The following is a 44,661-nucleotide window of genomic DNA, read 5'->3' on the forward strand; positions in this document are numbered from 1 at the left end:
ACACCCGTCATTCTCGACGACGCCCTGGTCTACTCAGACGATGACCGCATCGAGAAAATGTTCGACGCGCTCCATCGGCAAGCGAAGGATCAGCAGATCATCGTATTCTCCTGCCGACAACGCGCTTTCCAGAGACTGGGAGGGCACAGCCTTCAGATGTCCGACTGGCGCCCACGATCTGCTTAAGATGCGCCCGAACAGATACTACGGCGTTTGGGAGAGGCTGCTTCGCGCTTGTCAAGGGCTGCTTGGTCCCAGGCTTTGATGGTGCGTCTTCTCCCTGCCATGGAGGGACGCGCTATGGGCCAGGTTCTTCACGGCTGCGCCCGCACGACAGAGGCGGTCCTCGCGCGATCCAGCATAGTCAAGAGAGCCTGAGGGCTCTGGCCCGGCGGCACGGGGTCAACCCGAAGACGATCGCCAAATGGCGAGCGCGAGCCGATGTCGCCGATCGGCGCACCGGGCCGGCCGAGCCGGGCTCCACCACGCTCTCGGCCGAGCAGGAGGCGATTGTCGTTGCTTCCGCCGTCACACCCTGCTGCCGCTGGACGACTGTCTCTACGCCTTGCAGCCGACCATCCCGCAGCTGACGGGCTCGGCTTTGCATCGATGCCTCAAGCGTCACGGCATCTCGCTACCGCCCGAGACCGACGGCGACAAGCCAGCTCGCAAGCGCTTCAAGGCCTAACCGATCGGCTACTTCCACATCAACATCGCAGAGGTCAGGACCGAGCGGGGCAAACTCCGCATTCGCCCAACTGCACGAGCGCGCCACCACCCGCATCTCGACGCCGGCGGAACAGGCACACGATCCCTGCCGCACTGGCACGGACGGGCAGCCTGGTCCGTTCGATACACAAACATTCGTCTGGGAGACCTGGAATGCTCGACGCTTTTGAACAGCCCGGCCATTGGCGCGCGGAGGTGAAGGCCATCGCCTTCGACGTCCAGGGCACCTGCGCTGACTTCTATCAGCCGGTGCTGCGCGCCGGGATCGCCATCAATCGAAGCAGGGGACTTTCGAGTGACTGGGCGGAGCTGGTAGCCGAATGGCGCGCGCTCTACCGGGTGACGTTGGACGATGTCATCGCCGGCAGGCGGCCGTGGATGCGGGTCGATCAGATCTATCGCGAAGCGCTTGACATGCTGCTCAGGAAACATGGGCTCGACGAGCGTCTCACGCTGCAGGAGCGTGACGACCTGAACGCCGCATGGACGCAGCTGGAACCATGGCCGGATGTCGTGGAGGCGCTGTCACGCCTTCGGCGCCGCTTTGTCATCACGACCTTGTCCAACGCCGGCATGGCGGCGCTGATCGCCGTGGTGAAACATGCGAAACTGCCGTTCGATGCCATCATGAGCGCTGAGCTGGCACGAAGCTACAAACCGGCGCCCGCGGTCTATCAACTGGCCGTGGATTATCTCGGCTACCGGCCCTCCCAGATCTTGATGGTCGCTTGCCACAAATACGACCTGAAGGCCGCGAGGGCATTCGGCATGCGCACGGCTTTCGTCGCGCGCCCTTTGGAGTTCGGCCCCGACGCGCGACCGGACGTCTCGGCCGAGAACTGGCTCGATTGCTGCGTCGACAACTTCACCGATCTTGCCGACGCTCTGGAAGCCGTGTGACCCAGATAGGCCCGGCCTCCCCGCCGGGTGCCCCCTCCCCATTCTTGTTTGATAATCGCGACATCGCCTGGCGAGCAACGTGCTGATGGAACGAGGCGCAATCGGCAAACCGAGCGGTCAGGCCTTCGGCTAACCGTGAGGCGCGGATGGGAGGGAAGAATGGCCACCGATGACGACGTCACCTACGTCTGCTTTCCGGAAGCCGGCTGCAGCACACGGATCGTCGTAATGGGCGCAGAGCCGACGGTATGACAGTCTCATGAGGAAGCTCTTTGAGAGCGGCATGAGAGAGGAATAGTCGGCGTGACGCTGCTTTAAGCAATGCTAAGGGCGGTGAATTCCTTAGTATTGTCGGCAGCCTCTAGTCGGCAAAGGTACCGACTGGTGCACCTGCAACGCCTACGTCCATCATGATGAGGCGGCCACAGTTTGCGCCAGCACCAGGCGCGCGAAGGCTGGTGACGAACAGCGTGCGCAGACCTGGCCCTCCGAAGCAGGGCATCGTGGGGGAGCGCACTGGCAGGTCGATGACGCGATCCAGCGTACCGTCGGGAAGCCACCGGTTCAGCCGGCCCGCCGAGACCCCCGCGCTCCAATACCCGCCCTCCGAGTCAATCGCCGCGCCATCCGGGCGCCCCTGGGCATCGATGGGGCGCGCCACTTCGCGTCGCTCGGTGCGTGTGACCCAGAGTGATCTCCGATGAGGCCGACGACATGGGCAATCTGGCCGCACGGATCGACGTCGCTAAGGTCCGCGGTGACAAAACGCCCGACTCTACCGTCACCTCGAACCTTGGCACCTGCTTCGAATCCATAGCGCACGCCGAAATGCTGAGGTGGTGCGGCATTCGTCCGTCTTCGGGTGAACTCGCCCCGATCACCACCTGAGCTTCAGCACCCGAACAGTCCGAAGCTGCTGGTGCCACCTCCTCTAATTCGGACAGCAGGTCTGTAGATCGATAGTTCGATCAGGCTCTCAGCCTAGGCCGTCGGTTTTCACGCGCCCGGCCGAAACGGGGCGCGCTCCAATCCTGCCTCCAGGACTTGATCTCTTAAAAAACTGCTGTGCAATATGTAGCACATGAGGCGACCGCGGCGTTCCCAGTCTAAGGCGCACAGGGCGACATCGGCCACCGACCTTGGTCGGTCGGCTCGGCGGTCTGCGCCTGCGACGTCGATCAAGGCGGCCAGCCGGGTGAACCGCGGCATTCAAAGCGCCTGGGTCGGTATCGCGACGCTTGGTATTGGTCGCGCCGCCGCCGGGATAAGAATGAAGAGGAAGCGATGAAGCAACCAATCGACCTGAATCCTTACCAACCTAGCGCGGACCCAGCGACCAGGCCGTTGGAGCATTGCCGCCCTACCGTGCTGGATCCGGGGGACCCGCGGCTCATCATCGGCCTGTTCATGCCAACGATGTCGTGGGGCCAATGGCCATCCACGGCTCGAACAACATCCGAATGGACCTACGATTACAATCGCAGGATCACGGTTCTCGCGGAGGAGATCGGGCTCCACTTCGTGCTTCCGCCGGCACGCTGGAAGGGGATGCAGGGCGATCGGATTGAGTTCTGGGGTGCGAGCCTCGATACGATGACGCTCGTTGGCGCATTGGCCGAGGCAACGTCGCGCATCGCGCTCATGACGACCATCCACACCAATCTCATTCACCCCGTCGTGGCGGCGAAGATCTGCGCGGGACTCGATCAGATCTCGAACGGCCGTCTCATCCTCAATGTCGTCAGCGGCTGGAACGAGGACGAGTTCCGCTCGATGAACATCGACCTTCTGGAGGGCCGGCGAGACCGCTACGCTTACACCCAAGAATGGCTGCAGATCGTTCGTGAACTCTGGGCAACCGGCCGCTGCACATTCACGGGCGAGTACTTCAAGATCTGCGATGCCGCAGCGCGCCCCCTTCCCGTCCAGAAACCCGCGCCGCTGATCGTCAACGCCGGCCAGTCCTTCACCGGCATGTCGTTTGCGGCACGCGAGGCGGACTACCTGTTCACCCGAAGCGAGCGCGCCGAGAAGTGGCGCGGCATCGTCGCCGCCTCCGGTCGCAAGGTCGGCTACGTCGCCTTGCAACGGATCCTTCTTCGCGAGACCGACGCCGAAGCCGAGGCACTCCGCGATGAGATCGCGGAGAACTGCGATCTCGGGATCATGCGCAAGCAATTCATCGCGCGCGGCATGGGGTCCGCAGAGGAAGCGGATCAGTGGTTAGCGAAGCGGGAGAACATCGAGCAGGCCGTGTTCGAAGGGGCGTTCGTTGGCGGGCCCGATAAAGTCGCCAATGAACTTGCGGCGTTCGTCGCGGCGTCCCGGCCTAACGGACTCTGCCTCACGCTCTACGACTACCTCCCGGAACTGGCGCTGTTCGGTCAGGAGGTCCTGCCTCGACTGAACGCTCGCCTGAAGAAGCTGGGCATGGAAGTGGCCCCGCCACCTGGGACGTATCGCGGCGGTGAGGGCTCTATTCGACTCAATGCAGCATCATAGGAAGGTACGCCCGATGCCGAAGTTCTTCCAGGTAACGGTAGACAGCGACGCCATTGCGACACTCCGCTTCGCGCGACCGCCCGTAAATGCCATGTCCGACGAGGTCTACGCGGAGCTTCGCGAGGTCTCGGAATCGCTGTCCACCCGGGACGACATCCGGGTGCTTGTCGTGACGTGCCCGGATGAGGCAAAGGCCTGGTGCGCCGGCGCCGACCTCAAGGAGTTGCGAAGCAGGACAGGCGATGACAGGGCCGAGCGCTACGCCGCCATCAATGCCGCCATGCTCGCGTTCTACAATATTCCTCTGCCCGTTATCGGGGCCCTGGATGCGCCGGTCATCGGCGTTGGCATGGTTTGGGCGAGCCTGTGCGACATGCGTGTCGGCGCCAAGGAAGCGACATTCAGTCTGCCGGAGATCCAGCGGGGCATGGCTGCCGGGCTCACAGGCTTCTTCAATCGGCTGAGCATGCCGGAAGCCCTGCTGCGCGAGATGATGTTCACGGGCGATGCCTACAGCGGCGAGCAGCTCGCTCCCTCCGGCTTCTTCAACCAGGTGGTGCCGAGAGCCGAGGTCAAGGCGGCTTCCCATGCGCTGGCCATGCGCATGGCCAAGTACAAATCAAGCGGTCTTCGGACGACCAAAATCATGGCCAACAAAGCGGAACACGGATCCTGGCTCCAATCGTACCAGGAGTTCCAGCGCTATGCCGTGGACCTTTCGTCCACGGCCGGGTCCACGGATGGGATCAATTCATTCCTGTCCCGCGGCAAAGATGCCGACGATGGGCCTTCCGCAGCGAAGAGTGTCAGCCGCCTCGCTTAGGTTCTTCGGAACATCGCACAAAAGCAGCTGGCCGGTGTCTGCAGCGCGTCGCTTACTGATCCACCGCAGTCCAGGCCGGCCCTCATGCGGCGCGCCGCAAATCGAGCGAACGATAACATCGCTCAATATACCTAATAGCCTGCCCCCGCAGCAAACACTGCCGGTTCGGCGGCCCAAAAAAAGGAGGAAAGCTTGATGATCGATACAGGGGACGTGGGCAGACGAGCGTTACTCGTCGCGCCACTCGCATCATGGCTAATGCCTTCACAAGCGAAGGCCCAGACATCGGCATTTCCATCCAGACCCGTCCGCATCATTCAGGGATACGCACCAGGCGGGCCAGCGGACCTGACCGCCCGCGTGCTGGCCGACCGCCTGTCGGTGGCGTGGAAGCAGCCGGTCGTGGTCGAGGCGCGTCCCGGCGCGAGCGGCACGATCGCGGCAGGTGTCGTCGCGCGCGCAGCGCCGGATGGCTACACCCTAGGGCTTGTTGCCTCTACGCATGCGGTGGCGCCGCTGCTCATCCCCCGCCTACCGTTCAGCGTGCAGCGTGACTTCACGCCCATCGCGCAGGTGGTGTCTCACCCCCTCATCCTCGTTGTCCACCCAAGCTCTCCGGCGCGGACGGTCCAGGAACTCATCGCCTTGGCGCGCCAACGGCGCGGCGAACTGACGATGGGAACCGTCGGCGTCGGCACGTCCTTCCACCTGGCGGCCGCGCAGCTCGCTGTGCAAGCCGGAGTGCAGTTTACCTACGTGCCGTACAATGGCGCATCGACCGCGCAAACGGCCATCATCCGCGGTGAGGTGGATGCTCTCTTTCAGAATCCGCTACTGGCCGTTCCAGCGGTGCGCGACGATGGTCTGCGCGCACTTGGTACATCGGGCACGCATCGCTGGCGGGACCTGCCGGATGTGCCGACCATCGCGGAAGCCGGCTTCCCCGGTTATGAAGCAAAGGTCTGGTACGGATTTCTGGGCCCAGCAAGTCTGCCGGCTGATCTCCTCGCGCGGATCGCCGATTCTATTCAGGCTGCCATGGAGATCCCTGAGGTGCAGGCCCGCCTACAGGCGAGCGGCTTCGAACCGTCTTATGTAGGGCCCGCGGCGTTTGGCCGGATCATTGAGGAAGACTTCGAGCGCTGGGGGCACGTCATTCGGGCGGCGGGTATCCAGGGCGTTGAATGACGAGTGGAGCCGAGGCGAGCTGACGCCCGATCCGACGACGGCCCAACGGGAGCCCACGGCCGTCCCCGCTCCGACAAAAGAAGAGGAGAATTCGTGAGCATGTCCGTGTCACTGTCGACGGCGCTGGCGCGCATTGCTCATCGAATGCCGGATGCGCCGGCCCTGCACTTTGCGTGCGGCTCGATGACATTCGCTGAGCTCGATGAACTGGCTCGACGCTACGCCGCGGGCTTCGAACGTATCGGCATTCGTCGCGGCGACCGGATGGCAATCTGGCTGCCCAATACGCCCGACTGGCTGGGGGCCTTCTTTGGCTCGGCAAGGCTCGGCGCTATTGCTCTCCTGACAAACACGCGGTTCCGTAGCGCTGAGATCGGCGACCTTCTCGCCAGGACAGAGGCGCGAACGATCATCTACCAGCCAGACTTCCGCTCGATCGACTTCAGCGGCGTGCTCAAAGAGTGCCTGCCGCATCTGCCGAATCTGCAGACGATCATCGCGGTCGGCGCCATGACGGATGCACTGCCGGGGCGACCGGTCTTGAACACCGAATTCCTGCTCGACGGCCGGCCGATGGACAGGAATGATGGGACAGCGGACGCGCCTTGTCTTCTGTTTACGACCTCAGGCACCACGAAGCGGCCCAAGCTGGTCATGCACACGCACGAGTCTGTCATGGCGCATGCGGCGGATGTGGCGTCGGGTTTCGGCTTTGCTGACGACACAGCCGGCACGCTGCAGATGCTCCCGCTTTGCGGCACCTACGGGTTCACGCAGGCCATGGCGAATCTGCTCGCTGGTCGACCATTGGCGATGCACGCCACATTTGATGCAGAGGTAGCGAGCATGCTTATCGCGAGACATGGGATCCGGCGTGCAGCACTTACCGATGAGATGGTGCGGCGGATCTGCGCTCTGCCGTCCAGTTTGCCGCGTGGCTTCAATGTCATCATTGGCTCGCGCGCGCAGGGCCTCGTGCCGGTTGCGGAGGAGCATCATCTGAAGATCACCGGCATCTACGGATCGTCAGAAGTACAGGCCCTGTTTTCACGTCGACAGAGCGGTCGCAGTACCCTGGAAATGGCTGCCGGTGGCGGTCAACCGGTTTCCGCCGAGGCGCAGGTTCGAGCCCGTGATCCGGACACCGGGCAGTTGTGCGCTCCTGGTGAAGCGGGCGAACTCGAGATCCAGGGTCCCAGCGTGACCATGGGCTATTTTGGCGATCAGGAAGCGACCGCCACCGCCTTCACGTCCGACGGCTTCTTTCGCACGGGCGACCTCGGGACCGTCGAGGCTGACGGAAGCTTCACGTACTTGACACGCTTTGGTGAGGCGTTTCGCGTCAATGGCTTTCTCGTTAATCCTGCGGAGATTGACGCCGTCGTCCTCGAGCATCCCATGGTGAATCAGTGCCAGACTGTCGCAGTGGAGCAGGGTGGCAAGGCCCACGCGGTCGCATTTGTGATCGCGCAGGACCGAGGGTCCGTGCCGGAGCAATCATTGCGGGATTTCTGCGTCGCGCGGATGGCAACGTACAAGGTGCCCGTCCGCTTTGTTCGTGTTGACGAGTTTCCTGTCATCGAGAGCGCGAACAACACGAAGATTCACCGCGCAAAGTTGCGGGACATGGCCGCGGCGTTATTAGGATAGCGTGCAGGCGACGTGTCTAAGCATCCGTCGCCCGAGGAAGGTGTTCAAGTCGAGACGGTGCTGACACGAGCAGGCGCACGTGCCGGGAAGGTCAGCCCAGGCATTCGGGATGCCTGCAGTCGTGCAGTCTCGACCGGATCGCCCTACGCTGGCAGCAAAGGGCCAGCCGCGCCGACCTCGCCATGGGTCCTGAAGGTGCGAGGTCTCGCAGATCCCGTGATGAGTTGGTCGCCATCCTGGTCGCGCACCCAGACGTCAAAGACGTCGCCGCGTTCCGCACGGCAGCAGCCTGCATAAATCACCATGCCTTCGGCAACTGGTCGCTTGAATCGGACCTCGAGTTCGACCCCATCTGTTAGCCCGGGTCCGGCGCGTAGCGCCTGCCAGATCAAGTTGAGTGAGAGCATCCCGTGAGCAATTGGTCGGCCGAAGCTTGTTGTCGCCGCAAATACGGGATCCACATGGATCGGGTTGAAATCATCCGTGATGCCCGCGTAGGCCAGAATCGCAGACCTATCGACCGTCATCGAGATCTCAGTGCTCATGACGCCCAGATCACACCCATCGTACCGCGGAAGCACACGCCTCCCGAGGTGTCGCTGGTCTCCGTCAGGATGGTCACGCGACGGCGGTCGTGTCGAAGTGACTTCTCGACGCACGATACGGCGGTAACCAGTGTCTCGCCGAGAAGTGGTAGTCGCTCGACCTCGAACTTCTGGCTCGCATGAACATTTCCCGGCGCTCTGGGCGTCAAAACAGCACCGAATGCTCGCATGGCAACGACCGCCGTCATTCCGGGTGGCATTACGTCACCATCTTCATCAGTGGGAAACAGCGATAGCCACTGGCGCAATGCATCTCCGTCGAAGCGATACTCATGGCGGCCGAGGACGACGCCGACGGCCAGGCTCTCATGAGTGATCATCCGAAGCGACCTGACAACGCTTGGGAGACCTGGCGTGCCGCATCCCGCAAGTTGGCGGTCAACGCGTGCAGCTGCGGTTCGTCCAGCTGCGCGCTCAAACCGACACAGCTGATCGCCGCGACGGCTTCGCCGCGCTCCCCCTCCACCAGCGCCGCGGAAATGCAGACACCGCGCACGTAATTGCCGCGATCCACCGCGAAACCGTCGCGACGCGCAGCGGATACCTCTGCGCAATACGTCTCGAAGCTTGGCGGATCTTGCCAGCGAAGGGTACGAAACTCAGCACGAAGTTCCGGTCGCGGAAGATTCAGCTTCGCCGCGAAGCAACGTCCAAATGCGCCCAACAGCATCGGCATGCGCTGGCCGATCGGCATATGGATACGAACGGCACTGCGTGCCTCGGCGAAATCCACCAGAACGACACGACGCCCCTGCACCGGGCGGAACAGCGCGGCGGTGACGCCGAAGCCGGTCGCTAGCGATTCCAGGAACGGACGCGCCAGGGGAATGAACGCGTCGCGCGTCAAGCGGCCCTGCGCCAGCTCCACGACACCGAGGCTGGCACCGTACATTTTTGAGTTCGGATCGAACACCGCAAGCCGCTCATGCACGAGCGTCTTCAGAAGCTGAAAGCAGGTGCTGGGATTGATTCCGAGCTCGCGGGCAATCTGGTTCACCCCGACGGGCGTGTCGCGGGAGCAGAGATAGCGCAGCACCCGCAACCCTGACTGGAGCGCGCCGACCAGCCGGTCAGGTGCTGGTGGTTCTAGCGGCTCTATGCCGTCCGGAGGCATCAGGATCCCATAAAGCGTGGTGGGCGGCGCTCAGCGAAGGCCGCCATTGCCTCGCGCGAGTCCGGATGGTTGCCGAGTTCCGCTGTCATGTCCTGTTCGAAGCGGTAGCCATCCCGCAAGCTCATCTCCTCAATCGCATTCAGGCCTCGCTTGGCCAAATGCAACGCAGCCGGGCTTTTCGAGGCAAGATCCCGTGCGAAGTCGTCAGCCACCGTCATGAGCTCCGCCCCAGGCACGCAGGCCTCGACCACGCCCAGACGATACAGCTCGGCCCCGGATACACGATAGCCGAGCATCATCATACGGCGCGTCAGCGAATGGCCGAAGAGCCGCATGGCATGCCGGCCGCCACCGAGCAGACCGACATCGATCTCCGGCAGGCCGATGCTGCCCCCCTCCGCCGCAACCAGAATATCGCACGATGCCACGAAGCAAAGCCCGCCGCCGAGCGCCGGTCCGTTGATCGCCGCCACGACCGGCTTGCGGCATTCGGCGATCGCGTGAAAGGCTTCGCGAATGCTGCGGTTGTGCGACCAGCGCTCGCCCTCGCCGAAGCTGCGGCCTGCTCGTGCCTTGATGTCGGCGCCAGCGCAGAACACGCGACCGGCGCCGGTCAGCACGACCGCACGAACATCCGCGCGGTCGGAGAGGCGGTCGAAGGTTTCGATGATCTCGGCCTGCATCTGCGGGCTGAGCGCATTCACGGGGGGGCGGTCCAGCGTGACGGTGGCAACGTAGTCGGCCACCACGCAACGGACCTGTGGTTCAGTCATCGGCCTGTCCTCCGGCAACGTGCACGACCATGTCGAGCGCGACCAGGTCGCCGGGCGGCACCAGCGCGAGGGGGTTGATCTCGATCTCAAGGATCTCGGGCCGGCTCTCGTATAGTGCGCAGAGGCCCGCGATGGCGCGCGACAGCGCCGCGGTGTCGAAGCTCTCGCGCCCGCGCGATCCGGTCAACCGATGCGCCATCGTCAGGTTGCGTAGCGCATGCTCGATCTCGTCGATCGAGACCGGGAGAAAGCGGATAGCCACGTCGCGCTCGAATTCCGCATCGACACCGCCGCGGCCGACCATCAGCAACGGGCCGAGCTGCGGATCAGCGCGCAGGCCGAGGATCAGCTCCTCACGGTGCGGCACCATGCGCTGGAACAGCACGCCTTCCGTCGGGATATCGAGGCGCCGGGCTATGTCGAGCAGCCGCCTGGCGCCATCGAGGGCGGCATCGACGCTGTCGACGCCAAGAAGAACAGCACCGTGTTCCGTCTTGTGCAGCATCGCCGGACTCTGAAGCTTCAAGGCCAGCGGGAAGCCGAGACGTTCCGTGGCAGCGGGAACTTCCGCCGGGTCGCGTATCAATACCTCATCGGGCAGCGACACGGTGATATCGCCGGCGAGGAAAGCGTGTGCGCCCGCTTCCGACAGTGCCCGTGCGGCACCGGTATGCCTTGGCGCCACCTCGCGATCCGCTGAAAGCGGCCGCTCCAGGGCGGCCGCCACGCGGTTGGCGCGATCCAACGCACGCGCCATGTCCACGATATCATCGAACAGCGGGATGCGGGCCTGCCGCAGCGCCTCGATCGCACCATCCGGCGCCGACATCCAGATGACGATTGGCGGCCTCGATGCCGTGGCGGCGTAGTCCGTGATCGCCTTGGACAGAACCGGGGCTGTGTCGTGCATCAGTCCGATGAAGATCAGCGCCGCGTCATAGAGTCCGCTCGCCGCCAGCGGCCCCAGGACCTTGCCCAGCAGCGTCGGGTCCGTGCCGACCGCCCCGGTCAGGTCGAGCGGCAGGCGGGGCTTGCCGAAACTCGGCAGCGCGTCGGCGATGGCTGTCTGTGTCTGCGCGTCCGGCTGACGGATCTCGGCGCCGATGCTGGCCGCCGCATCGGTCAGCAAGGCGCCAGCGCCGCCCGAGACTGAAACGATTGCCGGCGCCCTTACGACACCGCGTGGCTGCCACAGCAGCAACTTTGCCGCATCGACCATCTCGTTGACCGAGGCGACCTCGATAACGCCGTACTGAGCGAGGAAGGCGGCGGTCACCTCATTGCTGCCGGCGATCGCCGCAGTATGCGACTGCACCGCCTCCGCCCCCGCTGTAGAGCGACCCGAGCGAAGCGCGAGCACCGGCTTGCCCCGGGCCTGCGCCAGACGCAGCGCCGCGCGCAGTGCCACCGGATCGCGCAGCGCCTCTAGGTAGAGTCCGATTACCTCCGTATCGCCATCCTCCGCGAGATGCGCGATGCAGTCCGCCATGGTGATGTCGGCCTCGTTGCCGGAGGTGATCCAGCGCGCGAAACCAAGTCCGGCTTTCAATACCTTGTCGAGCCAATACCCGCCGATCGCGCCGCTTTGGCTGACGAAGGAGAAGGGGCCCGGTTGCATGGCCATGACCAGGCCGACGGAGTTGATCGTCGCGCAGAGCCGTGTGCGTGCATTCATTGCGCCAACGCAGTTCGGACCGAGGATCGCGACGCCCGCCTCCCTTGCCCGCGCGATGATCCGCTGCTGCAGTACCGCACCGGCCTCGTCCTGCTCCGCGAAGCCAGCCGCAAAGAAGGTGAAGGCGCGGGTCCCGGCGGCGATGCCGTCCTCCAGCGCATCCAGTGCCTGGTTGGCGGGCGTTAGCACCAGAGCGAGGTCGACCGGCTCGCCCACCGCGCGCAGTGAAGGAAAGGCACGCAGGCCATTGATCTCACTGCGCCGCGGATTGATCGGGACTATCGATCCAGCGTAGCCGTGGCGGATCATGAACTCCTGCGGCCGGCTGCCGAGCTTGGTGGTATCGGCGGTCGCGCCAATGATGGCGACGCGGCGTGCGTCCAGGATCGGCGTCAACTTGGTGGCGTTGGGCAACATCAGTAGGACTTCGGCAGGTTAAGGACACGTTCGGCAACATAGGACAGAACGAGCTGCTGCCCGACTGGTGCCAGCACCGGGATCATAATCTCGCGCAGCATGCGTTCGACATGGAACTCCTTAGAGTAGCCAAAGCCGCCATGGGTGATCACCGCCTGGCGGCACGCGTCGTGACCGGCCTCGGCTGCCAGATACTTCGCAGCATTGGCCTCGGCGCCGCAGGGTTGGCCGGCATCGTAGAGTGCCGCGGCCTTGAAGGTCATGAGGTTGGCCGCCTCGAGCTCGATCCAGTTCTTTGCGAGCGGGTGCTGGATCGCCTGATTCTGGCCGATCGGCCGATCGAACACGATGCGCTCCCGCGCATAGGTCGCGGCCCGGGACAGGGCGGCGCGCCCGAGCCCGATCGCCTCAGCGGCGACCAGGATGCGCTCGGGATTGATGCTGTCGAGCAGGTAACGGAAGCCCTTGCCCTCCTCGCCGATCCGGTCCTCGACGGGTACCGGGAGATCATCGATGAAGAGCTGGCACGACGCCATGCTGTTCACCCCGTGCTTCGGCAGGGGCCGGATCTCCATGTAGCGGCGATCGATCGCTGTGTAGAACAGACTAAGACCATCCATCGGACGTGCCGTCTGTTCGATCGGCGTGGTGCGGGCGAGGATCAACATGCGGTCCGCGACGGCCGCGCCGGTGATCCAAACCTTCTCGCCAGACAGCCTGTAGATGCCGCCGTCACGGACCGCGCGCGTCTTCGCACGCGTGGTGTCGAGACCGGTGTTCGGTTCCGTCACTGCGAAACAGGGCCGCTCAGCGCCAGTCACGAGAGGCGGGAGGAAGCGGTCGCGCTGTTCCTTCGTACCATGCACGACAAGCGCATGTGGGCCGAAGATGAAGCCGTGCACGGCCGTGGCGCCGGTCCAGCCGGCCCCGCATTCCGATATGGTTTGCATCAGCGTCGCCGCGGCTGTCATGCCCAAGCCCGCGCCGCCATACTCCTCTGGCATGGTGATGCCGAGCCAGCCGGCATCACGGATCGCCTCGAAGAACTCGGTTGCGACGCGACCTTCTTCCTCGCATCGGCGCCAGTAGTTCACGTCGAAGCCCGCGCAGATCCGGTTCACCGCCTCCCTGATCTCAGGGTGGGGGTTGAGCAACATCTCGGCCATCGGTATTCTCAGCCTTGCACGCCGGTCTGGCGGACGATCTCCGCCCAGCGATTGATTTCATTCAAGAAGAATGCACGGAACGCGGCTGGATCGGGCGACGTCGTCACTTGAAGCCCGAGTTGCTCGCTCCAGCGCTTCATCTCGGCATCTTCCATCACGCCGCGGATCTCGGTGTTAAGCCGCGCAGCGATGGTCGGCGAGGTGCGGGCTGGCGCGAAAAAGCCGTGCCAAATGCTGATGCTGTAGTCGACGCCGGTTTCTTTTACAGTAGGAAGTTCTGGCCAGGCGGTGGATCGCTGTGCCGAGGCCACCGCCAGCGCCCGGGACATGCCCGATGTGGCGTGCGGCTTAGCGGTCGAGACAGCATCGAGAACGAGCTGGATCTCGTTGGCAGTAAGCGCCAGCAGGGTTGGCGCCGCGCCGCGATAGGGCACATGGACCATCTCGATTCCTGCGACTTTGCAGAACCATTCGATGGAAAGGTGCACAGAGCTTGCCGCACCAGGGGTGCCGAAGTTCAGCTTACCCGGGTTGGCCTTGGCGTAGACGATGAACTCCGGGATCGTGCGGGCTGGCACAGTGTTGTTGACCAGGAAGGCGAAGGGCGTCTCGGCGATCTGGGTGATCGGGACCAGGTCTTCGCGGACATTGTAGGAAAGGTCGTTGCGCATCGATGGTTCGATGGCGACGGCGGCACTGTGGAACAGCAGCGTCTGTCCGTCCGGCGCGGCGCGCACGACAGTCTCGGTGCCGATCGCGCCGCCGGCTCCGGTGCGATTTTCGACCACTACCGGTACGCCGAGCCGCTCGCCGAGCTTTGCCGCGATGCGCCTCGCAACGACATCGGAGTTCCCACCAGCGACGTAGGGAACGATCATCCGGATTGGACCATTCGGATAGGCCTGCGCCGAGGCGGCCACGGGCCACGCGGCCGCACCGGCGGTGAAAGCCAATTGCCTACGCGACAGTGATGCTGTCATCGCGCGTTTCCTCACATGAGCAATGTTTTGTTTGGAGGTTGGCCACGCCTTGCCCGCTTCCATTCATCGCGGCGAAACAAGGCCTGAGCATCGGCGCATGCCGGCCAAAGAAGCACACGGCGCCTCGGGGCTCGATGCTGCGCGAAGGGATGGCTCTCGCCCGCCGTCGCTTGACGAGCGAGGCGCGGCCGGTATCGCAGCTCGGACGACAGTCAGCCGAGCGACCAGCAATGTAACCAGCATCAGCACCTGTTTTCGTCAGGAAGGGCGTTGCCATACCACATATTCGGCCCTGCGAAGAATCTTCGCAATACCGAATCTTGGATTGACCCCGCTAGATTCCGCCGTCGTCACCGATGTAGCGTTGCGCGCGCCGGCCGCGCGCTGACAGTGTCCGTGACGTGTAGGCGCTGACGCGCCGATTGCCGCCGCCGGACCGCGTACGCAGGACGCGACTGAGTACTCCTGACATCGATGCCGTTGACGCTCTTCGGGACGAATTTTATTAGGAGAACAATGACCGACACCAACGCGCTCGCAGTAGACCCGAAAAAGCCGAAAGCGCCTGCCGTTACGACCGCAATAGCCGTTTTGAGCTACCTGGCGAAAAATCCCTCAGGGGCAGGGCTTACGGAAATCGCCCGGTCTTTGGGCTTAGGTAAAAGTATTTGCTTCAATGTCCTTAATACGATGCTTGCTGAGAGCATCGTTATCAAAGAAGAACGTCGCGCCATCTGGAAACTTGGACCGCGATTGGTACAGCTGGGCTATGCAGCCCGGACAAGCTATCCGATCCGATCCGAGTTTCGTGCCAATATTCCACTGGCCGTGAAGTCTGTCATCGCCGATCCGCGAGGGTTGTTGTGCGTTGTCGGTCAACTTCTCCTGGACAGAAAGGGTATTGTAATCATCGATCGCCTCTTTATCGGCGAACGCCGATTAGGACAGGTCCAGATTCCCATCGGCGAGGTCTTCTCCATGACAGCGCCGGTTCTCGGACGGGCATTTCTAGCCTTGAATGGGGACGACGAAGCGATAGCGATTGCGACGGATCCGAATGAGCCCCGTTCCTCGGATTGGCAACCGGCATTGCTCAAGAGCCTCGCAATGATCCGTGCCAATGGATATGCGACTGCGATCGGAGAGTATGCCACCGACGTCAATGCGGCGGGCTGTGCCATTCCAGCACGTCTTGGGCAGACTCAGTACGCCGTCTGCGTTCTCGGACGCAAAGAGGATCTCCCCGTTGCTAGACTTCCGACGCTCGGGAAGGCGCTCATCGCAGCAACCCGCGAGATTCAGTCGTGGGATTAGTTGGCCGGTCGATATCCTCACTGCATGCTGAGTACTAGGCGTAACCTTGCAATCACGGCATCGGCGTTGAAGCTGCGACCAGGCTGTTTTGCGTGACGGTGCTATGGCCGTTGCGCCGGCAGATACACAGGCCAACAGCACTCGCGGATACTCATCCAACCTTCTTTATCCTCGGAGTTGCGCGTTGCCGCCAACGCAAACCGTCATTGCCGCCTTGGCGGGCCGCGTATCAACATGCGCGACGGCGGCTCAGCTGCGTCCGCGCCGGCCAAAGCGACTCCGCCAGACGTGGTCACCGCCGGTAGCCCGATCGATCACACCGTAGATTGCCGATGACCGCCTAGCGCTGCGGCTAACCCCCAGCGTTAAGAAGCGTCGGGAGATCTCATTCACCGACGTCCCGTCCCGCATGCGACACGAAGATCAAGGAGCGCTTGATCTATTAGTAGACTTTTGTCTTATATGGCGCACAACGTTGACGCCTAGGGGACGAGAAACGGTGACGAGAGGAAATGTCGATGATGTGCCGACCGGCGCTGTCGACGAGAACATGGCGCCATCGACGTGGCAGCAGGCCCTCTTTACGCCACGCGGCATCGCCCTGATCGGCGTCACCAACGATGCCTCGCGGCTCAGCGGTGGCCCGCTATTCTACCTTCGCAAGCATGGCTATGCGGGCCCCGTCTATCCGGTGAATTCGCGCCGCGAGTCCGTTCAGGGCGAACGCGCCTACGCGTCGCTTGCCGACATCCCTGGTCCCGTCGACCACGCTTACATTCTGCTCAATACCGATGACGCGCTGGATGCCGTGCGCAATTGCATCGGCGCCCGCGTGCGCGTGGCGACCCTACTGGCCGGCGGCTTCGCGGATGCGGGCCCAGAGGGGCTGGAGAAGCAGCGCCAGGTTGCCGAAGCCGCACGTGCCGGCGGGCTGCGCATCGTCGGGCCGAACAGCCTCGGCCTCGTGAACTTCCACAATGCCATGCCGTTGACGGCCACGCCGGCGCTGATCCGTGCTGACATGATCCCCGGCCGCCTGATGGTGATCTCCCAGAGCGGCAGCATGATGGGCACGCTGATCTCGCGCGGCCATGCCCGCGGCATCGGCTTCTCCAAGGCCATATCGATCGGCAATGAATCCGACCTCACGGTTGGCGAGATTGGCGCTGCCTTCGCCGACGATCCCGAAACCGAAGCCTTTCTGCTGTTCATCGAGACGATCCGCGACCGCGCAGCTATGACCCGCTTCGCCGAACTGGCGCATCGCCAGGGCAAGCCGATCCTCGCCTTCAAGCTCGGGCGATCAGAGGCGGGGCGGCAGATGGCTGTGTCGCATACAGGCGCGATCGTCGGCTCCGACCGCGCTGCTGACGCCTTCCTGAAGCATCTCGGCATCGTTCGGGTCGATCACATTGAGACGCTGTTCGAACTGCCGGCGCTGATCGGCCGCCGCGGACCGCCGAAGCGGCGCGGCGGCGCGGTCGGCGTGGTGACGACGACAGGCGGCGGCGCAGCGCTGGTAGTGGATCGGCTCGGCACGCTCGGCGTGACGGTGACGCCACCCTCCGCGGCGGTGCTAAGTGCGTTGCACACCAAGGACGTCGTGGTGCAGCCGGGCCAGGTGCTCGACCTCACCATGGCTGGCACGCGCTATGAGGCGATGCGTGCGGCGGTGGAGACCATGCAGGCCGCGCCGGAGAATGAGCTGGTCCTCACCGTCACCGGCAACTCGGCCGAGTTTCGGGGCGACCTCACGGTGCGGCCCATCATCGATGCCACGGGCGACAAACCGCGCGCAGTGTTCCTGGCGCCGAACGCCGAGCAGTCGCTGAAACTGTTGGCCGAGGCCGGCGTGCCGGGATTCCGGACGCCGGAATCCTGCGCCGATGCGATCGCTGCCTATCTCGGCTGGACCGGGCCGGGTGTGCGCGGCGAACCGCTGGCGCCGAAGCTGGCTGCGACACTGCGCGATGGTCTCGGCAGTGCCGACGGAACGCGCAACGAGCGACAGTCACTCGTCGCCTTCGCCACCCTCGGCATTGCGACGGCGGAGTCCGCGGTGATGGAACCGGACGCCGAGCCGCCCTCCATCGGCTATCCGGTGGTCGCGAAGATCCTGTCGCCGGACGTCCCCCACAAGACCGAGGCCGGGGGCGTCGCGCTGCGTATCGGCTCGCCGGAGGAGCTGCGTGATGCTGCCTCACGTATCCTGGCAAGAGTCCGCGATTACAAGGCCGACGCGCGGATTGAGGGCATCCTGGTTCAGCGAATGGAGACGCGCGGCCTGATCGAAGTGCTGCTCGGCTATCGCCGCGACCCGCATGTCGGTCCGATCGTCACACTAGCCATGGGCGGCGTGCTCGCGGAAATCCATGCCGATGCCGCGGTGCGCATGGCACCGGTCACCGTCGCCGCGGCGACGGAGATGATCCAGGAAGTTGCCTCGCTTGCCCTGATCCGCGGCTATCGCGGCTTGCCACGCGGCGACGTCGCCGCGCTCGCGGAGGCGGTCGCGGCGTTGTCGCGACTGGCTGATCTCGAGGAAGTCGCGGAAGCGGAGATCAACCCGCTGATCGTGCGCCACGACGGTGAGGGCGTCGTCGCTGTCGACGGACTCATCGTGCTCGGCGGCGGAGATCCCGCATGAGCTGGACCGAGCGTTACCAATGGTTGCGCGTCGAGATCGACGCAGGCGTTGCGACCGTCACCATGAATCGTCCCGAAGCGCGCAACGCCATGATCCCCGTGATGCGCGCGGAGATCGAGCGCATCTGGCTCGACATTGCCGCAGATGAGCATATCGACGTGGTGCTGCTGACGGGTGCTGGCGACAGTTTCTCGGCCGGCGGCGACGTGAAGGCAATGGCGGCGCGCGCCGGCACCGAGGAAGGTCGGCGCCATGCCATCGAGGGGTTCGGCCGCGCGAAGCGGATGTGCCAGAACATGCTCGATGTACCCCAGGCGATCATCGCTGCAGTTAATGGCGACGCGATGGGGCTCGGCGCGACGCTGGCGCTGATCGCGGATGTCTCGGTGATGGCGGATGCGGCGCGGATCGGCGACAGCCATGTCAAGGTTGGCCTGGTTGCCGGCGATGGCGGCACGGTGTTCTGGCCACTGTTGATCGGACCGAACCGCGCCAAGGAATTCCTGATGCGCAGTCGTATCGCCACAGGCGCGGAGGCAGCCTCCTTCGGCCTGGTGAACCATGCGGTGCCGAAGGATGAGGTGCTCCCGATGGCACGCGCGATCGCCACGGAGTTGGCATCCCAGCCGAAATGGGCGGTGCGGTGGACGAAGCTTTCGGTGAATGCGTGGCTGAAGCAGCAGCTGAACATGATCATCGACGCCTCGCATGGGCTCGAGATGCTGACAGCGATGACCTGGGATCATGGCGAGGCGGCCCGTGCCTTCGCCGAGGAACGCCGCCCGCATTTCCGGGGCGAGTGAGGACGAGATGAACGACGTCACGCGCATGCTTGAGGACACCGCAGCGCGGCTGTTCTCAGATCACGTCGACAGGGCCGTGCATGCCGCCGCCGAAGCGGGTGAGTGGCCGGCGGCCCTTTGGCAGGCCTTGGAGGACAGCGGGCTCACGCAGCCGCTTGAGGCCGGGCTGTCGCTGCCCGAGGCCATGGGCCTGTTGCAGATCGCCGCACAGCATGCGGCACCGGTTCCCTTGGCTGAGACGCTTTGCGCAGCCTGGATGATGGCAAACTGCGGTATCGAGGTGTCGACCGGCCCGATGACGATCGCGCCGGTCGTGCGTGGCGAGACCTTGCGACTGGAGCGACGTGGCGATGGCTGGCATCTCGCGGGCCGTGCCACACGCGTACCCTGGGGACGCCATGCGACATCCATCGCGGTGCTGGCGGAAACGGACGACGGCGCGCTCCACGTCGCTCTTCTGCCGCGCGATGCGGCCGCGATCATCCATGGCGGGAACACTGCGCTCGAGCCTCGCGACACGCTGATCGTGGACACCGCGTTGCCAGTAGGCGCCGTGGCCCGTTGCCCCTTCGGCTACGACGTGCTCCGTGCATTCGGCGCCGCGATGCGCACAGCGCAGATTGCCGGCGCGCTCGAACGGGCGCTGGAGCTTAGCGTCACATATGCCGGCCAGCGCGTGCAGTTCGGCCGCGCCATCGGCAAGTTTCAGGCGATCCAGCACAACCTCGCGCTGCTGGCGAGCCAGGCCGGTGCCGCCGCCGCCGCCGCTGGCATGGTAGCCGAAGCACTGTCCGCGACGCCGGACATGCTGATGATCGCCGCCGCCAAGGGCCGCGCTTCCGAAGCCGCCAGCGCCGGCGCTGCCATTGCGCACCAGGCGCATGGCGCCATTGGCTTTACCTGGGAGTACCCGTTGAACTGGGCAACACGCCGGCTCTGGTCCTGGCGGGACGAGTTCGGCAACGAGACCGAGTGGTACCCGCTCGTCGGCGCCGTCGTCGCGGGCCGCGAGCCTGCCGGGATCTGGCCTGCAATGACAGGCACGGAGGCAGCGTGATGGACCTGCTGCGTTTCGATGCCCCGCCGGTCTCGCCGGAAGCGGAGGCGCTGCGCCAGGAGGTTCGCACCTTCCTCCGCGCGGAGCTCAAGCCTGGGCTGAGCCGTGACCGCTCCGGCACCCTTGGCGGCTTCAACCCCGAGTTCAGCCGGAAGGTCGGTGCTCGCGGATGGCTCGGCATGACGTATCCGAAGCAGTACGGCGGCCACGAGCGCAGCATGCTTGAGCGCTATGTCGTGCTCGAGGAAATGCTGGCCGCTGGCGCCCCCATCAACGCGCACTACGTCGCCGATCGGCAAAGTGGCCCGTTGCTGCTGCGCTTCGGCAATGAGGACCAGAAGCACGAGGTGGTGCCGCGCATCGCCCGCGGCGAATGCTACTTCTGCATCGGCATGAGTGAGCCTGATAGCGGCTCCGACCTGGCCTCGGTGCGTACGCGCGCCGTTGAGACCAACGGCGGTTGGCGCGTCAACGGTACCAAGATATGGACCTCCTACGCCGAGCGCAGCCACTACATGATTCTGTTCTGTCGGAGTGCTGACGCTGATCCGAAGGATCGCCAGGCAGGCTTCACGCAGTTCCTCGTCGACATGAAGACGCCCGGCCTGACGATCAATCCAATACGCAACCTCGCGGGCGACACCAACTTCAACGAAGTGTTGTTCCAGGACATGCTGCTGCCGGACAGCGCGGTCATCGGCAAGGCCGGCAATGCCTGGAAGCAGCTCACCAGCGAACTGGCGTTGGAGCGCAGCGGACCCGATCGCTTCCTTGCAGGTTTCAAGCTGTTTCGGACGCTGGTGGGGCAGCTTGGTCCCGACCCTGGCGAGCGCGCGCGCCTCGAACTCGGCCGCCATGCCGCGCACATGATGGTGCTGCGACGCATGTCCCGCTCGGTCGCGGCGATGCTGCAGCAGGGCCAGGATCCCGCGCTGCAGGGCGCCATGGTCAAGGACCTCGGCACCACGCTGGAACAGTCCCTGCCTGACATGGTGCGCCAACTGGCGCCAGTGGAGGGCGATCCCGAGGCCGAGGACGAACTCGCCGCGGCGCTGGCCGATGTGACGCAGAACGCACCGTCCTATTCGATCCGCGGCGGCACGCGGGAGATCTTGCGCAGCACCATCGCGCGGGGATTGGGGCTGCGCCAGTAATTATCAGTCTCGGTCGGCGCTTCAGGAGCCAACCTGATCCCGACGTGGTGGAGGAAGGTCCAGGATGAACGCCCAACATCTCCCGCGCCGACGCATCATCGCCGCAGCGGCCGCGAGCCTGCTTCCCGGTGCCGCGTTGGGCCAGGCTGGCGGTGCATATCCAAATCGTCCGGTCCGTATCATGCAAGGCTACACGGCAGGTGGTCCGACCGATCTCATCGCGCGCGTGCTGGCGGACAAGCTGAGCATCGGTTGGGGCGGTCGGCCCGTTGTGGTGGAAGCGCGGCCCGGGGCCAGCGGAACGCTCGCGGCGGGCGCCGTGGCCCGCTCCGCGCCCGATGGCTACACTCTCGTCCTGCTTGCCTCGACGCATGTACAAACGCCGACGCTATTGCCGCGTTTGCCTTTCCACACAGTCAATGACTTCACGCCGCTGGCACAAATCGCCTCATACCCATTGCTGCTCGTCGTGAATGCGGACTTCGCCGCGCGTACCTTGGTCGAGTTTGTCGGCCGCGCAAGGGAGCAACCGGGAGGCGTGACATTTGCGACCGCGGGGATCGGGAGCTCGCCGCATTTGTCCGCGGCGCAGCTCGCAGTACGTGCAGGCGTCGAATTCACCTATGTGCAGTATCCCGGCACCTCCAACGGCCAGACGGCGGTGATGACGGGCGAGGTGAATGCAATGTTCCTGAACCCGCTGCTCGCATTGCCGATGATCCGTGATGGCCGCTTCCGCGTGCTTGGCACAACCGGCGCGGAGCGCTGGCGCGACCTCCCGGACGTTCCCACCATCGCGGAAGCCGGCTTCAACGGCTACGAAGCGAATGTTTGGTACGGTGTGCTTGGCCCGGCTGGCTTGCCGCCCGAGTTGGTGACCGAGATATCGAGCGCGATTCGCGGCGCAATGCAGCAGCCTGATCTCCAAGAGCGACTGCGGGTCGCCGGATTCAACAGCTTTTTCGTTGGCCCGACTGCCTTCCGGGCCACGATGGAGAATGACCTGACACGCTGGGCAGAAATCATCCGGCGCGCCGGGATTCGAGGGGCGGACTAGCTAGCCGTACCTCGGCAAGGGTGGTGCGCCCCGATCGGATTGAATCCGTCAGTTCGTGGCGCGTCGGTCGCGGGTCGGCCGAGGTACGGAAGGTGTCAGCTCGGCAGACGGACAGATCTGAAACGGCAAGCAAGCATCCGGTCCAAGAACGAAGTCTGGCCATCGCGCCGTTGACTACCCGATCATCGTCACTAACGCGCCGATGCCGCTGACACGCAGTTCGACACGTTCGCCCGACTGCCAACTTCGCTTCAGGTCCATGCCACAGCCCCGGTGGTAACATCCGGAGCTGATGACATGGCCAGGACGAATAGTCTGCTCCAGCGATAGATAGCCGAGCATGTCCTCAAAATCCCGACTCATGTCGGCGGTGCTTGCGCTAGACAGTTCCTCGCCGTTCACCGAGAGCGACAGGCGCTGGTCGCGCAGGTCGCCGATCTCGTCATGCGTGACAATCCAGGGACCCATGATGTTACCGCCATCAAAATCCTTGCCCTTGGCAGGGCCCCGGCCCGATTTCATCTCCATCAATTGTCTCGTGCGGCTGCTGCCATCATTGACGATCGTGAAGCCGATGATAGCGCGCCGCGCGGCGTCGCGATCGAGGTTGCGACCGCCACTGCCAACGATGGCGACAAACTCGCATTCGACATCCAGGTCACTAGTCTGGCCATAGGAGGGTGGCCGCAACGTGGTCCCCGGGCCGACATAGGAATCTGGATTGCCCTTCCAATAGGGCAGGATCCCGCCCCCCTCCTCGGCGGGCTTCAGTACGGATCCGCGTTCCGCGCCGGCCTTGCCGTGCGCCGGCCAGCAGCTGAAGTTTGCGATACCAGGGGGGCGCGGCACGGGAGCCAGGAGGGTGATGGCATCCATGGCGTGGACCAGACGCTGGCCCACACCGGTTGCCTCCTGGCCGCGCGAATGCACATAGGCCACCGCCTCACGCACCCAATCAAGGCCGGTTTCGCCCATGCCAATCAAGTCGACCATCTCGGGCGGGACCTGAGCGGCGCCGATACGCGCGGCGGCGGCGGCGGGCACCTGGCGCTCCAGCAGCGCACTACGTGCTGCGGTCGCGTCGACAATGCCGGCATCCATCACGACGCCAACGCGTCGTTGTGGACCGAGCGGTGTATTGATCTCGAATGTCGCAAGCTTCATTGGATATCCCTTAACTCAGTCGAGCCTCAGGCCGATGGCCCGAGAGACGCCGGTCCATTTCCCGATCTCTGCCTGGACGTAGCTGCGCAGTTCGTCAGGACCGAGGTAAGCGGGCGTCAGGCCCTGTTCGATCAGGCGCTGCGCGATCTGCGGATCGGCCAGCGCCTCGCGCAGCGCGCCCGAGGCACGATCGCGGGTCGCATCCGGCAGACCGGCCGGGCCGAACATCGCGAACCAGGAATCGGCGATGACGCCTTCGGCGCCCTGCTCCACCGCCGTCGGCACGTCGGGTGCCTGCACCTGGCGACGGGCAGCGGTGACGGCTATGGTGCGCAGTCGGCCTTCCCGCACATGCGGCAGGATGGCGACCGTGTAGATCATCATCTTCACATGCCCAGCCAGCGTGTCGGACACGCCCTGGGCGATGTTGTTGTAGGGGATATGGGTCAGCGGCGCGCCGCTCCGCAGCGTGAGTATCTCACCGGCCAGGCCGTTGGAACTGCCGCGGCTGCCGGCGGCATAGGACAGGCCTTGCGGCTGCGCCTTCGCATAGGCGATCAGCTCCTGCAGGTTGTGGACCGGCAGCGAGGGATGCACGACGATGAAGTTCGTCGAGCTGCAGGCGAGACCGATCGGCGTGAAGTCCTGCACCGCGTCATAGGGAATGCGCGGCATCATCGCCGGCAGGATGCCATGCGACGAGGCCGCCGCCATCAGCAGCGTGTAGCCATCGCGCGGCGCGCGGGCGACAATTTCGCTACCTGTGACGCCGCCGGCGCCCGGCCGATTGTCGATGACGATGGCCTCGCCGAGCGTCTGCGCCATGCGCGGCCCGAGCACGCGCATCATCGTGTCGGTGGCAGATCCCGCCTGAAACGGCACGACCACGCGTATCGGTCGCGTCGGCCATTCCGTCATTTGCGCTTCCGCGTCGGCCGGCGCCACCGCAACGCTAACGGCAGCAGTGAGCAGATAACGCCGCGCTACGGAGGTCATGTCGGGCCCGCCGCTAGTTGGGTACCGAGTGCGCGCTTGATGAAGTCGGGATCGAAGATCTTATCGGCCATCACCTGACAGCGCTTCATCAGACGATGCTCGTCCGGACCATAGTCTGGGACGGCGTAGTGCCAGCTACTCAGATGATCCCAAATAAGCAGGTCGTCCTGCTGCCACCGGTGTACGTAACGGTACTCCGGTCGCATGATGTGGGTGAAGAGCTCCGTCAGTATCGCGTCGCTCTCGGCCCGCTCGACGCCATTGATGAAGTCGGTGAAGCCCGGGTTCACGTAAATGATGCGGCGACCGCTTACCGGATGGGTGAGGAAGACCGGATGCTCCACCGGCGGGCGGGCGCGACGCTGCTCAGGTGTCAACGGCGCGCGCGAACTGCCCTTCTCGCGGCGCATATGCTCCCAGTACATGTTCAGGTCATGCGTCGCGCTGGCATCGGCCAGGCGCTGCTTCAGCGCATCCGATAGGCCTTCGTACGCGGCGGCTGTGTCGCAGAATTCTGTGGCACCGAGCACCACGCCATCGCGCACCGGTACCTTGTAGGCGACCAGCGCATTCACGAAGCCGGGGGTACGGTTGTAGGTCATGTCCGTGTGCCAGTCCTGGCCGGCATCGGGGATGCCGATGAGCTTGCCGCCCTCCTTCACGTTGGAGAGGATGGAGACCTCCGGGACGCCCGGTTCGGACGTGCCCAGGCCGCTTTGCAAGGCGCCAAAGCGGGCGGAGAAGTCGCGCAACTCGGCCGCCGACAGCAACTGATCGGGGAACCGCAGCACGCAATGTCGACCGAGCGCTCTGAGAACATCGGCGAAGTCGGTATCCGCCAGCGGCTGGTGCAGGTCGATGCCGGTGACGGTGGCGCCCATCACGCCGTGATTTGGTTCGACGTGGATCATGATCGTTCTCCCCTTCAGCTGGATTCGCGGACCACTTGCAGTGCCGCAGCGCGGGCCAGGCCGTGGATGATGTCCGGGCCGATCTCCGGGATGGTGGGGCAACCGATCTGCGCCAACACCGTCAGCAACTCGCGCTGCAGGAGGTCGAGCACATGACGCGCCCCGGCCTCGCCGGCCAGCGCCGTACCGAACAGGCCAGGCCGGCCCATCAGCACGCCGGAGGCGCCGAGCGCCAGCGCCTTGACGACGTCGCTGCCGCGTCGCACGCCGCCATCCATCAGCACGGTGGCACGACCGCCGACTGCTTCGGCAATGGCCGGCAACGCGTCGATCGGCGCCACCGCCGCATCCAGGCAGCGCCCGCCATGGTTCGAGACGACAACGCCATCGGCGCCGCATTCGATTGCACGCAGCGCATCCTCCCGCCGCAGAATGCCCTTCACGACGAGCGCACGCGGCCAGCGGCGGCGCAGTTCCCGGATGTCATCCCATGTCAGGTTGTCGTTGCGCGCGGAGGGCAGATTCTCGCGGCCACCCTGGGTGATGGTCAGCTTCGTTTCGCCGGGCTGGTTCTCATAGCGCGGCATGCCGGTGGTGATGAGGTACTTCGCCATCACCCCAAGCAACCAACGGGGATGCAGTGCGAGGTCGAGCATCGCCCTCGGGCCGGGGTCGAAGGGCAGTGAGAAGCCGTTGCGCTTGTTGTACTCGCGGTTCGGCGTCACCGGCACGTCAACTGTGACGAACAGCGCCTGAAAGCCGGCCGCCGCCGCACGATCCACCAGCGCCCAGGACATCGACCGGTCGGCCCAGACATAGAGCTGGAACCAGTTCGTGCCGCCGGCTTTCTCGGCAATCTCCTCGATTGATGTCATTGAGCGTGTGGCGAGCGTGAATGGAACCCCCGCGGCCGCGGCCGCGCGTGCCAATTCCAGCTCACCACGCACCCAAACCAGGCCCGCCGCGCCGGTCGGCGCAATGGCGACAGGCATCGAGACGGGCGAGCCAAGCAGCGTCGTCGCAGCGCTGCGCTTGGAAACATCGGTCAGCCCCCGCGTTGTCAGCTTGATGCGCCGAAAGGCCTCGCGGTTCTCCGCCGAGGCAACGTCATCCTCGGCGCCCCGATCGATGAACTCGAAGATGCCGCGTGGCAGCCGACGGCGGGCAAAGTCCCGTACATCCGCCAAGTTCAAAGCTTCAGAAAGACCGTTGCCCATCACAGCCGCACATTGGCGGCGCGGCCGACGTCGGTCCATTTGGCGAGTTCGGCTTGCAGGAAGACGCTGAACTCTTCCGGCCCCATCGGCGCGGGCGTCAGGCCGGTGTCGACCAGTTTCTGCGCGACGCCGGGATCGTTCAGTGCATCGCGCATGGCGCCATAAAGCTTGTCGCGTACGACATCCGGCAGATGCGCGGGGCCAAAGAACGCGAACCAGGAATTTGCGACGACGCCCGCCGCACCCTGTTCGATTGCCGTCGGCACGTCGGGTGCTTGTAGCTGCCGTCTCTCCGAAGTCACGGCCAGCGCACGCATCCGCCCTGCCTGCACATGAGGCAGAACCGCAACGGTGTAAATCAGCATGGGAACATGGCCGGCGAGCACGTCATTCACAGCCTGCGCCTGGTTCCCATACGGCACGTGAACAAGGTTGGCGCCGGTGCGTAGCCTTAACAACTCCCCGGCCAGATGGTTAGAGCCGCCCACACCACCAGAGCCATAGCTCATGCCGCCCGGGAGTTCCTTCGAGTAGGCCACGAGTTCCTGCAAACTGTGCACCGGTACTGAAGGATGCACGACAATGAAGTTGGTCGAAGTGCACGCCAGGCCAATTGGCGTAAAGTCGCGGAGCACGTCGTAGGGCATGTTTGCCCTTAGCGCTGGCGCGATAGCATGCGAGGATACGGCGGCCATCAGGAGCGCGTAGCCGTCGGGTGGTGCACGTACCACGGGCTCGCTGCCTGTCACGCCGGCACCGCCGGCGCGGTTCTCGATGACAATTGCCTGACCCAATGCCTCCTGCATGTGCTGCGAGAGGTGACGCATCATGATGTCGGTGGCGGATCCGGCCGCAAAGGGGACGGTGATTCGGATCGGCCGCGTGGGAAAGGCGCCCTGCGCTGCCGCACCGCTGGCCGCGAGACCAAACATCGACGTGAAAAGCATTCCTTTCGCGCTCTGCACGAGCGCGCGGCGCGCAATCGCCATGTCCGTCCCTCTCCCTGGCGGCACAGACATTGGGTTGCCGTGTCACGCCTGATCCGACCTTTAGACTTAGGTCACTGATGCAGAGAAGTGATAATGTGTGATATCAGAATGTCAGAAGTGCATGAGGCGACACAGTGAAGCTCCATCAGCTCCGCTCCGCGCAGACCATCTTGGCGCAAGGCCTCAACATGACGCGGGCGGCGGAGCGCCTGAACACTTCGCAGCCCGGCATAACGCGGCACCTCCAACTGCTCGAACGAGATCTCGGCGTAGGGCTGTTCGTGCGCAGTGGGCGGCGGATCGTCGGGTTGACCGCGGCGGGTCGGGCATTGATGCCAATCGTTCACCGTATCCTCCGCGGGGCCGATGACCTGCAGCGCGTTGCCCGCGACCACGCAATAGGAATGGCAGGTGAAGTCACGGTTGCCACGATACATACGCATGCGCGGTACTACTTGCCGCGAAGTATCGAGCATTTTGTACGCGATCATCCGGCAGTGCGGCTCTGCTTGCTGCAGGGCACGCGAGCGCAGGTCGCCGCGTGGGTCAGCGGTGGTGAGGCCGATTTCTCCGTCGCCTCAGCGCCGGCCGAGGCATTCCCGGACCTCGCCTTCCATCCGTGTTACAATGTGCACCGCCTGCTGCTGACGCGGCACGACCATCCTCTGGCTGGTTACAGGTCGGTGCAGCTGAAGGACATCGCGCGCTATCCTCTCATCACATACGACCACGCGGCCGGGGCATGGCCGGAAATCGGGAGGGCGTTTGATCGCGCAGGATTGGCGGCAAATGTTGTCCTCGGCGCTATGGATGCAGACCTGATGAAGACGTATGTCCGTTCGGGGCTCGGCATCGGCATCGTCGCGCACGTCGCCTACGACGCAGAGGTTGATATAGACATCTGCGCACTCGACTGTCGGCATCTGTTCCCACAGACGCAGGTGCATGTAGGCGTGCGGCGCGGCGACGCGTTGACGCGCCACGCGCTGGACTTGATCAGTCTCTTCGCGCCGTCGCTGGCGCGCACGCTTAGCCGGGGCGCACAGAGGCCACGAGCCAGACGCACCTAGTATCTTCTTGCCGGAAGTGACGATGACTGGTTCAAAGAAAGTTTGATCTCTGCTGCCCCCGAGCTAGCAGCGTTGCCTCCCGCGCACGTGAATCAACGCGTCGAGTGCGACAACCCCATCCTCGAACACCAAGAGGGGGTTGACCTCAATGCTTGCAATCTCGTCCTGATGCCTGGCTCCGAATTCCGAGATGCGGCAGAGAGCTTCCACCAATGACCTAGCATCCATTGGTGGTCGCCCTCGCCAGTGATCAAGAAGCCGCGCCGCGCGCACGTCTCTGACCAGGACCTCGGCCCGCTTCGTCGTCAGCGGCGCGGACGCGAAGGCAACATCCTGAAACAGCTCGACTGAGACACCGCCTAGACCGAACATCACCATCGGGCCGAAAACGGGGTCACGCTGCACGCCGACGATCGTCTCGACCCCGCCCTTCACCATCGGCGCGATCAGAACGCCATCGAGCCGCGCGGCGGGCATTCGCTCCCGGGCTCGACCCATGACCTCAGAGAACCCGTGCGCGACCGCACGGCCATCACCAAGGTTCAGCAGGACGCCACCCACCTCCGTCTTGTGGGCAATGTCTTCCGAGAGAATCTTCAGCGCCACCGGGTATCCGAGTTCCGTCGCCGCCGCGATGGCCTCTTCCGCGGTTGCGCAGACGCGTTCTCGAAGTACGGGGACACCAGCCTGAGCAAGACGTGCCTTGGCTTCCGCCTCGTTTGAGATCGAGAGGTTCAGCGGAGGCCCGGGTGCGAAATCGGGTGGCGCGTCGGCATCTGCCTGAAGGATACGGATCTGCGCCGCCCCACGTATTGCCCGAATGGCTCGAGACGGATCTTCAAAAACGGGAATGCCGGCCCGCTCCAGCGGAAGCCGGATCTCGTCCACATGGGTCATCACGGCAACGACCAAGCGATCTGGGAAGACGCGCCGGAGTTCCGTCAATGAGTGCTCCAACGGGGGAAAGCGCGCGGCGTTGCGGCCGAGATGGGCGAGGTAGAACACCATGGAGCCAAGATCTGCGCTCCGCATCATCGCCTGGCTGACACCCTCGAAGATGTGCATCCGACCACCGAGCTGAGCCGTCGTGTCGATCGGATTGCGCCCACCGGCGACGGGGTGGATGTCGCGGATGCGCGTCAGTGCTTCCGGCGGCATAGGGGGGACATCGAGGCCGGCCTCGATACAGGCGTCGGCCATTAACACCCCGATCCCGCCCGAAACGCTCAGGATACCGACACCTGAGGAAGGCGGCCGCGGCCCGATGGAACAGACGTAGGCAATGTCGAGCATCTCCTCGATCGACGAGACCCTTAGTGCACCGCACTCTCGAAACACTGCATCGAAGACGCGATCTTCGCCGGCAAGCGATCCTGTGTGGGTGGCTGCTGCTGTCGCGCCGACATCAGTGAGGCGCAGATCACCGTCGTCCCCGGATCCTCGGCCAGGTAATCGATGGCGGAGGCAACGTCGACATCGACTTCGTTGCCCGTGGCGATGGCGCGGCTGATTCCGATGCCTCGGAACCCCGCCACGGCGTAGATGTGCGAACCAAAGGCGCCACTCTGCGTCGCGACACCCACCGTGCCCGGCGGCGGCTTTGCTGTCGCCAGCAGGCTCGAGAACGTCCCGAAGAGCGAATCAGGGGGACTGATGCTGCCCAGACAATTGGGGCCGGTGATCCGAAGACCCGTGCGCCGAACGGTGTCTGCCAGGCGGTCCTGCATGATGACCCCCTCGCCACCCTCCTCCGCAAAGCCCGAGGACATCACCTGTACATGCATGATGCCCTTGGCAGCACACTCTTCCAGTGCCGTCGCCACCGCCGGCGCTGGGAGCAGAATGAGCGCGCTGTCGGGCGTCTCGGGAAGGTCCGCGACGCTCTTCCACGATTGGAGCCCCTGCACATCTCTGCCACTGACATTGATGGGGAAGAGACGCCCCTGGTAGCCGAGTTCCTTCAAATGCAGGAGCGTCCGTCCTCCAAGCTTCTCAGGATCGCTCGAGGCACCGATCACAGCGAGCGATCGCGGTCGGAACATTTTCTCGAGGGCATGATTCGAACGGTCGCTCATGCGGCTGCGTCCGGTCGATCTCCACGCGCCATCAGCCGTGCCTCGTGAAAGGCAGCACCGCCGTACTCGAACTCAACCATGAGCAGGCGCTTCGCGAGGCGGGAGGCGAGCAACTCCTCGGTCATGCCCATGCCGCCATGCAGCTGAATGGTGGCCGCGGCAAACCGGCGGCTCGCCGCGCCGATATGGAGCTTCGCAAGATCCAACCCGCGCTCTGGCCATGCTGATGGGGATGCGATCCGATCCAGCAGGTCCATTACCATCGCGCGCAGGTTCCCGTACACGACGTAGAGATCTGCCACCTTGTGCCGCAGAACCTGGAAAGTCGACAGCGGGGCATCGAACTGCACGCGTTCGTTGAGATACCTGATGGTCTGTCCAAGCAGGGCGCCCATTGCCGCGACGGCTTCAACGCAAGTGAGGAACGCGCCAACTTGCGTCGCTCTCTCGATGGCCCCTCCGACGTCCCGGCCGCGCGCCAGTATTGTTCCCTTCAGTAGCCGGGCCTCACCGAACTGAATGTCGAGAGTGGGACGGCAGTCGATGCGTTCGTGATGGCGGAACGCCGCACGCTCATCGTTGGAAGAAAGCAGCAGCATCACCGCTTCGCCTTCAACTGTGCAGCCGACGAGGACATGGGTCGCATCGGGCGGGCACTCGATCCCGATCATGCCTCCACTCAGTCGTGGCACGTCGCCGACCCACTGCGCGGTCATGGGCGAGCCGGCGGAACTGGTGTGGATCGGCGCGATTCCGGCGGCGACCCGATGCGTGCCGGCGGCGATCCCAGCAAGCAGTGGCCTCCCGGCATCTCCAGCACCGGCCAAGAGTATCGGGCCGACCCCAATGACGCTTGCAAGCGGGAGAGCGGCCGCACTGCACGCCGCTCCCTCGACCAGGGCCGCGACGTCGCCTAGGCCGCCGCCTGCGCCACCGGCAGCTTCCGGTATCGCCACGGATGGCCACCCGAGGGCCGTCAGCTCACGCCATGCCTCCTCGAGCAGCTCGGCGCGCTCCTCAAGACTGGCGAGGCGCGCCAAACGGGTATCATAGGCGGCGGCGAAGCGCGCCGCCGAATCGAAGAGATCGCCGGGAACCATCGGAGCAGCGGCAAAGGACACGGCATCAGGCTCCGAACAAGCTCTTCGCGAGGAGGTTCTTCTGGACTTCGCTGCTGCCGCCGTAGATCGTCCTCGCCCTGCCGTGGAGGAAATTGTGCAGCCATTCCACGCCTTGCTCACCCGCATTCGTCCGCTCGTCGCCGACGGCGCGGAACCGGCCGGCCACCCGGCGGCCCACGGCATCGAGGCCGATTTCATCGAGGGTTTGCATGAGATTCGAGGATAGCAACTTGATGACCGAGGATACGGTGCCAAGCGGCCGCTTGTGCACGATGTCCTCAATGGCATGGCGCCCGAGTGCACGAACGCCCTGGATCTCAGCCTCAGCGTGCAAGATCCGGCGCACCAGATCGGCGTAGTGCGAACTGCCGGGCTCATCACGATACTCCTCGGCGACCATGCGCCGGGTCCGCGCCAGCAACCGGATCAGCGGCGCTACATTGGCGCCGCCAAGGCGTTCGTGGCTCAGCAGGAACTTCCCGTACGCCCAGGCCTTACCTTCCTCCCCGATCCGATTGGCAACCGGCACGCGGACGTTGTCGAAGAACACCTCGTTGACGTTGTGCAGGCCGTCGATGGTGCGGATGGGCCTCACGGTGAGGCCGGCCGAGTTCATGGGGATCAGCAGCATGGTGATTCCATCCTGCTTGCGGGTCCCCCGCGATGTTCGGACCAGGGCGTACATCATGTCCGCCTCATGGGCTCCGGTCGTCCATATCTTCTGGCCGTTGACGACATACTCGTCGCCTTCGCGCACTGCCGACGTCTTCAGCGACGCAAGGTCGGAGCCCGCACCTGGCTCAGAGTAGCCCTGGCACCAATGCACCTCGCCACGCAGCATCGGAGGCAGATAGAGCGCCTTCTGGTCATGAGTACCGAACTCGATCAACACGGGCGCGATATGCCGCAAGGCTTGGTAAGGCTGGGTCGGGCAATCGCACTCGGCCATCGTCTCGTCGAAGATGTGCCGCCGGCGTAGGTCCCAGCCCGTCCCGCCGTATTCCTTCGGCCAATTCGGCGCGCCCCAGCCATTCGCATAGAGGATCGTCTGCCAACTCAGCATCTCGTGCCGGCCGAGCTTCTTGAGACCGACGACTGCCTGGCGCAGCTCGGCCGGACAATGCGTCATGGCGAAGTCTCTGACCTCATTGCGAAAGGCCTCGTAGTCGATCGCCAGGCTGTCGCTGGTATCCATCACACTCTCCAATCGGCGCTCCATCGACGTCAGCAACTTCACTGGGCGGCGATGTTTGCGGCTCGGAAGACCTCGCTCCACTTTGTCAGCTCGACAGTGAGGAACCGGCCGAAGGCATCCGATGTCATGGCTTCCGGATCGAGGCCGTCCTGCAGGAACATCTCCTGGATCTCGCCGCTGCTGGCGACGGCGAGGAAGTCAGCCTCGATCTTGCGTCTCAAAGCTACGGGTGCGGCAGTGGGCGAGAAGAAGCTGTAAAAGGTGCGTATTTCCACGTCGAAGCCGCTCTCGATCATCGTCGGAACGTCCGGCGTAACCCGATTTCGTATGGGACCGCTGCTCGCGATCGCCCGTATCTTCCCTTCCTGAACATGCCGGATCGACGTCGCGGAATCGTACATTGCGTTGATGTGGCCAGCGAGAAGGTCGGTAAGCGCAGGTGCCGTGCCGCGGTAGGGAATGTGGGTGATCTCGATGCCTGCCCGCATGGCAAAAAGCTCCGCAGCCAAGTGCGGCGTTGCCCCGATCCCTGACGAGCCGAACTTCAGGGCACCCGGGTTGGCCTTGCCGTAATCCTGTAGTTCCTTCGCTGTGCGCGCGGGCACGGAAGGATGCACGAAGAAGATTCCGCCACCGAACGCCACAAGCGCCAGTGGTGATAGTGCCGCCGGCGTATAAGGCATGTTGCGCAACAGCAATTGGTTGGTGACCATGCCGGTCGAGCCAAGCAGGAGCGAATGCCCATCGGGAGGAGCATTCGCCACTGCCGCTGCCCCGATGGCCGCCGCGCCGCCAGGGCGAGCGACAATCACGACCGGCTGCCTCCAGACCTCAGCCAGACGCACGCCGAAGGCGCGTGCATATCGATCGGCGGGTCCACCAGCCGCGTAGGGTACCACGATCTCGACCGGGCGCGTCGGCCAGGCCTCCAGCCCGGATGACTGCGCCGGAGCCGAGCTGGCACCGGAGGCCGCGACGAGCAGCCCACCGAGCATCGTGCGACGTTCCAAGGTCATGGTCGTCCCTGCCTATCGTCCGGTAAGCTTCGGGGCTCGCTTCTCGAGCGACGCCCGGCGGGCCTCCGCGGCGTCCTCGGTCCGAGAGAGTTCGTAGGTGAAGTTTTGCTCGAAGCGATAGGCGTCCTTGGGCGACATCAACTCGACCAGATTGCAGCTGTTCTTCGCGTACTTAATACCCAGCGGGCTCTTTCCCGCGATGTCGCCCGCGATGCGCATCGCCTCCGGCAGCAGCTTGTCCGGCGGCAGGCAAGCCTCGATCACGCCAAGCCGATAGAGTTCGGCAGCCGGCATGCGCATACCGGTGTACATGAGCAGGCGGGTACGGGACTTGCCGAACAACTCACGCAGCATCGCCGCGCCGCCAGCGAGGCCGACATTGATCTCGGGCATGCCGAAGACCGCCTCCTCGCTGGCCAGCATGATGTCGCATGACGCCATCAGGCCGAAGCCGGCACCGAGCGCAGCACCATTTACGGCGGCAATCACCGGCTTGAAGCACTCCTTGATGGCGTTGCCGGTCTCCCGCGCTAGGCGGTTGTGGCGCCAGTGGGACCCGGGGTCGTTCGGATCCGGGCGTTGCTTCAGATCCGCTCCGGCGCTGAAGATCTTTCCCGCGCCAGTGAGCACCGCAACGCGAACCTCAGGCATGTCGTTGATGCGGTCGAAGACTTCAATGATCCGATCGCGCATCTCCCAATTGACCGCGTTGACCGGCGGGCGATCGAGGGTGACGAGCGCGATGTGATCGGAGACCTCGAACCTGACAATTTCAGACGTCACTGCACACGCTCCCTGAGCTACAGCCGGATCCCGGCATGCTGGATGACCTGTCGCCATTTCACGGACTCACCCCGCAGGATCCGGCGCGCCTCCTCCGAGGAAGTGCCTGACGGAACGGCGCCCATAGGTGTCGCATGAGCCTCTACCGCCGGATCGCGCAGCACGATTTGGATCTCGTCGTTGAGGCGATCGACGATGGGCTTGGGGGTGCCGGACCGAACCGCGATGAAGCCGAATGCTGACACCTCATAGCCCGGCAGTGTGTCGCTGATCGTGGGCAAGTCCGGCATCAATCCGGAGCGGGTCGATGTGGTGATCGCAAGTGCCCTCAGCTGGCCAGCGCGGACAAGTGGCAGTTGGCTGCCGAAATTGTCGAACGAGACCGGCACCTGGCCGCCGACTACGTCGTTCAGCGCGAGAGCGGAGCCGCGATAGGGCACATGCGTCATCCGGATCTGCGCCATGAAGGTCAGGAGCTCTGCGGCGAGATGAGGTCCTGAGCCAATACCGGCCGTTGCATAAGGCAGCCCGCTAGGCGTGGCCCTGGCCAATTCAATCAGCTCGGGAAGCGTATGCGCCTGAACGCTGGGATGAACTGCGATGGCGTAGGCCCCGCGCGATACGAGGCTCACGGGATCGAAGTCGCGGTCGGCGTCGTAGGGAAGGTTGCTCATCAGGATCGGCAGGATGGTGAGCTGACCAGGCGTGCCGTAGAGAAGCGTGTATCCGTCGGCGGGCGCGGTCGCGACGGCTGCGGCCGCAAGTGTGCCGCCTGCGCCACCGCGATTCTCCGACACCACGCTTTGACCGATGCGCTGGCCGAGAAGGCCGGCAATCACGCGGGCTCCACCATCGGCGGCCCCACCTGGCGCGAATGGGATCATCAATCTGACTGGTCGGTTGGGCCAACTGCTCGCATCGCGAGCCTGCTGTCCCCACGCGGGGTTCAGAGTGGCTGATCCTCCCGCAAGTCCCAGGGCCCCGAGTAACGCTCGGCGCTCAAGCGTCGGCTGGCCGGCACGGCCACCGTCCGGTTTGTTCATCGCGCTTCCTTCCCCATCCGTCGTGCTTCAGGGGTAGCGGAACGGTAGCGGCAGCATGAGATAGCGGATACTGATTTATTCCTATTGAACTATGCAGAACCCTGATGGATCTCCCCGATGAACCTGACGCAGCTCCGATCCGCCCGTGAAGTCGCACTGCAGGACTTCAACTTGGGCCGAGCGGCCCGTCGGCTGAATGCATCGCAGCCGGGGATCACAAGGCATATCCAGTTGCTGGAAGCTGACCTTGGCGTGGCAATCTTTGCCCGCAGCGGGCGTCGGCTTACGGGTCTGACGCCGGCAGGAAGGGCCCTGATGCCGCTCGCGGAGCGCATGCTGGACACGCATCACCAAATGCAGGGCGTCGCGCGCGACTATGCCACGGGTGCCAGCGGTGAGATCACCGTCGCTACCATGCACGCGCATGCGAGATACATTCTACCAGGGCCGATCGCGAACTTCGTTCAGGACTTCCCCCTGGTTCGCCTCCGGCTACGACAAGGTTCGCGCGCTGACGTCATTCGATGGTTGAGCTGTGGTGAGGCCGATTTCTCGCTCTCCAGTGTGCCCGAAGGCGCGTTCTCCGATTTGCAGTTCCACCACTGCTACGATGTGCACCGGGTTGTCCTGACACCAAAAGGGCACCCGTTGACGAACTGCAAGCGCCTCACCCTCGAAGACCTCGTCCAGTATCCGATCATCACCTACGACCATCTCCTCCAGGTGTGGGAGGTTGCGGGCCACGAACTGGAGCGGCGCGGGTTACGGCCGAATTTCGTGCTGAGCGCCGTCGATGCGGACATCATGAAGACCTACGTCCGCTCCGGCCTCGGGATCGGCATCATCTCCAACATCGCATACGACTCCGAGATGGACGCCGACCTGGAGGCCTTGGACGCGCGACATCTGTTCTGGACCGCCCCCGTCCAGGTCGGTGTCCGCCGGCACGACAAGCTGAGTCCCCACGCGCTTCATCTGGTCGGTTTGTTCGCTCCCGCAGTGCAGCGCGCGCTCCAGCTAGGCGGACGAAGCCTCACGACATGAAAGGGCCCGGGTCGCGTCGGTGCGGGGGCCGCATCTGGCCAATGTCTCGCAGGCCAGTGGCAAGGCCGGCATGCGCGTGGCGGCATGCGGCGCCGCCGGCGCCGCCCCGGTGACGTTCCCGATGGCGGCGCTGCTGGTGGCGGCCGCGGCAGTCGAGCGGGCCTATTGGGGGGCTGCACCGCAACGGCTCGTTGGACGTCGCCGGCGCAGAGCTTATGCCGATCGTGCGCTACAGTTAGGTGGTCGGATTGGACGCCGCGCAACTGGCCGAGGAGCGACACATCGCACGGGTGGCCAGTGTGGTCGAAGTGGAAGGCGGGTCCGGCAGGGCCGCGTAAGCGCATGTCGCTGTTGCGGCTTCGCTGATACCCGCTTCATTTTCCCTGCAGGGCCCTCTGATGTTCCCTGCTCGGGTGTGTAGGGAATTGCACCGGAGTGGCAGGTTTCCGCGCTCTCCAGGCGGGCGGCGCCCCCCGCCAAATGCGTGAGTCAACGCCAGTTTCCCTGTTTTTTTCCCTGAACAACAGGGAAACTCGGCCGCAGGCGACAGAGACAGGTTTGCGAAAGACTGCCCACACAACCATGCTAAATTGTTGATATTGAAGCATTTTACCTTCAGAATGGGCCCTCGCGGTAAGGCCCAGAAATACCGCGGCTTTGCGCCGATATCGTTCTCGCACCCTGCCCGGGACACGCATGTGGTCCCAGATTCGCGGCGCCCCGCCGCGTCCGGCACGGCGGACTGCAGCACTGCATACAGGGCCACCTCATCGGCAGGGAGCCGTCGGATGCGGCCGATCACCAATTGCTCGAGATCGCTCGCGGGAAGACGGCGGCCCGTCGGCGATGAGGACCGCGGTGAGGCGATCAACGTTTGCGAACGCCGCGCGTGTCCGCTCGATCCTTGAAGCACGCGCGAAGGAAAAGGAACGCGTGGAAGAGAGTTTTTTGAAACTGTCCAGCGGACAATGCAGCATTGCCGCCTGCCGCTAGCCTTCATCGCTAGTCCTACAGGTCGACCGTTCATCGTAGCGTCGTTCCCTCTGCGCGGCGCTGTTGCAGACGGGGCAGCCGTCATCCATGAAAGAACCCTTGCCGTTCACTTGCGGCTGCAGGCCAAGCGATTCGCCTCTGTCGTATCAACGACCGCTTAGGGGAACGGCGCATTGCTGTCTAAATGGCAGAATTGGGCGCATTGCCGACCGGCAGTGCCGGACCGCTGTCAGTCACCTTCAAACGCGATAATGCGAAACGAACATGTCCGCAGATCTTGCGGTCGCGCTCCTACGTTTGATTGTGACCACGCACCCACACGATTGCCGATCGAGTTCACCCCGATCGGACAAGGTCGCGCCGGCCGTGCTGGATGACGCCGTGCGCGGCTGCGTCAACGACGGAGCGCCCGATGCAGTGCTGATCTGGGGCACCAACATGCCGGGCCTGCCGGTGGTCGCGCCGCTCGAGGCGGAGTTCGGCGTCGCGGTGATCGATTCCTGTCGGTCGGCATATGGGGGCTTGCGGCGCTCGACCTGCCGGGGCTGCCGCAGGGTAGCATCTTCGGCTTGCTGTAGCCGGGCACCGCGTTTCCATGATTTGCTGACGATCCAGTTCAGGACGACGCCATGCATCCTCGCGACCTCACGCTGCCACCGGGCCGGCTACTACCTGGAGCGGTCGGCCACAACCGCGGGGTGGTCCGCCCGAACTACGCCTTTCTGCCGCCTGAAGGCGTGCTCAAGAGCCGGCTGCCGCAGTATGAGGCGACCGATGTGCGCTTCCTTGCTGCGCCTTCGCTCGGCGCGCGCTTCGCCCAGTTCGTATTGGAGATCGCGCCCGGTGGCGGCACCCGCGCCTCGATCGCCGAGCCCGGCATCCAGCACTTCTATTTCGTGCTCTCCGGTTCGGCGATCCTGCAGGTCGACGGGCGCGCCGAGGAGAAGGACCGCGGCGGCTTCCTGTATGCGCCGCCCGGCATGCCCATCGAGATCCGCAACCAGGGGCAGGTGCCGGCCCGCGTGCTGGGGCTGCGCAAGCGCTACGAGGCCATCGGCCTACCGCCGCCGTCGGCCATCCTATCGCATCAGCGCGACGTGCCGCGCACCAATCATACCGGGCTGGCCGGACGCGGCTTCCAGCACCTGCTGCCGTTCGGCGACCTCGCTTTCGACTTTGAGATGAACCTGATGTGGTTCGGCCCTGGCACCTTCTTCCCGGCGATCGAGACCCACATCATGGAGCACGGCCTGTACATGCTGCAGGGCCAGGGGCTCTATCTGCTCGGCACCGAGTGGCACGAGATCTGGGCCGACGACTTCATCTGGATGGGCGCGTACTGCCCGCAGCAGTTCTATCCGACCGGGCCGGACGAGGCAGCCTACCTGCTCTACAAGGACGTTAACCGGGACGTGGCGCTATAGGGGCCCGACCGGCGAGGCGTCCAGTGGGTGACTGCGAGGCGTGCGGCTCGTGGCGGCTCAAGCTTGCCCGGAGTCGGAGTCGCCCGACACAGTCGACGGTTCAATACCTCCAAGTGCGCGTCTGCAAATGCAGCTAAGCTACGCCAAATGGCATGGAAGCCGGGACCTCGCGGTCCTTCAGCTCATCGTAGAACGCGCGGAGGCTCGCAGTAGTCGGGCCGGGCAATGCGAACCGCAGGGTTCGTCCGTCTATCGACCGAACCGGCGTCAGTCCGCCGAAGGTCCCGGTTACGAATGCCTCGTCCGCCGCATACACGTCCGACAGCGTGAAGTTGCCCTGACGTAGTGGGATGCCGTTTCGACGGCATAGCGCGATGACGTTTCCCCGCGTGACGCCGTTGAAGCAATAGTCCCCTGACGAGGTGCATACCTCCCCATCGCGGACGAAGAAGAAATTCGTCGCGTTGCAGGAAGAAACGAAGCCATGCGGATCGAGCATCAGTGCCTCATCTGCACCTACCCGGATCGCCTGGAGCAGCGCCGTGATCAGGTTAAGCCGGCTGTGCGAATTCAGGCGCATGTCGAACATGTCCGCCGGCGAGCACCGGATCGACGAGGTTGCGAGCGAAAGCCCCTTCGTCACGATCTCCGGACTCGGCTGCTTCCATTCAGCGACGATGACGAACGTCGCCGGGCCGATCGTGTGGCGCGGATCCTGGTTCGGTGCCTTCTTGAGGCCCCGCGTGACCATCAGACGGATATGGACGCCGTCCTCCATGCCGTTGGCGTGGATCGTGGTCCAAAGCGCTGCGGTCAGCTCGGCGCGCGTCATGCCGATATCAAGGTCGATGGCGGACGCACCCGCGTAGAGACGATCAAGATGACGGTCCAGGAAGCACAGAGCCCCTTTGTGCAGCCGCAGCCCTTCCCACACCCCGTCGCCCAGCACAAAGCCGGCATCGAAGACGGAGACACGCGCCTCGTCGCGCGGGACCAGCGCGCCCGACAAATAGATCTTGACCGCCGCATTGCGCGGGTCAGCCGCGAAGTCCTGGCTGCCTTTCATGGCGAGGCTCCTATGCCCATGCGCGTCCGGAGAATCGCGTGGCGCGAAACGGCGTGATGTCGAAGTTGCTCGGCGTGTCGGTGGCGAGGTCCGCGACCAGGCGGCCGGTCGTTGCCGCGAAGGACAAGCCCATATGACCGTGCCCGAAGGCGTAGATGACATTCCGCGCGATCGTCGCGCGATCGATGACCGGAAGGGAGTCCGGCAGCCCGGGGCGATGGCCCATCCAGAACTTCGCGCCTTCGGTGTTCAACCCTGGGAAGAGCGCCCGCCCCCCATCAAGGATGCGGCGCGCGCGATCCCAGTTCGCCGGAGCGTCGACGCTGGCGAGTTCCACGGTGCCCGCCAGACGAAGCCGATCACCCATTGGGAGAACGGCGAAGCCACGCTCGGTATGGGACATGGCATGCCGCGGCATGACGCCTGGGTTGGGCAGCACGGCGTGGTACCCGCGCTCACTCTCCAAGGGCAGCCGATCGCCCAGCAGTGCGGTGAGGCGATGCGACCAGGCGCCCGCGGCGATGACGATCTGGCTCGCGGCGATGAGTCGCCCGCCCTGCAAAGCGACGCCACGCACGGCATCGCCTCCGTGGCTGAAGCCCGTGACGGTGCCATGCTCGACCGTACCGCCGCCGGCGCGAAAGCCGGTATCCAGGGCGCGCATCAGCGCGAGAGGCTCGATCACCGAGGATCGCTCCGGGGACGCGATGGCGAAGGTGATGTCGTCCGACAGAGTCGGCTCAAGCGCGCGAAGCGCCTCGCGATCAAGCAGCTCGAATTTCAGCCCGGCCTTGACACGCAGATCCCAGCGCCAGCCCTCCGCGTCGAAGTGCTGGCGTGACGGATAAAGCCGCAGATGCGGCCCCGGCTGCACCAGCGCCTGAGCGCCCGTCGCTTCCAGCAGAGGCTGGTAGTCGAGGTGGATGCGGTCGGACAGCGCCGCCAATGCCGCCGAGATGGCCGCGACGCGATCCATCCGGCCCGCGCGCAGCAGCCTGACTAGCCATGGCGTCAGGCGCGGCACATGGCGCCACCTCAGGGCGAGCGGCCCGAGCGGGTCCATCAGCCAGCGCGGCACCTTGGCCGGCGTGTCGGGACCGGAAAGCGGCACGACCTCGCCAACGGCGAATTGCCCGGCATTGCCGAAGGAAGCTGCGCGCTCGGGATCGCCCGGATCGACTAGCGTCACCGGCAGGCCCCGGCGCTGAATCTGCAGTGCCGAGCACAGGCCGATGAAGCCGCCGCCGATGACGACGACAGGCGCGCTCACGCCTTTGGCCCGTCATCCTGGATCGGCGTGCCGTCGACAATCCGCTGCCATGAGAAGCGCGAGAGGTCGATGCTGCGGAAGCCGCCGTCCAGGATCAGTTCCTTGACCGCCCGGCCGACCGCCGGCGCGTGCTGCAGTCCGTGACCTGAGAAGCCGGCGCAAAGCAGCATGTTCGGCACGGCGCCGATCCAGTCGATGACGGGATTGCCGTCGAGATGGTTCATGTCGTAGTGCCCGACCCAGCCGCCACGTGGCTTGATGGTCTCGAAGGCCTGACACTGCTCGGCGAGTTGCGGCCAGAGCTGCTCCTCGAACACCTCGTGCTGGAGGTCCCAGTTGAAGCCCGGAGGCTCGCCGAAATTGGTGTGGCCGCAGAGATAGACGCCGGAATGCTGTCGCACGGCGAATCCGTTGAGATAGCGCATGGCCGGGAAGGTCTCGACCGCATCCTGCGACAGGAAATGGAACTGCTGCCGCCGCATGGGGGCGATCGGGATCGTCACGCCGACCATCGCGCAGACATCCGCCGCCCAGCAATTGGCGGTGTTGATGACGATCTCGACCGGGAGCGTCGCGCCGGACTCCAGCCGTGCCAGCGTGACCCGGTTGCCCTGCATCTCCAGTGCGACCACGCGATCCTTCACAAAGGTGATGCCGAGCCCCTCCGCCGCACGCCGATATCCCATCAGCGCGGCATTCGGGTCGATCTGCCCGTCGTCCGGCGACAAGGCGCCGATCTCCGCGCCCTTGAAGCTGAAGGAAGGATAGCGCCGTCGCAATTCGGCGACGTCATGGACTTCGACCTCGACGCCCAGCGCCTGCTGCATGCGGACATTGGCCTCCAGCGAGGCGCGCGCCTCCGCACCCTCGACGAGGAAGAGGTAGCCGATGCGGTGGAACTGCGGGTCGAAGGTGACCTTGCCGCCGGTAACGTGCTGATCGAAGGCAGAGTAGACGGTGTCCCCGTACAGGGACATCTGCACGTTCTCCGGTACAGCGTGCTGCAGGCGAACACCCCCCACGGCACGCGGCGTCGCCGCGAACTCATAGGTCGGGTCCGGCTCGACCACAGTGACATCGGCAGCGATGCCGGCGCGCGCGAGCGAATAGGCGATGGCGGAACCCATGATGCCGCCGCCGATGATGACGATACGCCGCATGGACGCGACACTCCCTCAGGCTTGCTGTTCGGCGCCCGTCTCGGGCAGGCGGAACAGCGTGTGGCTGCGCAGGAAGTCGCGCGTGCGCTCGCGCTTCGGATGCAGCAGGACTTCCTGCGGCGTACCCTGTTCGTGGACTTCCCCGCCTTCGAGGAAGATGACGCGATGCGCGACGTTGTAGGCGAAGCCGAGCTCATGCGTGACGACCAGCATGGTCATCCCTTCCTCGGACAGGCGTCGCATCGTCAACAGCACTTCCCCGACCAATTCCGGGTCGAGGGCGGATGTCGCCTCGTCGAACAGCATCATGGAGGGTTCCATCGCAAGCGCTCTAGCGATGGCCACACGCTGCTGCTGCCCGCCGGACAGGCGGGCGGGATACTCGCCCGCCTTCTCGAGGATGCCGACGCGGCGGAGATTGTCATGTGCAAGCTTGCGCGCGGCTTCGGTCGTCATGCCGCGGAGCTTCATCGGCCCGATCATGACGTTGCCCTCGACCGTCATATGCGGGAACAGGTTGAACTGCTGGAAGACCATCCCGACGCGTGCGCGCAGCGCGTTCAGCTCGGCGTTCGAGTAGGCCATCACGCCGGGCTTCGTCGTCACCTGTCCGACGAGCTTGCCTTCCACCGTGATGCGGCCTTCGTTCGGCATCTCCAGGAAGTTCAGGCAGCGCAGCAGCGTGCTCTTGCCCGAGCCGGACGCGCCCAGGATGACCGCGGTCTCACCCTTGCGAACGGACAGGTTGATCCCGCGCAGGACATGGAGAGGACCGAAGCGCTTGTGGAGGTTCTCGACACGCAGGACCTCAGACATGACGACGCAGCCTCCGTTCGAGCCAGGATGACAGCAGGCTGACGAAGGTCAGCGTGACGATGAAGAAGATGCCGACGGCGGTGTAGCTCTCGATCGGGCGGAACTCCTGGTCGCTCAGCACCTTGGCGGAGTAGAGGATCTCGCCATAGGCGATGGTGGACGCCACCGTGGTGGTCTTGACGATCTCCATCACCTGGTTGGTCAGCGGCGGAACCACAGCACGAACCGCCTGCGGCAGCACGACCCAGCGCATGAGCGCGAGATGGCCGAAGCCGATGGCGCGGGCGGCCTCCCACTGGCCGCGCTCGATCGACTGGATGCCGGAGCGGAAGATTTCCGCCAGGTAGGCGCCGGCGTAGAGCGAGATTGCGACGGCAGCGGCGCTGAAGGCGTTGGGCTGCATCCCCGTCAGGATCGGCAGGGTGAAGTAGCACCAGAAGATCTGCACCAGTACCGGGATGTTGCGGAAGAACTCGACATAGGCGACGCCCAGCAGGCGCAGCGGCGCGAAGCGCGAGAGCTGCGCCGACGCGAAGAGGAGGCCGAGCACGACACCCGCCACGACGCAGGTCGCGGCAAGTCGCAGCGTCCCCATCAGCCCGCGCAGGATGAAGTCGCGCTGCTCAAGGAGAAAGGCGAAGTCCCATCCGTGCTCCATGCCGCTCTACTTGTTTGGTCCCGGGCTTTGATGGTGCAGTCTTCTCGCCGGCATGGAGGGATGCGCTATGGGCCAGGTTCTCCACGGCTGCGCCCG

General features: G+C 64.6%; 40 protein-coding genes and 2 pseudogenes. 17 read left to right on the forward strand and 25 right to left on the reverse strand.

Annotation, left to right across the window (positions count from 1 at the left end; all coding sequences use genetic code 11):
• The 3 genes and pseudogenes from GXW78_RS26185 to GXW78_RS26195 all read left to right on the forward strand — a co-directional run.
• Positions 1–186: hypothetical protein (locus GXW78_RS26185; protein WP_211871872.1), on the forward strand; the 186-nt coding region annotated here is incomplete at its 5' end.
• Between the two features lie 114 nt (positions 187–300).
• A pseudogene (locus GXW78_RS26190) lies at positions 301–685 on the forward strand (transposase); the annotation flags it as partial.
• A gap of 197 nt (positions 686–882) precedes the next feature.
• Positions 883–1,629, forward strand: a complete 747-nt coding sequence (locus GXW78_RS26195; protein WP_211871873.1) for a haloacid dehalogenase type II — start codon at positions 883–885, stop codon at positions 1,627–1,629.
• A gap of 361 nt (positions 1,630–1,990) precedes the next feature.
• Here GXW78_RS26195 and GXW78_RS26200 read toward each other — a convergent pair whose 3' ends face one another.
• On the reverse strand, positions 1,991–2,362 hold the full coding sequence (locus tag GXW78_RS26200; RefSeq protein WP_211871874.1) for an SMP-30/gluconolactonase/LRE family protein: 372 nt from the start codon (positions 2,360–2,362) through the stop codon (positions 1,991–1,993).
• On the opposite strand from GXW78_RS26200, the gene GXW78_RS26205 reads away from it, so the two are divergent.
• The 5 genes from GXW78_RS26205 to GXW78_RS26225 all read left to right on the forward strand — a co-directional run bounded on the left by GXW78_RS26205 (position 2,344) and on the right by GXW78_RS26225 (position 7,792).
• Positions 2,344–2,517, forward strand: coding sequence for a hypothetical protein (locus GXW78_RS26205; RefSeq protein WP_211871912.1), 174 nt, complete (start codon positions 2,344–2,346; stop codon positions 2,515–2,517). The two genes, GXW78_RS26200 and GXW78_RS26205, sit on opposite strands and share 19 nt — an antisense overlap.
• Positions 2,518–2,994: 477 nt before the next feature.
• Complete coding sequence (locus GXW78_RS26210; protein WP_211871875.1) at positions 2,995–4,131, forward strand: LLM class flavin-dependent oxidoreductase; 1,137 nt, start codon at positions 2,995–2,997, stop codon at positions 4,129–4,131.
• A 13-nt stretch (positions 4,132–4,144) separates the two neighbouring features.
• Entirely contained in the window at positions 4,145–4,954 is an 810-nt protein-coding gene (locus GXW78_RS26215; RefSeq protein WP_211871876.1) for an enoyl-CoA hydratase/isomerase family protein, read from the forward strand.
• Between the two features lie 360 nt (positions 4,955–5,314).
• A complete protein-coding gene (locus GXW78_RS26220; RefSeq protein WP_211871877.1) occupies positions 5,315–6,142 on the forward strand; it encodes a Bug family tripartite tricarboxylate transporter substrate binding protein in 828 nt (275 codons plus the stop codon).
• A 99-nt stretch (positions 6,143–6,241) separates the two neighbouring features.
• A complete protein-coding gene (locus GXW78_RS26225) occupies positions 6,242–7,792 on the forward strand; it encodes an AMP-binding protein (RefSeq protein ID WP_211871878.1) in 1,551 nt (516 codons plus the stop codon).
• A gap of 143 nt (positions 7,793–7,935) precedes the next feature.
• On the opposite strand, the gene GXW78_RS26230 is transcribed toward GXW78_RS26225, so the two are convergent.
• From GXW78_RS26230 to GXW78_RS26260, 7 genes are read right to left on the reverse strand one after another with little or no spacing between them, the layout of a single operon-like run.
• Entirely contained in the window at positions 7,936–8,337 is a 402-nt protein-coding gene (locus tag GXW78_RS26230; RefSeq protein WP_211871879.1) for a MaoC family dehydratase, read from the reverse strand.
• A complete protein-coding gene (locus GXW78_RS26235) occupies positions 8,334–8,717 on the reverse strand; it encodes a hotdog family protein (RefSeq protein WP_211871880.1) in 384 nt (127 codons plus the stop codon). The genes GXW78_RS26230 and GXW78_RS26235 overlap by 4 nt, the downstream gene beginning before the upstream one ends.
• Complete coding sequence (locus GXW78_RS26240) at positions 8,714–9,511, reverse strand: IclR family transcriptional regulator (protein WP_272876914.1); 798 nt, start codon at positions 9,509–9,511, stop codon at positions 8,714–8,716. Before GXW78_RS26240 ends, GXW78_RS26235 begins: the two co-directional genes overlap by 4 nt.
• Positions 9,511–10,260, reverse strand: a complete 750-nt coding sequence (locus GXW78_RS26245) for an enoyl-CoA hydratase/isomerase family protein (RefSeq protein WP_338147854.1) — start codon at positions 10,258–10,260, stop codon at positions 9,511–9,513. The genes GXW78_RS26240 and GXW78_RS26245 overlap by 1 nt, the downstream gene beginning before the upstream one ends.
• 16 nt (positions 10,261–10,276) lie before the next feature.
• Positions 10,277–12,355, reverse strand: coding sequence for an acetate--CoA ligase family protein (locus tag GXW78_RS26250; RefSeq protein ID WP_211871882.1), 2,079 nt, complete (start codon positions 12,353–12,355; stop codon positions 10,277–10,279).
• A 20-nt stretch (positions 12,356–12,375) separates the two neighbouring features.
• Positions 12,376–13,542: an acyl-CoA dehydrogenase family protein gene (locus GXW78_RS26255; protein WP_246522653.1), complete on the reverse strand. Its 1,167-nt coding sequence runs from the start codon at positions 13,540–13,542 to the stop codon at positions 12,376–12,378.
• Between the two features lie 8 nt (positions 13,543–13,550).
• Positions 13,551–14,522, reverse strand: coding sequence for a Bug family tripartite tricarboxylate transporter substrate binding protein (locus GXW78_RS26260; RefSeq protein WP_211871883.1), 972 nt, complete (start codon positions 14,520–14,522; stop codon positions 13,551–13,553).
• Positions 14,523–15,038: 516 nt separating this feature from the next.
• Between GXW78_RS26260 and GXW78_RS26265 the strand changes: the two genes are divergently transcribed.
• From GXW78_RS26265 to GXW78_RS26290, 6 genes are all read left to right on the forward strand, one after another.
• Positions 15,039–15,836, forward strand: coding sequence for an IclR family transcriptional regulator (locus GXW78_RS26265; RefSeq protein ID WP_211871884.1), 798 nt, complete (start codon positions 15,039–15,041; stop codon positions 15,834–15,836).
• 499 nt (positions 15,837–16,335) lie between these two features.
• Complete coding sequence (locus tag GXW78_RS26270) at positions 16,336–18,483, forward strand: acetate--CoA ligase family protein (protein ID WP_211871885.1); 2,148 nt, start codon at positions 16,336–16,338, stop codon at positions 18,481–18,483.
• Positions 18,480–19,286, forward strand: coding sequence for an enoyl-CoA hydratase/isomerase family protein (locus GXW78_RS26275; protein ID WP_211871886.1), 807 nt, complete (start codon positions 18,480–18,482; stop codon positions 19,284–19,286). The genes GXW78_RS26270 and GXW78_RS26275 overlap by 4 nt, the downstream gene beginning before the upstream one ends.
• Before the next feature lie 7 nt (positions 19,287–19,293).
• The gene (locus GXW78_RS26280; protein WP_211871887.1) at positions 19,294–20,343 is read left to right on the forward strand and encodes an acyl-CoA dehydrogenase family protein; all 1,050 of its coding nucleotides are present in this window, start codon (positions 19,294–19,296) and stop codon (positions 20,341–20,343) included.
• Positions 20,343–21,497, forward strand: coding sequence for an acyl-CoA dehydrogenase family protein (locus GXW78_RS26285; RefSeq protein ID WP_211871888.1), 1,155 nt, complete (start codon positions 20,343–20,345; stop codon positions 21,495–21,497). The genes GXW78_RS26280 and GXW78_RS26285 overlap by 1 nt, the downstream gene beginning before the upstream one ends.
• A 64-nt stretch (positions 21,498–21,561) precedes the next feature.
• Positions 21,562–22,554, forward strand: coding sequence for a Bug family tripartite tricarboxylate transporter substrate binding protein (locus GXW78_RS26290; RefSeq protein ID WP_211871889.1), 993 nt, complete (start codon positions 21,562–21,564; stop codon positions 22,552–22,554).
• A gap of 174 nt (positions 22,555–22,728) precedes the next feature.
• On the opposite strand, the gene GXW78_RS26295 is transcribed toward GXW78_RS26290, so the two are convergent.
• From GXW78_RS26295 to GXW78_RS26315, 5 genes are all read right to left on the reverse strand, one after another.
• Complete coding sequence (locus GXW78_RS26295) at positions 22,729–23,718, reverse strand: fumarylacetoacetate hydrolase family protein (protein ID WP_211871890.1); 990 nt, start codon at positions 23,716–23,718, stop codon at positions 22,729–22,731.
• Positions 23,719–23,733: 15 nt separating this feature from the next.
• Positions 23,734–24,636: a Bug family tripartite tricarboxylate transporter substrate binding protein gene (locus GXW78_RS26300; RefSeq protein WP_211871891.1), complete on the reverse strand. Its 903-nt coding sequence runs from the start codon at positions 24,634–24,636 to the stop codon at positions 23,734–23,736.
• A 74-nt stretch (positions 24,637–24,710) separates the two neighbouring features.
• Positions 24,711–25,625, reverse strand: a complete 915-nt coding sequence (locus tag GXW78_RS26305; RefSeq protein ID WP_211871892.1) for a TauD/TfdA dioxygenase family protein — start codon at positions 25,623–25,625, stop codon at positions 24,711–24,713.
• A gap of 14 nt (positions 25,626–25,639) precedes the next feature.
• Positions 25,640–26,812 carry an alpha-hydroxy acid oxidase gene (locus GXW78_RS26310; RefSeq protein ID WP_246522654.1) on the reverse strand — a complete coding sequence of 391 codons (1,173 nt, stop codon included), beginning with the start codon at positions 26,810–26,812 and terminating at the stop codon, positions 25,640–25,642.
• A gap of 29 nt (positions 26,813–26,841) precedes the next feature.
• A complete protein-coding gene (locus tag GXW78_RS26315; RefSeq protein WP_246522655.1) occupies positions 26,842–27,831 on the reverse strand; it encodes a Bug family tripartite tricarboxylate transporter substrate binding protein in 990 nt (329 codons plus the stop codon).
• A gap of 134 nt (positions 27,832–27,965) precedes the next feature.
• On the opposite strand from GXW78_RS26315, the gene GXW78_RS26320 reads away from it, so the two are divergent.
• Positions 27,966–28,901, forward strand: coding sequence for a LysR substrate-binding domain-containing protein (locus GXW78_RS26320; RefSeq protein WP_211871894.1), 936 nt, complete (start codon positions 27,966–27,968; stop codon positions 28,899–28,901).
• A gap of 63 nt (positions 28,902–28,964) precedes the next feature.
• Here GXW78_RS26320 and GXW78_RS26325 read toward each other — a convergent pair whose 3' ends face one another.
• From GXW78_RS26325 to GXW78_RS26355, 7 genes and pseudogenes are all read right to left on the reverse strand, one after another.
• Positions 28,965–30,194: an acetate--CoA ligase family protein gene (locus GXW78_RS26325; protein ID WP_211871895.1), complete on the reverse strand. Its 1,230-nt coding sequence runs from the start codon at positions 30,192–30,194 to the stop codon at positions 28,965–28,967.
• 39 nt (positions 30,195–30,233) lie between these two features.
• A pseudogene (locus tag GXW78_RS26330) lies at positions 30,234–30,976 on the reverse strand (CoA-binding protein); the annotation flags it as partial.
• On the reverse strand, positions 30,973–32,097 hold the full coding sequence (locus GXW78_RS26335) for an acyl-CoA dehydrogenase family protein (RefSeq protein ID WP_211871897.1): 1,125 nt from the start codon (positions 32,095–32,097) through the stop codon (positions 30,973–30,975). The pseudogene GXW78_RS26330 and the gene GXW78_RS26335, both read right to left, overlap by 4 nt.
• 4 nt (positions 32,098–32,101) lie before the next feature.
• Entirely contained in the window at positions 32,102–33,334 is a 1,233-nt protein-coding gene (locus GXW78_RS26340) for an acyl-CoA dehydrogenase family protein (RefSeq protein ID WP_211871898.1), read from the reverse strand.
• Positions 33,331–34,308, reverse strand: coding sequence for a Bug family tripartite tricarboxylate transporter substrate binding protein (locus tag GXW78_RS26345; protein WP_211871899.1), 978 nt, complete (start codon positions 34,306–34,308; stop codon positions 33,331–33,333). The genes GXW78_RS26340 and GXW78_RS26345 overlap by 4 nt, the downstream gene beginning before the upstream one ends.
• A 12-nt stretch (positions 34,309–34,320) precedes the next feature.
• Positions 34,321–35,091 carry an enoyl-CoA hydratase/isomerase family protein gene (locus tag GXW78_RS26350; protein ID WP_211871900.1) on the reverse strand — a complete coding sequence of 257 codons (771 nt, stop codon included), beginning with the start codon at positions 35,089–35,091 and terminating at the stop codon, positions 34,321–34,323.
• 17 nt (positions 35,092–35,108) lie between these two features.
• Complete coding sequence (locus tag GXW78_RS26355) at positions 35,109–35,930, reverse strand: tripartite tricarboxylate transporter substrate-binding protein (protein WP_211871901.1); 822 nt, start codon at positions 35,928–35,930, stop codon at positions 35,109–35,111.
• Between the two features lie 321 nt (positions 35,931–36,251).
• Between GXW78_RS26355 and GXW78_RS26360 the strand changes: the two genes are divergently transcribed.
• Both GXW78_RS26360 and allE read left to right on the forward strand, forming a co-directional pair.
• Positions 36,252–37,178 carry a LysR substrate-binding domain-containing protein gene (locus GXW78_RS26360; RefSeq protein ID WP_211871902.1) on the forward strand — a complete coding sequence of 309 codons (927 nt, stop codon included), beginning with the start codon at positions 36,252–36,254 and terminating at the stop codon, positions 37,176–37,178.
• A 1,622-nt stretch (positions 37,179–38,800) separates the two neighbouring features.
• Positions 38,801–39,595 (forward strand): (S)-ureidoglycine aminohydrolase, encoded by a 795-nt coding sequence (gene allE / locus GXW78_RS26365; RefSeq protein ID WP_211871903.1) that lies wholly within the window; start codon positions 38,801–38,803, stop codon positions 39,593–39,595.
• Positions 39,596–39,728: 133 nt separating this feature from the next.
• Here allE and GXW78_RS26370 read toward each other — a convergent pair whose 3' ends face one another.
• Genes GXW78_RS26370 through GXW78_RS26390 form a run of 5 tightly spaced genes read right to left on the reverse strand, consistent with a single transcriptional unit; the run spans position 39,729 to position 44,565 of the window.
• Positions 39,729–40,661, reverse strand: coding sequence for an aminotransferase class IV (locus GXW78_RS26370; protein ID WP_211871904.1), 933 nt, complete (start codon positions 40,659–40,661; stop codon positions 39,729–39,731).
• 10 nt (positions 40,662–40,671) lie between these two features.
• Positions 40,672–41,931 (reverse strand): NAD(P)/FAD-dependent oxidoreductase, encoded by a 1,260-nt coding sequence (locus GXW78_RS26375; RefSeq protein WP_211871905.1) that lies wholly within the window; start codon positions 41,929–41,931, stop codon positions 40,672–40,674.
• Positions 41,928–43,091, reverse strand: a complete 1,164-nt coding sequence (locus tag GXW78_RS26380) for an NAD(P)/FAD-dependent oxidoreductase (protein ID WP_211871906.1) — start codon at positions 43,089–43,091, stop codon at positions 41,928–41,930. The genes GXW78_RS26375 and GXW78_RS26380 overlap by 4 nt, the downstream gene beginning before the upstream one ends.
• Before the next feature lie 15 nt (positions 43,092–43,106).
• Entirely contained in the window at positions 43,107–43,907 is an 801-nt protein-coding gene (locus GXW78_RS26385) for an amino acid ABC transporter ATP-binding protein (protein WP_211871907.1), read from the reverse strand.
• On the reverse strand, positions 43,900–44,565 hold the full coding sequence (locus GXW78_RS26390) for an amino acid ABC transporter permease (RefSeq protein ID WP_211871908.1): 666 nt from the start codon (positions 44,563–44,565) through the stop codon (positions 43,900–43,902). Before GXW78_RS26390 ends, GXW78_RS26385 begins: the two co-directional genes overlap by 8 nt.
• Positions 44,566–44,661 lie beyond the last annotated feature (96 nt).

Source organism: Neoroseomonas terrae, assembly GCF_018129025.1.
GTDB lineage: Bacteria > Pseudomonadota > Alphaproteobacteria > Acetobacterales > Acetobacteraceae > Neoroseomonas > Neoroseomonas terrae.

Coding starts and splice junctions, on each gene's coding strand:
- GXW78_RS26325 (WP_211871895.1), bottom strand. CDS start 30,194: ATGCTCGACATTGCCTACGTCTGTTCCATCGGGCCGCGGCCGCCTTCC.
- GXW78_RS26360 (WP_211871902.1), top strand. CDS start 36,252: ATGAACCTGACGCAGCTCCGATCCGCCCGTGAAGTCGCACTGCAGGAC.
- GXW78_RS26265 (WP_211871884.1), top strand. CDS start 15,039: ATGACCGACACCAACGCGCTCGCAGTAGACCCGAAAAAGCCGAAAGCG.
- GXW78_RS26215 (WP_211871876.1), top strand. CDS start 4,145: ATGCCGAAGTTCTTCCAGGTAACGGTAGACAGCGACGCCATTGCGACA.
- GXW78_RS26390 (WP_211871908.1), bottom strand. CDS start 44,565: ATGGAGCACGGATGGGACTTCGCCTTTCTCCTTGAGCAGCGCGACTTC.
- GXW78_RS26225 (WP_211871878.1), top strand. CDS start 6,242: ATGTCCGTGTCACTGTCGACGGCGCTGGCGCGCATTGCTCATCGAATG.
- GXW78_RS26285 (WP_211871888.1), top strand. CDS start 20,343: ATGGACCTGCTGCGTTTCGATGCCCCGCCGGTCTCGCCGGAAGCGGAG.
- GXW78_RS26290 (WP_211871889.1), top strand. CDS start 21,562: ATGAACGCCCAACATCTCCCGCGCCGACGCATCATCGCCGCAGCGGCC.
- GXW78_RS26230 (WP_211871879.1), bottom strand. CDS start 8,337: ATGAGCACTGAGATCTCGATGACGGTCGATAGGTCTGCGATTCTGGCC.
- GXW78_RS26305 (WP_211871892.1), bottom strand. CDS start 25,625: ATGATCCACGTCGAACCAAATCACGGCGTGATGGGCGCCACCGTCACC.
- GXW78_RS26195 (WP_211871873.1), top strand. CDS start 883: ATGCTCGACGCTTTTGAACAGCCCGGCCATTGGCGCGCGGAGGTGAAG.
- GXW78_RS26295 (WP_211871890.1), bottom strand. CDS start 23,718: ATGAAGCTTGCGACATTCGAGATCAATACACCGCTCGGTCCACAACGA.
- allE (WP_211871903.1), top strand. CDS start 38,801: ATGCATCCTCGCGACCTCACGCTGCCACCGGGCCGGCTACTACCTGGA.
- GXW78_RS26280 (WP_211871887.1), top strand. CDS start 19,294: ATGAACGACGTCACGCGCATGCTTGAGGACACCGCAGCGCGGCTGTTC.
- GXW78_RS26370 (WP_211871904.1), bottom strand. CDS start 40,661: ATGAAAGGCAGCCAGGACTTCGCGGCTGACCCGCGCAATGCGGCGGTC.
- GXW78_RS26205 (WP_211871912.1), top strand. CDS start 2,344: ATGGGCAATCTGGCCGCACGGATCGACGTCGCTAAGGTCCGCGGTGAC.
- GXW78_RS26300 (WP_211871891.1), bottom strand. CDS start 24,636: ATGACGGAATGGCCGACGCGACCGATACGCGTGGTCGTGCCGTTTCAG.
- GXW78_RS26345 (WP_211871899.1), bottom strand. CDS start 34,308: ATGACCTTGGAACGTCGCACGATGCTCGGTGGGCTGCTCGTCGCGGCC.
- GXW78_RS26235 (WP_211871880.1), bottom strand. CDS start 8,717: ATGATCACTCATGAGAGCCTGGCCGTCGGCGTCGTCCTCGGCCGCCAT.
- GXW78_RS26260 (WP_211871883.1), bottom strand. CDS start 14,522: ATGACAGCATCACTGTCGCGTAGGCAATTGGCTTTCACCGCCGGTGCG.
- GXW78_RS26315 (WP_246522655.1), bottom strand. CDS start 27,831: ATGGCGATTGCGCGCCGCGCGCTCGTGCAGAGCGCGAAAGGAATGCTT.
- GXW78_RS26380 (WP_211871906.1), bottom strand. CDS start 43,091: ATGCGGCGTATCGTCATCATCGGCGGCGGCATCATGGGTTCCGCCATC.
- GXW78_RS26275 (WP_211871886.1), top strand. CDS start 18,480: ATGAGCTGGACCGAGCGTTACCAATGGTTGCGCGTCGAGATCGACGCA.
- GXW78_RS26240 (WP_272876914.1), bottom strand. CDS start 9,511: ATGCCTCCGGACGGCATAGAGCCGCTAGAACCACCAGCACCTGACCGG.
- GXW78_RS26255 (WP_246522653.1), bottom strand. CDS start 13,542: ATGGCCGAGATGTTGCTCAACCCCCACCCTGAGATCAGGGAGGCGGTG.
- GXW78_RS26385 (WP_211871907.1), bottom strand. CDS start 43,907: ATGTCTGAGGTCCTGCGTGTCGAGAACCTCCACAAGCGCTTCGGTCCT.